Here is a 53,738-nt window from a genome sequence, read left to right on the forward strand (position 1 = left end):
CGCCGAACTTGGCTGCCAACACGGTGGTGATCGCAGCTGTCAATGTTGTTTTGCCGTGGTCGACGTGACCAATGGTGCCAACGTTCACGTGCGGTTTTGTCCGCTCAAATTTCTCTTTTGCCATTTCTCGACTCCGAAAAAAACGTTAAAAACTAAAACTCAAAAAGTGCTCAAAATTTGCACAAAAAACTGGTGCCCTTGGCGGGAATCGGACCCGCGATCTCCCCCTTACCAAGGGGGTGCTCTACCACTGAGCCACAAGGGCGATCATGACTCAGTACAACAAGGCACTTTGTCCGCACTAAACTGCACCACCTTGTTGAAACTGGAGCGGGAGACGGGAATCGAACCCGCGTCATTAGCTTGGAAGGCTAGGGTTCTACCATTGAACTACTCCCGCATTTGACTGCAGCAGAGTCAGGCAAATCATCCGGGCAATTCAAGTCAATTGAATGACAGTCACCCCGATGCGTTTTCTGATTCCAAACGCTCTTTGTTCTTAACAAGGTAATTTTGCTGGTGGAGGAGACTGGATTCGAACCAGTGTAGGCGTAAGCCAACAGATTTACAGTCTGCCCCCTTTAGCCACTCGGGCACCCCTCCTCAGCGAATCTGGGATTATGCCACTTTTTTCTCAGCCTCAGCAAGCCTCAAGAAGGAAATTACCAAAGTATTGCTTTTTTATTTTGGGCCAACAACCACCGGTTCACTTGGCCGAAGTGGCCGCACCCCATGAATGGCAAGGGGGGTCTGAGGGCCGACAAGGGTGATGGGTGATTGGCCTTTAAAACCAAATGGCGCTTCGCCACATCACCCGCTTCAATCAATGCCGCCTTGCCTTGGGCATGGCCACCCCAGAGCAAAAAAGCCCGGGGTTGTGCATCCATGGCAAGGGCTTCAATGATTTTGTCAGTAAGCACTTCCCAACCCCAACGGCTATGACTGGCAGGTTGTGAGTCCTCAACGGTCAGGGCTGTGTTCAAGAGCAGAACACCCTGCGATGCCCATCGCACCAAGCTGCCTGCATGGGCGCCCTGCGGCATGACAGCCCCCGTATCACGTTGAACCTCTTTGAAAATATTGCGCAAACTGGGTGGGATTTTTTGCCCTTCGCCCACCGAGAAGGCCAAGCCTTCGGCCTGTCCTGGGCCATGGTAGGGGTCTTGCCCCAAGATCACCACGCGCACTTGCTCAAAGGGCGTCAGCTCAAGTGCCTTGTAGGGTGTGCGAGGATAAATCACCTTGTGGGCGGCCAACTGGTCGACCAGTTTTTGGGACAAAGCGTGTCCTGTCTCGCTTTGCCAATGCATCTGCAGAAGCTGAGACCAAACAGACGACAAGCCTGTCAGGCTGGGCGGCCAATCGCTGCTGCGCAGTTGATTCCAATGAATGTCATGACCCGCGCCCTCATCACCTTCACGGGCCAACTCACCAAACAAGGTGGTTTGCTTGCCAATTGAAGTCATGGTGCGCAAAGTCCCGCCCGCGAATGGCAGGAGGTCTTAATGAAACAAGTCAGCCAAAGCCTGGCCGGGATCGGTTGCACGCATGAAAGCCTCGCCAACCAAAAAGGCGTGCACATGGGCGTCGCGCATTTTTTGCACATCGGCGCTCGACAAGATGCCGCTCTCGGTCACCAAAATACGATCGGCAGGTACATCCTTCATCATGCCCAAGGTGGTGTCCAAAGACACTTCGAAGCTTCGCAGGTTGCGGTTGTTGATGCCCACCAAAGGCGTTTTCAATTTGAGCGCACGCGTTAACTCTTGTGCATCATGCACTTCCACCAACACCGCCATGTCCAAGCTGCGCGCCACCGCCTCCATGTCTTTCATTTGCGCATCGTCCAAACACGCTGCAATGAGCAAGATGCAATCTGCCCCCATCACGCGTGCTTCATAAACTTGATATGGGTCGACCATGAAGTCTTTGCGCAGCACGGGCAAATCACAACTGGCACGCGCTTGCTTCAAGTAGTCTGCGCTGCCTTGGAAAAACTGCGCGTCGGTTAAGACGGACAAACAAGCCGCGCCATGCTCTGCATAGCTTTGTGCAATGTCAGCGGGCATGAAGTCAGCGCGCAACACGCCTTTTGAGGGGCTGGCCTTTTTGATCTCTGCAATGACAGCAGCTTGGCCGCTGTCAATCTTGTGACGAATGGCGCCAACAAAGTCGCGTGTGAGCACGCGGCTTTCCGCGTCGGCACGCACGGCAGCCAAAGGTTTTTTGCGCAATGACAGTTCAATTTCTTCGTGCTTGACCGCGACGATTTTTTTCAGAATATCGCTCATGCAGAAGCTCCTGCTTTTTGGGTGAAGGCCACAAACTGTTCCAGCTTGTTTTTGGCAGCACCTGATTCAATCGCTTGACGCGCCAACACAATGCCTTCTTTGATGCTGCTTGACACATTGGCCGCGTACAGCGCAGCACCCGCATTCAAAATCACAATGTCGCGCGCAGCGCCTGCTTCGTTGTTCAACACAGCGCGCAGCAACGCTTGCGAAGCTTCGGGTGTTTCAACACGCAAAGCGCGGTTGCTGACCATGGCCATGCCAAAGTCTTCTGGATGAATTTCGTATTCTGTGATGTGGCCATCTTTGAGTTCGCCCACCAAGGTGGCGGCACCCAAGCTGACTTCGTCCATGCCATCGCGGCCATAAACGACCAATGCATGTTCGGCGCCCAGTCGTTGCAAGGCGCGAATTTGAATGCCCACCAAGTCGGGGTGGAACACACCCATCAAAATGTTGGGTGCGCTGGCGGGATTGGTGAGGGGACCCAAGATGTTGAAAATGGTTCGCACGCCCAGCTCTTTGCGAACAGGCGCCACATTTTTCATGGCGGGATGGTGATTGGGTGCAAACATGAAGCCAATGCCCACTTCTTGCACACACTGCGCAATTTTCTCGGGTGACAAATTGATGTTGGCCCCCAAACTCTCGAGCACATCGGCACTGCCCGATTTGCTGCTGACACTGCGGCCGCCATGCTTGGCGGTTTTGGCGCCAGCAGCTGCCGCCACAAACATCGCGCAGGTTGAAATGTTGAAGGTGTGTGAGCCATCGCCGCCAGTGCCCACGATGTCCACCAAATGACGCGTATCTGGCACCACCACCTTGGTCGAAAACTCGCGCATCACTTGCGCGGCGGCGGTGATCTCACCAATTGTTTCTTTTTTGACACGCAAACCTGTGATCAATGCAGCCGTCATGACGGGCGAGAGTTCGCCGTTCATGATCATGCGCATGATCTTCAGCATTTCATCGTGGAAAATTTCACGGTGCTCAATGGTTCTTTGCAGTGCTTCGTGCGGCGTAATGGGCATGGCAGTCTCTGGATTTGAATTCATGAAATGTTGGGATGTTGTGCTTGCTAGCTTGCTTGAATTCAAGCGTTGAAAAATTGACGGACAGCGGAAATGGTGCGATCAATTCCTGCACGGTCAACATCCAAGTGCGTGACAAAACGCATGCGGTACAGACCCGTCATGTCGATGCCCGCTTGCTTTAAATGGGTTTGCAAAGCCACGCCTTGGGCTTTGGCCTCGCCCACCAAATCAACAAACAAAATATTGGTTTGGGGTGTTTCAACTTGCAGGCCTGGAATGCCGCTCAAGCCTTGCGCCAAATCTTGCATCAATTGGTGGTCTTCAGCCAAGCGCAGTACATGGTGATCCAAGGCATAAGAAGCAGCGGCCGCCATGAAGCCCGCTTGACGCAAGCCACCACCTGCCATTTTGCGCAGGCGATGCGCTCTGGCAATGAAGGCTTTGGAGCCACACAAAGCAGAGCCCATGGGTGCGCCCAAACCTTTGCTGAAGCAAACCGACACACTGTCAAAACATTGGGCAATGCGTTTGGCTTCGTCGTAGGGTGACGTGCCCAGTGCTGCGGCTTGGGCCACTGCTGCATTGAATAGCCGTGCGCCGTCCAAGTGACGTGCCAAACCTTTTTGCAAGGCCAATGCGCTGGCCTCGCTCAGATAGCTTTGAGGCAAGACCTTGCCACCCCATGTATTTTCTAAAGCCAACAATTTGGTTTTGGCAAAGTGCGCATCGTCTGGTTTGATGGCCGCTTCAATGTCAGCCAATGCCAAACTGCCGTCGGCTTGTTGCGTCAGCGGTTGGGGTTGCACACTGCCAAACACTGCAGCGCCGCCACCTTCCCAGCGATAGCAATGGGCCATTTGACCCACGATGTATTCATCACCTCGCTGGCAATGCGACAGCACCCCACACAAATTACTTTGTGTACCCGTGGGCATGAACAATGCAGCTTCAAAACCAAGCAGCTTGGCAATTTTTTCTTGCAGTGCATTCACGCTAGGGTCATCTGCAAAAACATCATCACCCACCAAAGCTTGCGCCATGGCTTCTCGCATGCCGGGTGTGGGCCGCGTGACGGTGTCACTGCGCAAATCAATGCGCGGCATAGCGGATGCAGTGCTCATGTCAGGAAGCCTCCAAGAAATTTTTCAGCATGGCGTGACCATGTTCTGTCAGGATGGACTCGGGGTGAAACTGCACACCCTCTACATTCAAATGCTTGTGGCGCACGCCCATGATTTCACCATCATCGGTCCACGCCGTGATTTCTAAATCTGCGGGGCACGATGCGCGCTCAATGGCCAAAGAGTGATAACGGTTGACCGTGAATTTTTCTGGCAAGTTTTTGAACACACCACTTTGTTTGGTTTGAATGACACTGGTTTTGCCGTGCATCAATTCTTGTGCGCGAACAATTTTGCCGCCAAAGGCTGCGCCAATGCTTTGATGGCCCAAGCACACGCCCAAGATGGGTAGCTTGCCCGCAAAGTGCTGAATGGCCGCAACTGAAATGCCCGCTTCCGCAGGCGAACAAGGGCCGGGCGATATCACCAAACGGTCTGGCGCTTTGGCGGCAATGCCTTCCAACGTAATTTCGTCATTTCGAAAGACTTCAACCTCGGCGCCCAACTCGCCAAAATACTGCACGATGTTGAATGTGAAAGAGTCGTAGTTGTCGACCATCAACAATTTAATTTTGGCCATGTCGATTACTCCAAACCTTCTTCCACCAACTCACTGGCACGCAACAAGGCGCGTGCTTTGTGTTCGGTTTCTTTCCATTCCAACTCGGGCACTGAATCGGCCACCACACCGGCCGCAGCCTGCACGTACAAGGTTTGATCTTTGATGACTGCTGTGCGAATGGCAATGGCCACATCCATGTCGCCCGCATAGCTGAGGTAGCCGCATGCACCGCCATACAGTCCGCGCTTGGTGGGCTCGAGGCGATCAATCAATTCCATCGCATGCACTTTGGGTGCCCCCGTGAGTGTGCCCGCAGGAAACGTGGCTTTGAGCACATCCATGTTGGTCATGCCATCCTTCAAGATGCCTTCGACGTTGCTCACGATGTGCATCACATGGCTGTAGCGCTCTACCGCGAAGACTTCGGTCACTTTGACCGAGCCAATTTTGGCAATGCGACCAATGTCGTTGCGGGCCAAGTCAATCAGCATCACGTGCTCGGCACGCTCTTTGGGATCGTTCACCAACTCGTGTTCGGCGGCTTTGTCTTTTTCAGGTGTGGCGCCCCGTGGACGCGTACCGGCCAAGGGACGAATGGTGACTTTGACACCCTCTTCGGTTTGCTCTTGGCGCACCAAAATTTCGGGGCTGGCACCGACCACATGGAAGTCGCCAAAGTTGTAGAAGTACATGTAAGGGCTGGGGTTCAAAGACCTGAGCGCACGGTACAAAGACAAGGGGCTTTCGGTGTAGCGCTTCTTGATGCGTTGGCCTACTTGCACCTGCATGAAGTCGCCTGCGGCGATCAACTCTTTGGCTTCCAGCACTGCTTTCAAATAGTCTTCTTTTTTGAAGTCGCGTTCGGCAGGATGCGTTTGTGTGGAGTTCACCACGGGCGCGCTAACGGAGTACTTCAACAATTCTTTGAGTTCGCGCAAACGCTTCTTGGCTTTTGAATACGCCTCGGGCACGCCAGGGTCGGCATACACGATCAAATAAAGCTTGCCCGACAGGTTGTCGATCACGGCCAACTCTTCGCATTGCAGCAGCAAAATGTCGGGCGTACCCAAGGTGTCAGGCGGACATGTTTTTTCGAGCTTTTTCTCAATGTAGCGAACAGCGTCGTAACCAAAATAGCCTGCCAAGCCGCCACAAAACCGTGGCAAACCTGGGCGCAGCGCCACCTTGAATCGCTTTTGATATTGCTCGATGAAATCGAGGGGGTTGCCTGACGCCGTTTCCACCACCACGCCATCGGTGACGACTTCGGTCTTGGCCACTGCACCAAAGCCACTGGCTTGCAAAAAGGTTTTGGCGGGCAAGCCAATGAAGCTGTAGCGGCCAAAGCGCTCACCACCCACCACCGACTCGAGCAAAAAGCTGTACTTGCCACCATCTTTGGCATGCGCCAGTTTGAGGTACAGGGACAGCGGGGTTTCTAAATCAGCAAACGCCTCCAGCATGAGGGGAATGCGGTTGAAGCCTTGTTGCGTCAGGCTTTTGAATTCAAGTTCTGTGATCACGATCGGAAGCTCCGTTCAGGATGGTTGGGCCGGGGTGCGCAAGGGGCGCGTTAGAAGGGGCCAACCGGTTCATTCATTTGTTCAAGTGAAAAAGCTTGAACACTGGGGTGGCAGCGATGCCGCTGCCGGTTCTAGGCAAATTTAAACTGGCTGACGCCAAGACCAGGCTCCCCGGCCAGAAACGGCCGGCAGCACTGCTGCGAAGAATGAATGAATTTGGATCATGGAAGGCTTAGTGTAACAAAGCTGTCGGTCACACGCCAAGCAGAATGTCAGGCTGCGCTCAACTCCTTGCGCATGGCTTGAATGACGGCTGCGTAATCGGGCTTGCCAAAAATGGCGCTGCCCGCCACAAAGGTGTCGGCACCTGCATCGGCCACACGGCGAATGTTGTCGACTTTGACCCCGCCATCCACTTCCAGGCGGATGTCTTTGCCTGATTTGTCAATCCACTCTCGGGCTTGTTCAATTTTGCGAAGCGCGCTGTCAATGAAGCTCTGGCCACCAAAGCCAGGGTTGACCGACATGATGAGGATCAGGTCGATGTCGTCAATGACCCACTCCAACACATCCAAGGATTCTGCAGGATTGAACACCACACCGGCTTTGCAGCCTTTGGACTTGATGGCCTGAACACTGCGGTGCACATGCGTTGATGCATCTGGATGAAAACTGATCAGATCGGCACCGGCATCAGCAAAGGCTGCGGCCAAGGCATCCACCGGCTGCACCATCAGGTGCACATCAATGGGCACATCTTTGCCGTCAGCTGTTTTGGCATGTGGCTTGAGGGCCTGGCAAATCATGGGGCCAAACGTGAGGTTGGGCACGTAATGGTTGTCCATCACGTCGTAGTGAATCCAGTCGGCGCCGGCGGCAATGACATTTCGCACTTCTTCACCCAATCGGGCGAAATCGGCAGACAAAAGTGAGGGGGCGATGCGGTAGGTGGTCATGTCCGAATTGTCTCATTTTGTCAGCCCCAAATTGTTCAGAGTGCGCAGATGCGCCAGGGCTTGTCAGAGGTTATGCTTGGGTTTATGGGTGAGTTTGATCTGATCGAAACCTTCTTCAAACGGCCAGCGCGGCATGCCACGCTGGGGGTGGGTGACGACTGCGCATTGTTGGGCGTCACGCCCGGCCAGCAATTGGCCATCTCCAGTGACATGCTGGTCGAAGGTCGACACTTTCTCTCCACCGTGAACCCCCGTCATTTGGGGCACAAAGCCTTGGCCGTAAACTTAAGTGATCTGGCAGCCTGTGGCGCCAAACCCAAGGCGTTCATGTTGGCGCTGTCATTGCCCCAAGTGGACCCGCATTGGCTGTCTGAGTTTTCGCAAGGCCTTTGGACTTTGGCCGACGCCCACGACATCGACCTCATTGGCGGCGACACCACACGCGGCCCCTTGAACATTTGCATCACCGTTTTGGGCGAAGTGCCTGCGTCGCAAGCCCTGCTTCGAAGCGGTGCGCAAGTTGGAGATGACATTTATGTCAGCGGTCATTTGGGCGATGCGCGTTTGGCGCTTGAAGTTTTTCGAGGCCACATGAAAGTGCCTGCGCCTGTTTTTGAACACGCACGATGGCGCATGGAACAACCCACACCACGCGTTGCATTGGGCATGGCTTTGCGCAGCATTGCGCATTCGGCGGCCGACATCAGCGACGGTCTGTTGGGCGATTTGGGGCACATTTTGAAAGCCAGCGGTGTGGGTGCCGAGATCGAAACACCGCAGGTGGTCAGCACCTTGGACTGTCGCAATGCCAAAGAATTTCATAACCAGCTTGATTCCGCCAGTCAGTTGGCACTGACTTTGTCGGGTGGCGATGACTACGAGTTGGTCTTTACCGCAGCGCCTGATCAGCGAGAGGCTGTTGCGGCTGCCAGCCAGACAGCCCAAACGCGGGTTACGCGAATCGGGCACATCACAGCCACGCCTCACTTGGTTTTGCGAGACGCAAACGGCCAAGTGATGCCGAACACCTTTGCCTCTTTCGACCACTTCAAATCAGCATGAGACCCACTGCAGGCTTCATGGCAAAACATCCTGCGCATTGGATTGCCTTGGGCTTTGGCTCAGGACTTTCGCCTAAAGCGCCTGGCACGGTTGGCACTTTGTGGGCATGGGCCAGTTGGTGGGTTTTTCACGAGCACTTCACACAACTTGAGTGGGGCCTCCTTTTGGCTGCGTCCACCTTGGTAGGTTGGTGGGCCTGCAAAGTGACCGCAGAGAACATGGGCATCGCCGATCCTGGTGCCATTGTTTGGGATGAAGTGTTGGCGTTTTGGCTCATCCTTTGGTTGTTGGAGCCCAGTAATTTGTTAACGCAATGCTTTGCGTTTGCGTTGTTTCGTTATTTCGACGCGGCAAAACCTGGCCCGGTCGCTTGGGCCGATCGTTTGTTCAAAGGCTTTGGCTGGCGGGGTGCCTTTGGCATTTTGCTGGATGATTTTGTGGCTGCGTTTTGCACCCTTCTTTGCTTTGCACTTTGGAGAGCCTGGTGACTTCTCTCATTCAACTTCATTGTGAATCCCTTGCCCAAGCACTTTTGGCGCACAAGGCATGCATCGCCACGGCAGAAAGCTGCACCGGCGGCATGATTGCCGCCAGTTGCACCCATTTGTCTGGCTCTAGCGCATGGTTTGAAAGAGGCTTTGTGACATACGCCAACGAAGCCAAAACGGAAATGCTGGGCGTACCGGCCACACTGATTGCACAGCACGGTGCAGTCAGCGAGGAAGTGGCCAAAGCCATGGCTTTGGGCGCTTTAGCGCACTCCAAGGCCAACTTCAGTGTGGCGGTCACAGGTGTTGCCGGTCCAACGGGCGGCAGCCCTGAGAAGCCTGTGGGCACAGTCTGGCTTGCATGGGCGTCTAGAAATCCTGCGCAATGCATCAGCATTCGCCAAGTTTTTTCGGGCGACAGACAAGCTGTCCGAGAGGCCACCACTGCACTGGCATTGGCACAGTTGACCAAGATGGTGACTGGCAGCTGAAGAAGCCTTGCCACTATTGAACGTGTTTCACTGAAGCGATTGACCAAAAAAAATGCCCACCGAAGTGGGCATTTTTTCAATCAGCGCGCAAATCAATTTGCTGCTTAATTTGGTTGCGGGGGCCGGATTTGAACCAACGACCTTTGGGTTATGAGCCCAACGAGCTACCAGACTGCTCCACCCCGCGGTAAAAACGAGAGTATACCTTGTTAATCAGCTTTAATACTTAAGGTTTTAAAATTAAAGCCAATTATTTGCAAACTTAAGCTTCAGGCGCTTGCTCGACCACATCGGGACGATCAACCAACTCGACCAAAGCCATTGGTGCATTGTCACCCACGCGGTAACCCATTTTCAGGATGCGTGTGTAACCACCTGGGCGTGCATTGAAGCGGGGGCCGAGGTCTGTGAACAGTTTGGTGACGCTGTCGCGATCGCGCAAACGGTTGAAAGCCAAGCGGCGGTTGGCCACTGTGTCGACTTTGGCCAAAGTGATCATGGGCTCGATCACGCGGCGCAGTTCTTTGGCCTTTGGCACTGTTGTTTTGATCACTTCGTGCTCAATGATGGAGTTCATCATGTTTTGCAGCATTGCCAAGCGGTGTGAGCTTGTGCGATTGAGTTTACGTAGTCCGTGTCCGTGACGCATGGTGCTAATCCTTTCTTTATTAATCAAGCAGCCGTATCAGGTACTGCCCGTGCACTGCCCACCCTAGGAACTCAGGATGGGACTTTTGAAAAGTCCTGCTATTTTAGCTGACTTGCTGAAAGGGTCTTCAGGTCAAACCTAAAGGGGCCCTCTCAAATTAACGCTTTTCCAAACCAGCAGGTGGCCAGCTCTCGAGCTTCATGCCCAATGTCAAACCACGTGAGGCCAAAACTTCTTTGATCTCATTGAGTGACTTGCGACCCAGGTTAGGGGTCTTGAGCAATTCGTTCTCGGTGCGCTGAATCAGGTCGCCGATGTAGTAAATGTTTTCTGCTTTGAGGCAGTTGGCAGAGCGAACGGTGAGTTCGAGCTCGTCCACTGGGCGCAGCAAAATAGGATCGAAGCTGCTGGCGCCGCCGCGTTGTGCGGGTGCGTCGAATGCAGACAACTCGCTGCCTTCGAGCTGTGCGAACACAGCCAATTGCTCCACCAAGATTTTGGCAGAAGAGCGAACGGCATCTTCAGCGCTGATGGCACCATTGGTTTCCATTTCGATGACCAACTTGTCGAGGTCGGTGCGCTGCTCAACACGTGCGCTTTCGACTGTGTAGCTAACGCGCTTAACAGGTGAGAAAGAGGCATCGAGAACAATGCGACCCACAGATTTTGTAGGCTCATCGGCAAAACGTCGCATCGAACCTGGCACATAGCCACGGCCTTTTTCAACCTTGATTTGCATGTCGAGCTTGCCGCCTTGTGACAGGTTGGCAATGACGTGCTCGGGGTTGATGATTTCAACGTCGTGCGGTGTTTGGATATCGGCCGCTGTGACAGGACCTTCGCCATCTTTGCGCAGGCTCAATGTCACTTCATCGCGATTGTGCAATTTGAAAACCACACCTTTGAGGTTCAACAAGATGTTGACAACATCTTCTTGCACACCATCAATGGATGAGTACTCGTGAACAACACCAGCGATGGTGACTTCCGTAGCGGAATAACCCACCATAGAAGACAACAACACACGGCGCAGCGCATTGCCCAAGGTGTGGCCATAGCCACGCTCGAAGGGCTCCAAGGTCACCTTGGCGCGGTTGGGGCCGAGTTGTTCAACTTGGATGGCTTTGGGTTTCAACAGATTGGTTTGCATTCAGACTTCCTCTCAATACCCCCGGTTCGTTACACCGGTAAGGCTGATGAAGCACCCAAACCGCGATGCATCGCGGTAAGGGAACAATTGAAACAAGATGAGATTAGCGTGAATACAATTCAACGATCAATGATTCGTTGATGTCAGACGCAAATTCATCACGATCAGGAGCCTTCTTGAAGACGCCTTCAACTTTTTCGATGTTGACTTCAACCCAAGCTGGCATGCCAACTTGTTGAGCCAATTGCAAAGCTTCCAAAACACGTGTTTGTTTCTTGGACTTTTCACGAACAGCCACCACATCGCCAGCTTTGACGAGGTAAGAAGGGATGTTCACTGGGTGACCATTCACGGTGACCGCTTTGTGTGAAACCAATTGACGTGATTCAGCGCGAGTAGAGCCAAAGCCCATGCGGTAAACAACATTGTCCAAGCGTGACTCGAGCAAGCTCAACAGGTTAGAACCTGTGTTGCCTTTACGACGGTCAGCTTCGGTGAAGTAGCGGCGGAATTGCTTCTCGAGCACGCCGTACATGCGCTTCACTTTTTGCTTTTCGCGCAATTGCAAACCGTAATCGGATGTACGCTGACCAGAAGTACGACCGTGTTGGCCGGGCTTGGTGTCAAATTTAGACTTGTCCGCAATAGAGCGACGTGCGCTCTTCAAGAACAGGTCAGTGCCTTCACGGCGGGAAAGTTTGGCCTTAGGGCCTAGGTAACGTGCCACTTGATCTTCCTTTTCTGTCAACTACCGCATGAGACATGCGGGAGCCATTGCCAGCACGGCAATGGCGGTGGGCTTTGCAAATTAGATACGACGACGCTTTTGAGGGCGGCAACCGTTGTGGGGCATGGGTGTGACGTCTGCAATCGATGTGATGCGGATGCCCAAGGCGCCCAATGCACGAACTGAAGACTCGCGACCTGGGCCTGGGCCTTTGATCTCGACGTCGAGGTTCTTGATGCCTTGTTCAATGGCGGCACGGCCAGCCACTTCGGAAGCAACCTGCGCTGCAAACGGTGTGGATTTACGTGAACCCTTGAAACCTTGACCACCTGAAGAAGCCCATGACAACGCATTGCCTTGGCGATCAGTGATGGTGATGATGGTGTTGTTGAACGAGGCGTGCACGTGTGCGATGCCGTCGGCAACGTTCTTGCGAACTTTTTTGCGCACGCGTTGTGCGGCGCTATTGGATGGGGCTTTTGCCATAGTGGTCTCTCAATCCCTGTTATTTCTTCAAGCCTGCAGCGCCTTTACGCGGACCCTTGCGAGTACGTGCATTGGTGCGAGTACGCTGACCACGCATGGGCAAGCCACGGCGGTGGCGGAAACCACGGTAGCAACCGATGTCCATCAAACGCTTGATGTTCATGGTTGTTTCGCGACGCAAGTCACCTTCAATGGTGATCAATGCGATTTGATCGCGAATTTTTTCCAGGTCGCCATCCGTCAGATCTTTGATCTTTTTGGAATAAGCAATGCCTGAAGCCTCGCAGATTTTGCGAGCGCGGGTGCGACCGATACCAAAGATAGCTGTCAAGCCAATTTCGGTATGCTTGTGCGGCGGAATGTTGATGCCAGCGATACGTGCCATTTTCGTCCTCTAATAACTCTTGCAATCAGCCTTGACGCTGCTTATGACGTGGGTCTGTGCAGATCACACGAACCACGCCTTTACGGCGAATGACTTTGCAGTTGCGGCAAATTTTTTTGACCGAAGCCGAAACTCTCATTTCATTTCTCCTAAAACTCTTTTACCTATCAATTCAATCACAGCGTGGTTTTGAAATTCGCTTTTTTAAGAAGCGACTCGTACTGCTGAGACATCATGTAGTTCTGAACTTGTGCCATGAAATCCATGGTCACCACAACAATGATCAGAAGTGAAGTGCCACCAAAATAGAACGGCACGTTGTACTTCAAGATCAAAAATTCGGGCAAGAGACAAACAAAGGTGATGTACACGGCACCGGCCAGTGTTAAACGCACCAAAATTTTGTCAATGAATTTGGCAGTGTGATCACCAGGACGAATGCCGGGGATGAACGCACCACTCTTCTTGAGGTTGTCGGCCGTCTCGCGGCTGTTGAACACCAAGGCAGTATAGAAAAAGCAGAAGAACACAATGGCAGCTGCATAGAACATCACATAGATCGGTTGACCTGGTGTGAGGGCAGAAGCCACGTCCTTCATGAACAACACCACAGCGTTGTTGGTTTCACCAGAACTGAACCAATTGATCACAGTGGCTGGCAAAAGAATGATGGATGAAGCAAAGATAGGTGGAATGACGCCAGCCATGTTGAGCTTCAAGGGCAGGTGTGACGATTGACCGCCATACACCTTGTTGCCCACCTGACGGCGAGCATAGTTCACCAAAATCTTGCGCTGGCCGCGTTCAACGAACACCACAAAATAAGTGACCAAGATAACCACAGCAATGATGAAGATGGAAACCAGAGGGCCCATGGCGCCTGTGCGAACCAGCTCCAACAATCCGCCGATAGAGCCAGGCAAACCTGCAGCAATACCAGCAAAAATGAGGATAGAAATACCGTTGCCTAAACCGCGCTCGGTGATTTGCTCACCCAGCCACATCAGGAACATGGTGCCTGCAGTCAAGCTGACCACAGCGGTCATGCGGAAACCAAAACCGGGGGCAATGACCAAACCAGCAGAAGCTTCCAAAGCCATGGCAATGCCCAAGGATTGGAACAAAGCCAAACCCAAAGCGCCAAAGCGTGTGTACTGCGTAATCTTGCGACGTCCCGCTTCGCCCTCTTTCTTGAGCTGCTCGAAAGCAGGCAAGACATAAGTGAGCAATTGCATGATGATGGACGCAGAGATGTAAGGCATGATGCCCAACGCGAACGCGGTGAAGCGCGACAAAGCACCGCCCGAGAACATGTTGAACAAGCTCAGAATGCCGCCCTGCTGACCATTGAAGAGTTGCTGCAGCTGTGCGGGGTCAATGCCTGGAACAGGAATGTGCGCACCCACACGGTAAACCACCAGCGCGAGCAACAAGAAGACGAGACGGCGACTCAAGTCTCCGTACTTGCCTTTGTTTGCTGTTGTTGCGCTAGTGACCACTGCGTACTTCTCTCAATTAAGCCAATGAACCGCCAGCAGCTTCGATGGCTGCTTTAGCGCCGGCTGTTGCGCCAATGCCTGTCAACTTGACAGCTTTGGTCAACGAACCAGTTTTGACAACCTTGACCACTTTGGCCAGCTCGCCCACCAGGCCAGCTTGCTTCAGTGCCAACACGTCAACTTCGGGCAAGCCGAGGTTTTCGAGTGCTGTCAATGTGACTTCAGCATTGAACTTCAAGAGGTGAGACTTGAAGCCACGCTTGGGCAGACGACGTTGCAAAGGCATTTGACCGCCTTCGAAACCCACTTTGTGGTAGCCGCCTGAACGGGATTTTTGACCTTTGTGTCCACGGCCGGCGGTTTTACCCAGACCCGAACCGATACCACGGCCAACGCGACGCTTGGCGTGTTTAGCGCCAGCTGCAGGTTTGATGCTGTTGAGTTCCATCAGATATCTCTCAGAGAACTTTGACCAGATAGCTGATCTTGTTGATCATGCCGCGAACTGAAGGTGTGTCCTGCAATTCGCTGACGCTGTTGAGCTTGCGCAAGCCCAGACCACGAACGGTGTCGCGGTGGTCTTGTTTGCAGCCGATAGGGCTGCGAACCAATTGGACCTTGACGGTTTGTTGAGTTGTCATTGGTGTGCCTTTCGGGTTCAAGCGAAGATGTCTTCAACGCTCTTGCCACGCTTGGAGGCAATTTCATATGCCGTTGTGCAGTGGGTCAAAGCGTCCAAAGTGGCGCGAACCATGTTGTAAGGGTTTGACGAACCATGGCTTTTTGCCACGATGTCAGTGATACCCATCACTTCGAAAACAGCACGCATTGGGCCGCCGGCAATGATGCCAGTACCCTTGGGAGCGGGCGCCATGAAAACGCGCGCTGCACCGTGGTGACCGTAAACGGTGTGATGGATGGTGCCGTTTTTGAGCGACACTTTGTGCAAGTTGCGACGAGCTTCTTCCATGGCTTTTTGAACAGCAGCTGGCACTTCTTTCGATTTGCCTTTGCCCATGCCCACTTTGCCATCGCCGTCACCAACCACTGTCAAAGCTGCGAACGCCAAAATGCGACCACCCTTAACAACCTTGGTAACGCGGTTCACCGCGATCATCTTCTCGCGCAGACCGTCTTCTGGACCGTCACCTTGTGCTTTTGCCTGAAACTTAGCCATTTGTAATTTCCGATCCGTTTAGAACTGCAAGCCAGCTTCGCGAGCGGCTTCAGCCAAAGCTTTGACACGACCGTGGAAGGCAAAACCTGCGCGGTCGAAAGCTACTTTTTCAACACCAGCAGCTTTCGCTTTTTCAGCGATGCGCTTGCCGATCAGTTGCGCTGCATTGGCGTTACCACCCTTGCCGGCTGCGCCGAGTTCTTTGCGAACATCGGCTTCGGCTGTAGATGCACTGGCCAACACTTTGCTGCCGTCGCCGGAAATGACGCTGGCATAAATGTGAAGATTGGTACGGTTCACTGTCAAACGTGCCACGCCTTGCTGTGCAATGCGGATGCGTGTTTGACGTGCACGACGGAGACGCTGCTCTTTTTTGGTCAACATGATGCAGCTCCTTATTTCTTCTTAGTCTCTTTGATCGTGATCTTCTCATCCGCGTAACGGATGCCCTTGCCTTTGTAAGGCTCGGGAGGACGAACAGCACGAATCTCAGCAGCAATCTGACCCACACGTTGGCGGTCAGCACCTTTGATGATGATTTCAGTTGGCGCAGGTGTTTCCACTTTGATGCCAGCAGGCATGTCAATGTTCACAGGGTGCGAATAACCAACTGCCAAATTCAACTTGGCGCCTTGGGCTTGGGCTTTGTAACCCACACCGATCAAAGTCAGCTTCTTCTCGAAGCCTTTGGTCACACCTGTCACCATGTTGTTCACCAGCTGACGCATGGTGCCGCTCATGGCATTGGCTTCACGGGAGTCATTGACCGGATCAAAGGTCAACTTGCCGTTGTCGTTGTTTACTTTGACCAACAAGCTAGAAGCGGTGGCAAGCGTGCCGCCAGTTCCTTTGACGCTGATTTGGTCTTCTTTGATGGACACATCCACGCCAGCGGGGATGGTCACAGGCATTTTTCCTACACGGGACATTTTCTAGTCTCTCCTGCGCTTAAGCGACGTAGCAAAGAACTTCGCCGCCGACACCGGCTGCGCGCGCTTTGCGGTCGGTCATCACGCCTTGGGGTGTGGTGACGATGGCCACGCCCAAACCGTTGAGGACTTGTGGAATGGCATCGCGGCCTTTGTAAACGCGAAGGCCAGGGCGACTGACGCGCTCAATGCGCTCAATCACAGGGCGACCTGCGTAGTACTTCAGGGCGATTTCAAGTTCGGACTTACCGCCCGCTGTCTTGACTTGGAAGCCGTCGATGTAACCTTCATCTTTCAGCACCTGGGCAATTGCCACCTTCACCTTGGAAGAGGGAATTGAAACGGAGGCCTTGGCCACCATTTGTGCGTTGCGGATGCGAGTCAGCAAATCGGCAATGGGATCACTCATGCTCATGTTGTATCTCTCCTGCCGATTACCAGCTGGCTTTGGTCACGCCAGGAATGTTGCCTTGGAAGGCTAATTCACGAATTTTGGCGCGGCCGAGGCCGAATTGACGGAACGTGCCACGTGGACGACCAGTGATCGCGCAGCGGTTACGTTGACGTGTGGGGTTCGCATTGCGTGGGAGCTTTTGCAAACCCAAACGGGCTGCTGCGCGCTCTTCGTCGCTGCGTTTTGGATCTTGAGAAATGGCTTTCAATTCCGCGTGTTTAGCCGCGTACTTGGCCACCAATTTGTCTCGCTTGAGCTCGCGCTCGATCAAAGCTACTTTAGCCACGTGTCACCTCAGTTCTTGAACGGGAAGCGGAAGCCGGCGAGCAATGCTTTGCATTCGTCGTCGGTCTTGGCTGTCGTGGTGATGCTGATATTGAGACCGCGCAAAGCGTCAACCTTGTCGTACTCAATTTCAGGGAAAATGATTTGCTCTTTCACGCCGACGTTGTAGTTGCCACGGCCGTCAAAAGCACGACCAGAGATACCACGGAAGTCACGCACGCGGGGCAAAGCCACGGTGACGAAGCGATCCAGGAATTCATACATTTGCACGCCACGCAATGTGACCATGCAACCAATGGCTTGGCCTTCGCGGATTTTGAAACCAGCGATTGGCTTTTTAGCCTTGGTAACGACTGGCTTTTGACCAGCGATTTTTGTCAAGTCGCCCACCGCGTTGTCCATGACCTTTTTATCGGCAACGGCTTCGCTCACACCCATGTTCAGAGTGATTTTGGTGATGCGGGGCACTTCCATGACTGATTTGTAACCAAACTTGGTCATCAGTTCAGGCGCAATTTTTTCGCGGTATTGTTGTTGTAGACGTGCCATTTTTATGCCACCTTGATTTCTTCGCCGCTGGACTTGTAAACGCGAACGCGTTTGCCATCGGCCAACAACTTGATGCCCACGCGATCAGCCTTGCCTGTAGCTGCATTGAAAATGGCTACGTTGGACTGGTGAATGGGCATTGTTTTTTCGATGATGCCGCCAGTGGTGCCCTTCATGGGGTTTGGCTTGGCATGCTTCTTAACGAGGTTAACGCCTTCAACCACCAGGTGTGAATCATCGGCGCGCAGTGACACGGTGCCACGCTTGCCTTTGTCACGACCGGCGATGACGATGACTTCGTCGCCTTTGCGAATCTTGTTCATGTCGGGTCCTTAGAGAACTTCAGGTGCCAAGGACACGATCTTCATGAACTTCTCAGTACGCAACTCGCGCGTCACTGGGCCGAAGATGCGGGTGCCAATAGGCTCCAACTTGGCATTGAGCAAAACTGCTGCATTGCCATCGAATTTAACGAGAGAGCCATCACCACGGCGAATGCCCTTGGCTGTACGAACGACCACAGCACTGTAAACCTCGCCTTTTTTGACGCGGCCACGGGGCGCAGCTTCTTTGATGCTCACTTTGATAATGTCGCCAACACTAGCGTAACGACGTTTAGATCCGCCCAGCACCTTGATGCAAAGGACGGACTTAGCGCCGGTGTTGTCGGCAACATCCAACCGAGTTTCTGTCTGAATCATTTCAATATTTCCCAACTTGCACCTTGTGCACCGCAACTTGCAGAAGTGTCTTGAAAGACGCTTTGCTTGCCCACAGCACCAAGATCAGTCTTGGACCCGTCATCCACACCACGAACCACTCGCAGTGCTTTTGTTTGGGTAGATAACTCCGCTTTTTTAGAAGCGAAGCCCGCGATTGTTACAACATTTTTGGGCCGTGTCAACACTTTCGGGGTCAAAAAACTGTGATTTTTCCAGTTTTGACCCATTTTTTAACCCAACAAGGGGTCACGAGCGCACTTGATAGGTCTCGGCCAAGGCTATAAAGGCCGCCAATTGCGCGTCAACCCCCGTTTCGGCTTCCAACAGGCTGGCCACCTCTGGCGCAATCTGGGCAGCCTTTTTGGCGTCCAAGAACAACAAGCGCTTGCGCCTGGCCAAGACGTCCTCCACGGTTCGCGCATATTCATAGCGCGCAGCAAAGCGAACCATGGCTTCACTGACATGGGGGCTGAGCCAATGGTCATGACCCGCCATTTCACGGAGCAGAGGCGCATCTGTGCCATAGGCGGCCAGAGGGTCGTCGGGTGCTGGCGTCTGAGCGCCCCACAAAGTTGTGTTTACTGTGACATCTTCCGCCGTAAGAGACAGAAGATGCGCCTTGCGGATGCACTGCATCACATCGGCGGCCATGGCCCTGTATGTGGTCCACTTGCCACCCATCACGCTGATCAGCCCATTGGTGGCCAGTTTGACGGTGTGTTCACGGCTGATGTTTTGGGTCGCGCTTGGCGTCTTGCCTGCATCGGATTGGGCGCCAGCCAAAGGCCGCAAACCAGCCCACACACTGGTCACATCATGTCGCGTGGGCACCTTGGCCAAGTACTTTCCAGCTTCTTCTAAGATTTGGTCAATCTCAGAGTCCAGCGCTTGCGGCTCCCATTCAACCAAGGACTTGGGGGTGTCGGTGGTTCCCAACAAGACTTTGCCTTGCCAAGGCACGGCAAACAGCACGCGGCCATCTTGTGTGCGCGGCACCAACAGGGCCGTCTCACCCGGCCAGAACGACGCATCGACGACCAAATGCACGCCCTGACTGGGGCTGACGGCATGCGGCACATGGGTTAGCGTGGTGTCGGCCACACGGGTTTGCGTCATGGCTTCAATCTCGTCCACCCAAACGCCTGTGGCGTTGACCACGCAACGCGCTTTGATGTGATGCGCAAGACCCGTCTCGGCATCGGTGCATGTGAGGCCGCAAACTTTGCCAGTGCCCAAGGTGGTGAGCAAGCCCGTGACAGGCATGTGATTGATGACCAAGGCGCCATGCGCCGCTGCCGTGCGCGCCAAGGCCAAAGCCAAACGCGCATCGTCAAATTGACCATCCCAATATTGCACACCGCCCACCAAATGCGTGGCCAATGTGCCCGGCGCTTTGTGCAATGTTTCGTTGCGATTGAGAAATTGAGTGGGTCCTAAGCCCGCGCGGCCTGCCAACAGGTCGTACAGCTTGAGGCCCAAGCCATAAAACCATTGGTCGATGCGGCGGTAAGCGGGCATGACAAAGGGCATGGCATGCGCCAAATGGGGCGCGTTGCGCAACAATGTTTGGCGCTCGTGCAGCGCCTCCCAGACCAAGGGCAAATGTCCTTGCGCCAAATAACGCACACCGCCATGAATCAATTTGGTGGACCGCGATGACGTGCCTTTGGCAAAGTCGTGGGCTTCCACCAAGACAACCTTGAGGCCGCGCACTGCCGCATCAACCGCGGTTCCCAAGCCAGTGGCGCCGCCGCCAATGATGGCCAGGTCGTACTCATCCACACTGGCCAAGCGCGCCATCAATTGCGCTCGGTCTGTCTTCAAAGGCTTCATTCAACTGCTTCTTTAAAGTTCAATCTTGCGCCCAAGCGCGCGATCGCGCAACTGCTTGGCGCCAACGGGCCATTCCCGCTTCGCGTTCAGCAGATGCAATCTGCGGCACAAAGCGTTTGTCTTCAGCCCATTGCGCGGAAATTTCTTCAGCGCTGGTCCAAAAGCCTGTGGCCAATCCTGCCAAATAAGCAGCACCCAATGCCGTTGTTTCTGTGATGCGCGATCGCACCACAGGCACACCCAGCGCATTGGCTTGCAGTTGCATCAACAAATTGTTCTGACTGGCGCCGCCGTCCACCCGCAGCTCCGTCAGTGCCAGGCCACTGTCTTTGGACATGGCCTGAAACACATCGGCCACTTGCCATGCAATGGCTTCTAGCGCCGCTCGGGCAATGTGCGCGCGCGTGGTGCCACGCGTCATGCCGATCAACAAGCCTCGGGCCTGGCCATCCCAATCGGGCGCACCCAGTCCCGCAAACGCGGGCACCATGTGCACATCACCGGTGTTGGGCACGCTGGCGGCCAAAGCTTCCACATCGCTTGCTTTGTCGATGATTTGCAAACCATCACGCAGCCATTGCACCGTTGCACCCGCCATGAACACCGAACCTTCTAAAGCATAGGCTGTTGAATGCGCCGCAGTCTGCGGTCCTTGCCATGCCACGGTGGTGAGCAATTGGTTGCGGCTTTGGACTGGCACAGACCCCGTGTTCATGAGCATGAAGCAGCCAGTGCCATACGTGTTCTTGGCCATGCCCGGTGCAAAACACGCTTGGCCAAAAGTGGCCGCTTGCTGATCGCCAGCCACACCGGCAATGGGGATGGGCGCGCCCAACAAATTGGCATCGGTTTGGGCCAACACGCCGCTGCTGGGCAGCACCTGCGGCAACACAGAAGCAGGCACATTGAACAGCTTCAAAAGCGAGGCATCCCATGCTTGGGTGTGCAAATTGAACAGCAAGGTGCGCGAGGCATTGCTGGGGTCGGTGGCATGCACGCGGCCACCCGTCAGGTGCCAGATCAACCAAGTGTCAATGGTGCCAAATGCCAAGTGACCTTGCTCGGCTTTTTGTCTTGCACCCGGCACATGGTCTAACAACCAAGCCAGCTTGGTGGCTGAAAAATACGCATCCAACACCAAGCCTGTTTTGCGCTGAATTTCTGCGGCTTTCCCAACTTGTTTGAAACGCTCGCACACAGCGGCAGTGCGTCGGTCTTGCCACACGATGGCAGGCGCAATGGGCATGCCGGTGCGGCGGTCCCAGACTACCGTGGTTTCGCGCTGGTTGGTGATGCCGATGGCTTGAATCTGCTGCGCTTGGATGCCGGCTTGATTGACCACATCCTGCATGACGGTTTTTTGGGTGCGCCAAATCTCCATGGCATCGTGCTCCACCCAACCCGGTTTGGGGAAATGCTGCGTGAATTCTTGTTGCGCAGTGGCCACGGGGTGGCCCTCTCGGTTGAACAGCACCGCCCTCGAGCTGGTGGTGCCTTGATCAAGTGCAAGGATGTAAGTCATGGCCACGAGATTAACCGAAACAAGCGCAGCAAAAAAGAGACAATACGCGCATGACTTCCACACCCATCACTGATTTCAAACAAGCACGCTTGGCCTTCATTGGCGGCGGCAACATGGCCAGCGCCATCTTGGGCGGCCTTCTCAAGCAAGGTCTTGCAGCATCTCAAGTTTGCGTGGTCGAACCGTTCGCCGACACGGCCGCCAAACTCCAAAGTGATTGGGGTGTGACGGTATTGCCTGCGGCAAGTGCAGCATTGGCCCAAAGCGATTTGGTCATTTGGGCTGTCAAACCCCAAGTCTTCAAAGAGGCCGCAGCACCTGTTTCACAGTTCACCGGCAAAGCCTTGCACTTGTCGGTGGCCGCTGGCATTCGCAGTGACAGCATTGCGCGTTGGCTGAACACCGACCGCATCGTGCGCAGCATGCCCAACACACCCGCCTTGGTGGGACAGGGCATTACAGGTTTGTTTGCCCGCGAAGGCGTCTCGGCGCACGACAAACAATTGATTGAGCAAGTGCTGAAAAGCACAGGCGAGTGGCTGTGGGTCAAGCAAGAGTCTGACCTGGATGTGGTCACCGCGCTGTCTGGCTCGGGCCCTGCCTACGTGTTTTATTTCTTAGAGGCCATGACCGAGGCGGGTGTGCAAATGGGCTTGACGGCTGAGCAGTCTTACCATTTGGCGCAAGCGACCTTTGGCGGTGCCACGCACTTGTCGCGTCAATCCAGCGAGTCGCCCGAAGTCTTGCGCCAGCGTGTCACATCCAAAGGGGGCACCACTTATGCAGCGCTCACTTCGATGGCAGACGCCAAAGTGAAAGAGGCCTTCATTCAAGCCATGTTGGCGGCGCAGCGCCGCGCTGGTGAATTGGGCGATGAGTTCGGCAAAGACTGAAGCGCATCAGCGCTTCAAGCGCCCATGAGACTGCTGAGCGCCAGCCCGGCAAACACAGCAAAGCCCACCCAGTGGTTCAAGCGAAACGCTTGGAAGCAGCCATCACGGGTGCGGTCTTTGATGAGCACAAAGTGCCATGCGGCTTGAGCGGCAGCGGCAGCCAAGCCAGCCTGCACCCATGGCTTGTGAGGTGCATCGAGTAACACGCCCCACACCACCAAATAGGCGGCATAAAAAACCATGATGGCGCGCACATCCCAATCACCCAATGTGATGGCAGATGTCTTCATGCCGATTTTCAAATCGTCATCGCGATCGACCATGGCGTACTCAGTGTCGTAGGCCAACACCCAGAACAAATTGCCGATCAACAAGGCCCATGCTTGCAATGGCACGTCACCTGTGACAGCTGCAAAAGCCATGGGAATGCCAAAGCTGAAAGCCACGCCCAACACGGCTTGTGGCATGGCCACAAACCGTTTGGCGAAAGGGTAAATGACCGCAACGGCCAAGGCCGCAAAGGACCATGCCACCGTTTCAACGCGCAAGGTCAAGACCAGAGCAAATGCCAACAAAGCCAGTACCGCGCCCAAGGCCAAGGCCTCTTTCACGCCGATGCGACCACTGGTGACGGGGCGCTGTGCGGTGCGCTTCACATGCCGATCAAAATCGCGATCGGCCACATCGTTCAAACAACAGCCAGCGCTGCGCATCAAAATTGTGCCCAAGGTGAACACAGCGATCAAATGCCACCCCGGAAAACCATCTGCCGCCAACCACAGCGCCGACAAGGTGGGCCACAACAAGAGCAACCAACCCGCGGGGCGATTCCAGCGAATCAAGTCCAAATAGAGGGCCAGTTTTTGATGCATCAGGCTTGACACAGAATGAGGCTAAGGTGCGCGCAAAGCATCACGACAACCGTGTGACGCCAGGCAATTTGCAAGCGTAAATGGCATTGCGAAGGGCGGCAATGGCTTCGTAGCGCGTGAAGCTTTTGCGCCATGTGAGCACAACTCGGCGAGTCGGCGGCAAACCGCCTGATTCATCAACGATGGGCAAGTAAAGAATGTCGGCGTCTTCGTTTTTTTTGCGCTTGGGTTGTTCGGCCATGGCCTCTTCGGGCACCGACAAACGCGGCACCAAGGTGACGCCCATGCCTGCGGCCACCATGTGCCGAATGGTTTCCAATGAAGAGCCTTCAAAGCTTTTGCGAATGCCTTCTGCGTTACTTGAGAACCTTGCAAACTCAGGACACACTTCCAACACGTGATCGCGGAAACAATGGCCACTGCCGAGCAGCAGCATGGTTTCGTTTTTAAGTTGTTCTGCCGTGATGGACTTCTTCTTGCCCAGTGGGTGTTTCAATGGCAAAGCCGCCATGAAAGGCTCGTCATACAAAGGTGCAGTGGCCATGCCCGCATCAGGAAACGGCTCGGCCAAGATGGCGCAATCAATTTCACCAGCGCGCAACATTTCCATTAACTTGACCGTGAAATTTTCATGCAACATGAGCGGCATCTGCGGCGTTTTGCGCATCGATTGCTTCATCAAGTCGGGCAAGAGGTACGGGCCAATGGTGTAAATCACGCCCAAGCGCAATGGACCTGCCAATGGATCTTTGCCGCGCTTGGCAATCTCTTTGATTTCGGCTGCCTGCTCAAGCACTCGTTGCGCGTGCTGAATGATTTCTTCGCCCAAGGGCGTCACGCTGACTTCGTTGGCATTGCGCTCAAACAATTTAACGTCGAGTTCTTCTTCTAATTTTTTGATGGCCACCGACAAAGTGGGTTGCGACACAAAGCAGGCGTCGGCCGCTTTGCCAAAGTGCCGTTCACGCGCCACCGCCACAATGTATTTCAGCTCTGTCAGGGTCATGCCAATGTCTCAAGCTTTCAAAAACTCAGATTTTCCACCCAGCCAGCGTGCAATGTGTCGCTCGGCCATCTCGGGGTATTTTGCCAAGAGCATAGGCGCAATTTGCCGCGCCCAGACCAACAAGTCTTCATCGGTGGCCAAATCGGCGAAACGCAACAGGGGTGCACCCGACTGCCTGGCCCCTAAAAATTCGCCCGGTCCCCGAATTTCCAAATCGCGGCGGGCAATTTCAAAGCCATCGTTGGTGTCCACCATGGCCCGCAAACGCTCACGCGCCGTTTCACTCAAACGACCACCGTCTGGTGTGCCATACAACAACACACACGCCGACGCTGCCGCGCCACGGCCTACTCGGCCGCGCAATTGGTGCAGTTGACTGAGGCCAAATCGTTCGGCATGTTCAATCACCATCAAGGAAGCATTGGGCACATCCACGCCCACCTCAATGACGGTGGTGCTGACCAAGACGCCCATGCTGCCTTGCGTGAATTGCGCCATCACATCGCGTTTCTCTGTCACCGACATGCGCGAATGCAAGAGACCCACCGTGACCCCTGGCAAGACGGCAGACAACTCTTCGTGCGTGGCGGTGGCATTGGTCAGGTCAAGTGCTTCGCTCTCTTCAATGAGGGGGCAGACCCAATACACCTGCCGGCCTTCGGCCAATTGCGCCCCAATGCGGCCAATCACTTCATCGCGTCGGCTGTCGGAGATCACCTTGGTCACCACGGGTGTGCGGCCTGGTGGCAACTCATCAATCACCGAGACCTCCAGGTCAGCGTAGTAACTCATGGCCAGGGTGCGCGGGATGGGTGTGGCCGTCATCATCAACAGGTGGGGCTCCATGCCCTGTTCTTGCATCTTGTCACGCAAGGCCAAGCGCTGCGCGACACCAAAGCGATGTTGCTCATCGATGACCGCCAAGGCCAAGTTTTTGAATTTCACTTGTTCTTGAATGACGGCATGGGTACCGACCACCAAGGCGGCTTGGCCTGACTCAATCAAAGCCAGCATCTCGGTGCGTTCTTTTTTCTTTTGGCTGCCGGTGAGCCAAGCCACTTGCACGCCCAAAGGGGCCAGCCAACCGACCAACTTCGCAAAGTGCTGTTGCGCCAAAATTTCGGTGGGTGCCATCAAGGCGCATTGCCAACCAGCATCAATGGCCAGCATGGCGGCCAAAGCGGCGACCACTGTTTTGCCGGCGCCCACATCGCCTTGAAGCAAGCGGTGCATGGGCACGGGACGGGACAAATCTTGGGCGATTTCTTCGCCAACGCGTTGTTGCGCAGCAGTTAACTGAAAAGGCAAAGCGGCTTGAAGTTGATCGTGCCAGCCCCCCTTTTTGGCTTTCAAGGCAGGTGCGCGAAGGCGGTCACGTTCCTGTTTGGCCATGTGCTGTGAGAGCTGCTGTGCCAACAACTCTTCGGCTTTGAGGCGCTGCCAAGCCGGGTGACTACGGTCTTCTAATGCGGCAATGGAAGCATCAGCTGCGGGGTGATGCAGGTAAGTGAGTGCCTGCCTCAAGCTGTGTATGGCTTGTCCGCGAGGTGCTTGGGGCCAGGCCAAGGAAGGCGGTAAAGACTCGGACAAATCGGCCCGCGACAATGCGCCCGCAATGGCCCGACGAAGGTAGGCCTGTGGCAATCCTGCCGAGGTGGGATAGACCGGCGTCAAGGCAGAAGGCAATTCGCCCGTGGCCGACTTGAAGGCCGGATGCATCATGGTCAGGCCCAAAAAGCCCCCACGAATTTCACCCCTGGCGCGAATCACTTGACCCACGGCCAGTGCTTTTTGCTGCGCCGGATAGAAGCTGAAAAACCGCAACACGCAGGTGTCTGTGCCGTCGTCAACAGTCACCAACAATTGCCTGCGGGGACGCAGTTGCACTTCGGAGGCGGTGACAGTGGCTTCGATTTGGACCGAATCACCCTCGCGGGCCTCTTTCAATTTGACGATGCGCGTTTCGTCTTCATAGCGCAAAGGAATGTGCAGGGCCAAATCGATGTCGCGCACCAAACCCATTTTGCGCATCGCTTTTTGCGGCGCAGACAAAGGTTTGGGCGGTGACGATGCGGAAGGGGCAACCATGCCGCCATTGTGCCGTGAGCTTGCCGCAAAGCACGCGCGACCGCTCGGTCTAATGGCTTTCAGGGCAGGGATTTTGCGGCTTGCGCCATGACAAAGGCAGACACAACGTCTCGGATGGTCTTGCGTTCTTCTGGGGACAAGGACAGGTAACGGTCGACCATCTCGCGATCGGCCAGGCCCATTTCGATGGGGCCTGAGTCCATTTCAAAGACGTAAGTTTTACCGGGTGCACGGCCAAAACGCAGCTCGTCTGGACTGACTTGCAACCAATCGGCCAACACGCGAAGCTTGTCCTGCGTGGGCATGACTTTGCCAAGCAACCAATTTCGGGCGGTGTGGGGGGTGATGCTGCGGCCGTGGTAGCGGAGGTTGAACGCGTTGGCGACCACCGTTGGGGACGCACGCACCCCCGAACTCTCCAACGCACTGCGCAAGCGATCAGCAAACTGTTGAGATTCTGGTACGGTTGGCATTCCCCTAAGGTACTGTCTGGGGTCTGTCTGAAAGTGAATTTGGATATTTACTTTCTTGAATGTTATTTACATTCATGGCACATTGACCCCATCCCCAAGGGCCTAGGGTTTCAGTATCTACCTCTTTGAGTCGTGGGACAATCTATTTTTTTACTTGGAACGGGCCTGTCCGGCCCTCAAGCACATGACCGCTTCTTTGCCATTGACCGCTACAAACGACGCCCAGCGCCAGTTCAGTTTGAGCGATTTTGATTTTCACCTCCCCCCAGACCTCATTGCTCAGCACCCTGCTGCCGAGCGAAGCCACTCCAAATTGTTGGACGGACGTGGAACTCAGCCCGCCGACCGCATCTTCAAAGACTTGCCCAGCCTGATGCAGCCAGGCGACTTGCTGGTGTTCAACGACACCCAGGTGATCAAAGCCCGCATCTTTGGTGAAAAGTCCACAGGCGGCAAAGTGGAGCTTTTGATTGAACGGGTGCTGCCGGGTCACCAAGTGGTGGCGCACATGAAGGTCAGCAAAAAGCCGCCACTTGGCGGTGTGCTGTACATGGGCCGAGATGCCAAGTCGGGAGCCCCGGGGTTCACCGCCACGCTGACGGGTCGCTGGCCCGACGAAAAGGGCGCGCTGTTTTGTTTTTCACTGAGCGATGAACCGCATGCGTTGATGGCCCAATACGGCCACGTGCCACTGCCGCCCTACATCGAGCGGCCCTACGATGGCAGCGCCAGCGAAGCGGACATTGCAGAAGATGAGCGTCGTTATCAAACCGTGTTCGCCCGCAACCCTGGTGCCGTTGCAGCACCTACGGCAGCCTTGCACTTTGACGATGCCTTGTTAGTACAACTGAAAGCCATGGGCGTGCAGACGGCCAGCGTCACTTTGCACGTCGGCGCAGGGACATTTCAGCCTGTCAAAACTGAAAACATCGCGGAACACACGATGCACAGCGAATGGTATGACGTGCCAGAAAGCACCCAACAAGCTTTGCACGACTGCCGCGCACGGGGCGGCAAGGTGTGGGCCGTGGGCACCACCTCCGTGCGCACCTTGGAGTCTTGGGCCCAATCCGGTCAAGCCCAAGGCGACACGCAAATCTTCGTCACCCCAGGTTTTGAGTTTCAATGGGTGGACTGTCTCATCACCAATTTTCATTTGCCCAAAAGCACCTTGATGATGTTGGTCAGCGCGTTGGCTGGTTACGACCGGGTGATGGCGCTGTATGCCCACGCCATTGAACAACGCTACCGTTTCTTCAGTTATGGCGATGCCATGCTGCTCACGCGCGCGGCTTGAACAATTTTTTGCTGCACCTCGTTTTCGCCCAATTGACAACCCTTACTTAGAATGAAGCATGCTTCAATTTGAACTTCTCAAAACCGACCCGCACAGCCACGCGCGTCGCGGTCAATTGACCCTGAACCATGGCGTGGTGCAAACCCCCATCTTCATGCCCGTGGGCACCTACGGCACTGTGAAGGGTGTGATGCCGCGCAGCCTTGAAGAGATGGGTGCGCAAATCATTTTGGGCAACACTTTTCATTTGTGGATGCGCCCAGGCCTCGACATCATGGCAAGTTTTGGTGGCTTGCACGGTTTTGAAAAATGGCAGAAACCCATCCTGACTGACTCGGGTGGCTTTCAAGTTTGGTCCCTGGGCGAGATGCGCAAAATTACGGAAGAAGGTGTGCACTTTTCATCGCCTGTGAATGGTGACAAATTGTTCATGTCCCCTGAGGTCAGCATGCAAATTCAAACGGTGTTGAACTCGGACATCGTGATGCAATTGGACGAGTGCACGCCTTACGAAACCAAAGGTCACCTCACCACTGAAGCCGAAGCACGCAAGTCGATGGAGATGAGTTTGCGTTGGGCCAAGCGCAGCCAAGACGAATTCAAGCGATTGGAAAATCCCAATGCTTTGTTTGGCATTGTGCAAGGCGGCATGTTTGAAAACTTGCGCCAAGAGTCACTCGACCATTTGGTCGATATGAACTTTCCGGGCTATGCCATTGGCGGCGTGAGTGTGGGCGAGCCCAAAGAACAAATGCTGCAAATCATGGCGCACACGCCGCACCGTTTGCCGGCACACAAGCCACGCTACTTGATGGGTGTGGGTACACCCGAAGATTTGGTGGAAGGCGTGGCGCAAGGCGTTGACATGTTTGACTGTGTGATGCCCACGCGCAATGCCCGCAATGGCACTGTGTTCACGCGCTTTGGCGATTTGAAATTGCGCAATGCGCGTCACAAAACAGATCATCAACCTCTGGACACCACCTGCACATGCCATGCCTGCGCAGGCAGCTCAGGCGTGTCGTGGGACGAGGGGGGTCGCGAAGGCTTCAGCCGTGCGTATTTGCATCACCTAGATCGCTGCGGTGAAATGCTCGGCCCCATGTTGACCACCATTCACAACTTGCACTACTACTTGAACCTCATGAAGGAAGTGCGTGCCGCATTGGAAACAGACAGCTTTGCGACTTTCCAAATGCAATTCAAACAAAACCGCGCTCGCGGTGTTTGAGGCTGCTACAAAAACTGCGTTTAAGTGGCTTCAGCCGGTGTGGTGAAAACCGTCAACACACCGGTGTAGCCATACAGATGGTGATGGGCAATTTCACCGCTTGCAAAGAAGCCCACCAAGGGCACATCGCCCAATGCGTGACGCACCCACTGCAACTCTGCGCTGTCGCCACCGAAGTGGGGACCTCCGCGACCTGAACAACTGACATACACCGCACCTGCAATGCGCCGTGCAGGATGTGGCGCTGCTTCGGCCTCACTGGCCGCCAAAGCGTGTGCCGTTTCCATGCTCAAAGTTTCAGGCTCTAGCTCTTCTCTGATCTCTGCGCAAATTCTGCGCAGATCGGCCTTGGCCGCTTGCAAACTCATTTGGCAAAACGCCAAACGCTCGCCCGCTTCAACGTGCTCCGCAATGGCGATGCCTTTGCGTGCAGGGTCGAGGCCAATGATGTGGCGAACGCGCACATCCGCACCCAAACTGCCCGTTCTGCCAATGGCACGTTGCCCCGCAGAGGTGAGGCCCACCAAGGTTGCGCGCACTGCAGGCAATGCTTTTTGCGGATCGCTCAAAGACACTTGCAAATCTTCCAGCAACACATCAAGTGCAGGCAGACCATCGAGTTGGTAAATCACATTGCCTTGGGCTTCTGTGATTTCGCGCTCTTTGCCAAGCGGTGCGCAGCCCTGCGTCACGCGTGACAAGATTTGCACATCGGGCGACCATGCGACGCCACTGAGCCCGCCCGTGAGAACGCCCGTGATAACGCCGTTGTTCAAGTCGTGGGAGGGCGATGAATCGAAGGTCTCTTGAAAAGGATTTGAAGATACCGCGTTGGGCGCTTGCCAAGCAAATTGAACATTTTGATTGCGACTGGCTGTAAGGCCCCCAAACAAATAACCAGACTGGGTACGGCTCGCCATTTCGGCAATCAATTCAGCCAAGTCGGGCGTTTGCGGATCGGCATGGACCAGCGCACTCTGCGCCACAAAATCGGCAGGCAAGGCTTGTGCGCCAGAAAACACGCGGTAATGCGCCGCGGGCACATCGCACAGCATCAAAGCCATGCCAGGCTCGTCAAAATATTCGGCATTGTTGGCCGCCACACCCACACCCACGGTACCGGCCCAATCTTTGACCATAGGCAACTCTTGCCGCAGGTGCGCCAAGATGGCTTGCGCTTCGTTGGCGTAATGGTCGGTGATGTAGAGCAGGCCCAAGCGCGGCTTGCTTGCGTGCCCAGGCAAGGTCATTTGCGCGCGCACTTGCGCGATGACCAGGCCAGCTGCCATTTGCCACTGCGGATGCGTGGCGTGGCCAAAGGGAAACAAACTCATGAAGTGGGTGATCTTAGAGGGCGCTTGATGGTGCGGCAGCTCCCGCTTTTTTGGCGCGAGAAGGGCGTGCTTTTTTGGCGGCTGTTTTCTTTCGCACTGGTTTAGGCGCATCTTTCATGGCCTTTGCCGCAACGTCCTTGACAGCCGCCGCTGCGATGTTTTGAAATTGCTGCGTCAGCGAGCCCCACCATTGCATGGGATCGACCGCTGGTTTTTCGGGGGCTTCTGCAGAAGCTTCTGTCGCCCCTTCAGCGGCGCTTGTTGCTTCTTGGCTTGTCGCCGTGTCTTTGACTGGATTCAGATCTGGCATTTTGGCAGTGAAGGCCTTGGCCAAATCGGCCATGTTGACATTCATGCCTTGCAATGTGGACAAGGTCATCTTTTGAACTTCCAAGGCTTGAATGGTGGCCTTGAGTGCGTTGGTGTTTTGCTCTAACCAAAACTGAACTGTTTTGAGTTCTTGAATACGTTTGTCCAACTCTTCGATGTTCAGTGTGGGTGCGACCCAACTGGCCATGTTGGGCATGCCTTGGGGCGAGCCTTTCGCACCAGGGTTGGCCGCTTGCCCCAGGTTTTGTAAAAAATCAAAACCAGGTACAAATTTTCCAAATCCGAAGGCAGATGGGTCGCTCATGGGTCGCTCCTAGAGAAAGGTCTTGGGTAGAAGCTTAACGCATCGCCAAATCGCGTCAACTTGGAGACGCCAAATCGTCAGCGCAGCGCATAAGCTTGCGCTTTCTAATGAGGAGACACGACATGCTGAAACTCTGCGGCTTTGGCGCCAGCAACTATCACAACAAAGTTAAATTGGCGCTGCTTGAAAAGGGCGTCGCCTTTGAAGAAGAGTTGGTTTGGGTGGGCGAAACAGACCCATTGGGCAGTCCGTTGGGCAAAGTGCCTTATTTGAAAACAGAACACGGCAACCTGTGCGAATCGACCGTGATGGTGGAATACATCGAGCAAGCCTATCCCGCCCACCCCTTGATGCCCCAAGACCCATTTGCTGCTGCCAAAGTGCGCGAGTTGATGACGTTCTTGGACTTGCACTTGGAATTGCTTGCGCGCAATTTGTACCCAGAGGCTTTCTTTGGCGGCAAGGTCAGCGATGCCACCAAAGAAAAAATTGGTGCGCAGCTTGAGAAAAACGTGGCGGCATTTGCCACCTTGGCGCAGTTCAAGCCTTTCATTGCCGGCGCAGAAATGACCTTGGCCGACTGCACCGCTGCTGTTCACTTGCCAGTGATCACGGCCGCCACCAAAACCATCTATGGCCGTGACTTCTTGGCCGACCTGCCCGTCAAAGCCTACATGAAGATGTGGGCAGAAAGACCCAGCATGCAACGCGTGCATGCTGATCGCAAAGCAAGCAACGAGCTCTTCATGGCGCGCATGACCAGCAAGCCTTGAACACGCCACACTAGGGCGCTGGCTGCGCACTGCTATGCTTGGGTCATTGTTCTTGTGAGTAGACGATGACCCACACTTTTGCTTCGGCCACCATTTTGTTGCTGCTGATCACCGATCCTCTTGGCAATATTCCTGTGTTTGTGAACAGCCTCAAGGCAGTGCCGCCAGAGAGGCGGGCGCGCGTCATTGTGCGCGAAGTGTTCATCGCTTTTTGCATCTTGCTCGCCTTCATGTTTGTGGGTCAGTCCTTTCTGAAGGCCATGAACCTGAGTGATGTGTCCCTGCAAATTGCAGGCGCAGTGGTGCTGTTTTTGATTGCCCTGCGAATGATCTTTCCACCCACTGATCGCGTCAACAGCTTGCCCACGCGCGAGCCACTCATCGTGCCACTGGCCATTCCCGCTTTGGCAGGACCTTCTGCCTTGGCCACTGTGCTGTTGCTGGTCAGTCAAGCGCCTGATAGACGACTTGAATGGGTTGGTGCCCTGAGTGTCACCATGCTGGTGTGTGCGGTGGTCTTGTTGCTGGCTGAACGCTTGCAACGCTTGGTTGGCGACAGCGTGGTCAGTGCATTTGAGCGCCTGATGGGGTTGATCTTGGTGGCCATCTCGATTGAGATGTTCATCCAAGGTTTGAAAGCCTTGCTCAAAACCCTTTGAGCAAGGACTCTCGTTCTTTGCAACTCAAGGCGTGAGCGGCGTAATTTGCTGGTCAATGGCGCCAAACACGCTTTGACCATCGGCACCTTTCATCTCGATGCGAATGGTGTCGCCAAATTTCATGAACTCGGTGCTGGGCTTGCCATCCAAAATGGTTTCGATGGCGCGCTTTTCAGCGATGCAGCTGTAACCTTTGGCCCACTCAGGTTTGCCATTGACATCGACGCTTTTGTTGCTGACCGTGCCGCTGCCCACAATGGAGCCCGCTCGCACATTGCGTGTTTTGCCAATGTGCGCAATCAATTGACCAAAGTGGAAAGTCATTTCGGGGCCAGCTTCGCACATGCCAACTTTGCGACCATTCCAAGTGGATTGCATGGTCAGGTTGATGCGGCCTTGGTCCCATGCATCACCCAACTCGTCCAAGGTCACGGCCACTGGGCTGAAGGCTGTTGCAGGTTTGCTTTGGAAGAAACCAAAACCTTTGGCCAACTCGTTGGGAATGAGGTTGCGCAAGCTGACGTCGTTGGCCAGCATCACCAAGCGAATGCCATCCAACGCGTTTTCAGGCGTGACGCCCATGGGCACGTCGCCCGTGATCACGGCAATTTCGGCTTCGAAGTCGATGCCAAAAGCTTCATCGCGGCACACCACTGGATCGCAAGGGCCGATGAAATCATCGCTGCCACCTTGGTACATGAGGGGGTCACTGTAAAAACTCTGAGGCACTTCAGAGCTGCGTGAAGCACGAACCAATTCCACGTGATTCAAATACGCAGAGCCGTCGGCCCACTGATAAGCGCGCGGCAGGGGTGCCATGCACTGTTTGGGATCGAAGGTAAACGCGTGGCGCGCTTTCCCAGAATTGAGCGTTTGATAAAGGTCCTCCAGCTGGGGGGCTAGGAAATTCCAATCGTCTAAGACTTGCTGTAAGCGCTGGGCAATGCCCGTCGCATAATGGGCTGTGCTGAGGTCGCGGGATACCACTACCAGTTGACCGTCACGGGATCCGTCTTTGTATGTCGCTAATTTCATGTTGAGTCTCGAAATGGATGTTCAGTGGGCTGGCTTCAAGGGCAGTTTGGGAGCACTTTGCAACATTTGCAATGGATTCAAAGCCACACTTCAGTTTAACCAATCTGCACGGCCCTAAAATTTAAGAAACCCCTCCATTTCCCTAACTGCTACCCATGCCCCTTTGACATGACCGTTGCCAATTCCAGCACCTTGCCAAAGCGCCAGCATTTGCTGGCTTTGGGTGTTGGGGTGGCTGCGTTGCACCTTGTCTTGCTGGTTTCATCAGGGTCCAACATGTGGCGCTTGCAGCATGATTCGCAAAAATTGGGGCCCTTGCAAACACGCGTGCTCAGCACTGAGATGGCCCAACCCAAGCCGAACTCAGCCGTGCCAGCGCCTCCAGTCGCTCGCCCCGAACCGCGAGCGCCCGCACGCGAGGCCATGCCGCATTCGCAACAGTCGCAAGACGCAGGCATGCAAGCCGTGGCATCGACTGCACTGCCCACGCCACCCGACAACCCACCCGACAACCCACCCGACAACCCTGCCGAATTGCCCACCAGCATCGCCACCCCCAAAGACATCACTGTGCCGCCCACCGTCACCCCGGCTGAGCCTGCGATCAAACCAGCATCGCCCAACGCATCGGCACTGGTGGCCAAGGTGGGCAACTTTCCAGACAACACGCAAATCAATTACAAATTGACAGGGCAAGAGCGTGGCCTGAACTATCACGCATCGGGCTCACTCAAATGGCAAGCCAAAGCGGGGACGGCTTTGCCGAAAGCCTACGAAGCAGAGTTGCGTGTCAAAGCTTTTTTAGTGGGCAGTCGCGTCTGGCGCAGTGTGGGGCAACTCTCCGAAAACGGTTTGGCCCCTACCCGCTACTCAGACAGTTGGCGCGGTGAACGTGCAGCGCATTTTGAGACCGACACCCAAAAAATCAGCTTCAGCGGCAATCTGCCCAGCGCCCCTTTGCTGCCTGGGGCCCAAGACCAAGTGAGCTTGTTTATTCAAATGGCGGCCACTGTGTCGGCGCAAAGCTTTGTACCCGGTGCCGAATTGAACGTTCAAACAGCCACGGCACGAGACGCCGTCAATTGGACCCTCACCTACAAAGCCGATGAGTTCATCGACGTCAACGGCGACCGCCTTGAAACCCAGCGCTGGGTGTGTCTGCCCCGCGGCAAATTCGACAGTCAAATAGAAATGTGGCTGGCCAAAGCCAAAGGCGGTTTGCCTGCGCGCATCAAAATCACACAAACCTCTGGCAATTTCATTGACATGGAAATGCGCAGCTCAGAAGCCCTGGCCGCTCTGCCCGATTAAGTCACGCAACAGGGCTTGAAAATAATTTCAATGCCCCTATCTATTTGGGACCGACTTAAGACAGAATGTCACCATGAACTTGTTGTACGAATCCGAATCTTTTGCCGTCATGCATGTGTTGGCCAACGACACAGGTGAAGAAAGCACAACGCCCAAAGCCCCTGTGCTTGAGCGACACGGCTTTGAAATTGTCGACAAACGTTCGGGCAAAGAAGTCTACTTGGATGGCTCTTGGGCAGAGATGTTCCAGATGCACATTCAGGCTTGGCAACAAAACACGCCCACCCAAGAAGAAGTCGAAGACACTTTGGAAAAATACACAGGCTTGGCCCAACAGCCTGTGGTGGTTCACTGATTCAGCACTTGGCTTCAGCTCACTGCGTTAAATCAGTCCGCTCGGTTTGCTCTGGCACTGCCACCCACTTGTACAGCGGCGCCACGATCAACAACACGGCAATCAAACGGCACACCTGAAAAGCGGTCACCACCGGTGCGCCCAACTCCAGCACCTTGGCCGTGATGGCCATTTCGGCAATGCCGCCAGGCGAGGTTCCCAAGATCAGGGTGGCTGGATGCAAACCTGTGCCCCATGCCAAGGCCCAGCCAAACACCACAGACGCCAAAATCATGCCCAGTGTGCCGATGGCCACTGACAACAACCATTTGGGTGCCGTGCGCACAAACTCTCGCTTGAAGCGAACACCCAAACTGATGCCAATGAAGAGCTGTGCCATGTTGGACATTTCAGACGACACGGCGGTCCACTGAACGCCATTCAGCGTGAGGCCCATGGCCACAAGCAAGGGCCCCATGAACCAAGGGTTGTTGCGTTTGAGTGCCTGCATCAGCAAAGCCCCAGCACCAGTGGCCAGGGCTAAATAAAAGATACCGGGCCATTGGAGTAAACGCGGTCCGGGCAACAAACTGCTGTTGACATGCAAACCCCAGTGCGACTGAAACCACTGCATGCCAAATGGCAAACAGACCACCACCAAGACCAAACGCAAGCTGTGCGAAGCAGCGACCAAGTCGGTCCTGGCGCGGTTGCGATCGGCCAACAAGGCCATCTCAGAGGCACCGCCAATGGCGCCTGCAAAATAGGTGGTGGCGCGCAAATCGCGGGCAGACAACTCGGGCAAATCTGCGGCACTTCGATGTTGCAACCACAAACCAAAGCCGTACCCCATGGCCAAGGCCCACAGGATGCCCAGCACAATGGCCCACCACAAACCCACCACCAGTTGCCCCACTTCAGCAGTGAAGTACAAACCCAAAGCCGCACCAATGACCCACTGGCCCACATTGCGCAAATAGCCAGAACTGCGCATGGGCGTTCCAGCAATGGAAAAAGCAGCCACGCCCAACAAGGGCCCCAACATCCAAGGAATGGGCGTGCGCAACCAAACACACAGCAGCGCTGAGGCCACTGCAACCAGCAGGGTCAGGGCTATTTGGGAAAAGTAAGCTAAGGGGCGCAAGAAACACTCACCCCCAACAACCAGCGGGTGTTGTGCGTTCCTTCAAGCCCTCAAGCATGTTGGCGAATGCTGTCAGCCAAGGTATTGACCATCTTGTCGATGTGCTCTTTTTCCACAATGTAGGGCGGGCAAAGCACCAGGTTCTCGCCAGCAGATCGAACCAAGACCCCTTTGTGGAAACAATCCAAGAAGATGTCATAAGCGCGTTTGCCTGGGGCACCCGGAATGGAAGCCAACTCCACTGCGCCGGCCAAGCCCAAGCTGCGAATGCCAATGACATTGGGCAAGCCTTTGAAAGCGCTGTGCATGGCATCGCCCAACACGGGACCCATTTGGCCCGCACGTGCAAACAGGTTTTCTTCTTTGAGCAATTTCAAAGTGGCGATGGCCGCAGCACACGACACAGGGTGACCTGAGTAGGTGTAGCCGTGGAAAAACTCGATGGCGTAATCGGGCGCGCCGGAATTCATCATGGCGTCGTAAATGAAGTCACGGCACACCACGCCGCCCAAAGGAATGACACCGTTGGTGACGCATTTGGCGAAGTTGAGCATGTCGGGTACGACGCCGTAGTAGTCGGCACCAAAGTTGGTTCCCATGCGGCCAAAGCCCGTGATCACTTCGTCAAAAATCAGCAAGATGCCGTGCTTGTCGCAAATTTCACGCAGGCGCTTGAGGTAGCCCTTGGGTGGCAGGTACCAACCCGCCGACCCGGCCACGGGTTCCACAATGATAGCCGCCACGTTGCTGGGATCGTGCAGGGCCAAGATGCGGCCTTCCAATTCCAGCAAGGGATCTTCTTGCCACACAGGCTCTTCGTTGTGAATGTAGGCGTGGTGAACCGGGTCATGGATGAAACGCATGTGGTCCACGCGGGGCAACAACTGCGCGCCATAGACTTTGCGGTTGGCGGGCAAGCCCCCCACGCTCATGCCGCCAAAGTTGACGCCGTGATAGCCCTTTTCGCGGCCAATGAACACGTTGCGATGGCCTTCGCCACGGGCACGGTGATAGGCCAAGGCCACTTTCAAAGAGGTGTCAGCAGCCTCTGAGCCTGAATTGCAAAACAGCACTTTGTTCAAGTCACCAGGGCACAAGTCGGCAATCATTTGGGCTGCTTCAAAGGCCTGGTCGTTGCTGATTTGGAAGGCGGTGGCGTAGTCCAGGGTGTCGAGTTGCTTCTTGATGGCCTCGGCAATGGGTCTGCGGTTGTGACCGGCGCCCACGCACCACAAACTGGAAATGCCATCGACCACCTGGCGGCCATCGTGGGTGGTGAAGTGCATGCCCTCGGCCGCCACAAAAATGCGCGGTTCTTGCTTGAAATGGCGATTGGCCGTGAAGGGCAACCACTGATGGTCCATGTTGAAGGCCGTGCTGCCGGCTGGATGCTGACTTTGTGGAGAAGACATGTGATCACCTCGCCGCCCCAATAGGGCTAAAAATTCATCAAGTGACCAGTGTAAACCCGCCAAACCTCAAGTTTTGGCAAAGTCGGTCCGTCCCTGCGACAATGTCGCCCATGAATCACGCATTTATTCTCACGCTCTCCTGCCCCGACAGAACGGGCATCGTGCACGCTGTCTCTGGCTTTTTGCTGGAACGCGGCGGCAACATTGAAGAAGCCGCGCAATACAACGACCACGACACGGGTCTGTTTTTCATGCGCGTGCAATTTGCCTGTGACCAAGTGGCAGAAGCCGACTTGCGCACCCAACTGAGCAGCTTTGCAACGTCCTTCCAAATGACTTGGAATTTGCACAGCACCACACAACCCATGCGCACCGTCATTTTGGTCAGCAAAGAAGGCCACTGCCTGAACGATTTGCTGTTCCGTTGGAAAAGCGGTTTGCTGCCCATCGACATTCGCGCCATTGTCAGCAACCACCGCGAGTTTTACCAATTGGCGGCCAGCTACAACGTGCCTTTCCACCACATTCCCGTCACGGCCGCCAACAAAGCCGAGGCAGAAGCCAAACAGTACGAGATCATTCAGTCTGAAGGCGCAGAACTGGTGGTGTTGGCGCGCTACATGCAAATTTTGTCGGACGACCTGTGCCGCAAGTTGTCGGGCCGTGCCATCAACATTCACCACTCGTTCTTACCCAGCTTCAAAGGCGCCAAGCCTTATTACCAAGCGCACGACCGCGGTGTCAAACTGATTGGCGCCACCGCACACTACGTCACAGCCGACTTGGACGAAGGCCCGATCATTGAGCAAGACGTGGCGCGTGTGGACCACTCCAAAACGGTGGAAGACCTCACCACGCAAGGCCGCGACACCGAAAGCCAAGTGTTGGCGCGAGCTGTCAAATGGCACAGCGAACACCGTGTGCTGCTCAACGGCCACAAGACCGTCATTTTCAAATAAGTCCGATGGCCCTGCCTTTGACCCTTTGCGCTTGAAAGCTTTCTCATGAACGCACTCACCAACATCGATGCTTTGTCCCGCGCAGATCGCCAGGCGCAAGTGGTGGCTGCCCTGAGTGCGGCACTGCCCCAGCATGCCTTGCTCTACACGCTAGAAGACACCGTGCCGTTTGAGTGCGATGGGCTCACAGCTTACCGAGAGCGCCCCTTGGTTGTGGCCTTGCCCGAAACCGAAGCGCAAGTGCAAGCTGTGCTCAAAGCCTGCCACGCCTTGGCTGTGCCCGTGGTGGCGCGGGGTGCTGGCACGGGTTTGTCCGGCGGCGCCATGCCCCACAAAATGGGCGTGACCTTGTCCATGGCCAAGTTCAACCAAATTGTCAAAGTGGATGCGGTGTCGCGCACGGCGGTGGTTCAATGCGGCGTGCGCAACTTGGCCATCTCAGAAGCAGCCGCGCCACATGGTTTGTATTACGCACCCGATCCCTCCAGTCAAATTGCCTGCACCATTGGTGGCAATGTGGCCGAAAACTCGGGCGGTGTGCACTGCCTGAAATACGGTCTCACCTTGCACAATGTGCTCAAAGTCAGAGGCTTCACCATTGAAGGCGAACCCATCACCTTTGGCAGCGATGCATTGGACACCACGGGTTTTGATTTGTTGTCGGTGTTGGTCGGCAGCGAAGGCATGCTGGCCATCACCACCGAAGTCACCGTCAAGTTGGTGCCCAAGCCGCAACTCGCACGCTGCATCATGGCCAGCTTTGACGACATTCGCAAAGCGGGTGATGCGGTGGCGGCAGTGATTGCCGCCGGCATAATTCCAGCAGGACTGGAAATGATGGACAAACCCATGACAGCAGCGGTCGAAGATTTTGTGAACGCAGGCTACGACCTGAATGCCGAAGCCATTTTGCTGTGCGAAAGCGATGGCACGCCCGAAGAAGTTGAAGAAGAGATTGGTCGCATGAGCGACGTGCTGCGCGGCTGCGGCGCCACCGCCATTGCCGTGAGCAAAGACGAAGCCGAGCGCTTGCGTTTTTGGAGCGGTCGCAAAAATGCCTTCCCAGCTTCGGGCCGCATCAGCCCCGATTACATGTGCATGGACTCCACCATTCCGCGCAAACGATTGGCCGACATTTTGTTGGCCATTGCAGAGATGGAAAAGAAATACCAACTGCGCTGCGCCAACGTGTTCCACGCCGGCGATGGCAACCTGCACCCGCTCATTTTGTTCGATGCCAACGACCCCGACCAAATGCACCGCTGCGAGTTGTTTGGCGCCGACATTTTGGAAACCAGTGTGGCCATGGGCGGCACCGTCACGGGAGAACATGGTGTGGGCATTGAAAAGCTCAACAGCATGTGCGTGCAGTTTTCTGCAGAAGAAAACGCACAAATGTTTGCAGTGAAAAAAGCCTTTGACCCTTTGAGCTTGCTCAACCCCGGCAAGGTCATTCCAACACTGAACCGTTGTGCTGAATACGGCAAGATGTTGGTTCGCGGCGGACAAATTTCTCACCCTGATTTGCCGCGGTTTTAACAAACCGTGACACACCAGCAGCCCAGCCCTTAGCGCTGGGCTTTGATTTCAGCGCTGTCCAAAAATGGCGGTGCCCACCCGCACGCAGGTGCTGCCCTCGGCAATGGCCGCCTCAAGATCACCGGTCATGCCCATGGACAGGGTGTCGACGCTCAAACCAGCAGCTTGCAAACTGTCGAACAAATCTTTGGCTTGATGGTGGACGGCGCGAGCAGCCGCTTCGTTTTCTGCAGGTTCAGGAATGGTCATGATGCCGCGCAACTGCAGGTTTGGTAATTTCGCGACCGCTTGCGCCAATGCCAACAGCTCGCTGGGTGTCACGCCAGATTTGTTGCTGCCGCCATCGACATTCACTTGCAAACAAACTTGAAGCGGTGGCAAGTTGACAGGTCGCTGCGCAGACAAACGCTCTGCAATTTTCAATCGATCGATGCTGTGGACCCATGCAAAATTCTCGGCCACCAACTTGCTCTTGTTACTTTGAATAGGGCCAATGCAATGCCACTCTAAAGGCAAATCTGCCAATGAAGCGATCTTGTCGACGCCCTCTTGAATGTAGTTTTCGCCAAACGCGACTTGCCCCGCAGCATAAGCCTCGCGCACTGCTTGCGCAGGCATGGTCTTGGACACAGCCAACAAATGGACCGCCTTGGCGGGACGTTTTGCCGCAAGGCATGCAAGCTCAATTCGCTTGCGCACTTGGGCGAGATTGGCTGAAACTGAAGTACTCATGCAACAAGCTTACCAAATCTCAGCAGCACAAGGAAACGCATGGCCCATGCTGCTGCGCTTGGCAAGAAGCGTAGGCGCCTCCGATGTGCACTGGTCAACTGGCGAGTCTGCTTGGCTGCGCATCGATGGCCAACTGCAGCGCGTGTCGGTTTCTTGCACCTCGCACAGCATGTACCGTCCTGAGATGTCGAGCGTGTTGTGCGACCAAGATGTGCACGACATTCGCACCGCCTTGATCCATGCCCAGGGTTTGGACACAGCCTCCAATTTGCACCCTAGCGCCGCGCTCAACAACGTCGACTTTGCAGTCAGCTTGCCCGAGCTAGGACGCTTTCGTGTCAACGCATTTGAGCAAGCGCGCGGGCCTGCACTGGCGCTGCGTCTGATTCCCAATGAGATGCCCCAGCTCAAGCATTTGAATGCCCCAGCGTGTGTTGCCAATTGGGCCCTGCAGCGCCATGGCTTGTTGCTTTTCACGGGTCCCACCGGCAGCGGCAAGTCCACCTTGCTGGCGGCCTTGCTGCATCACATCAACACCGAGCGCAAAGTTCACATCGTGACCTTGGAAGACCCGATTGAGTTCATTCACACCTCTCGCAACAGCTTGGTGCACCAGCGTGAGGTTGGACGCGACACACCTGACTTTGAGTCGGGCTTGCGTGCGGCCCTGCGCGAGGATCCCGATGTGCTGTTGGTCGGCGAGTTGCGTGACAGCCGCACCATCAAACTGGCACTGACAGCGGCCGAAACCGGCCACTTGGTACTGGCCACCCTGCACACCGCCAGTGCGCCGCAAGCCGTCGACCGATTGGTCGATGCCTTTCCCTCGCAGGAGAGAGAAGGGGTGCGTGCCTTGTTTGCAGAAAGTTTGGTGGCGGTGCTCACTCAAACGCTGTGCCCCCACCGCTCAGGTTTGGGGCGTGTGGCTGCACACGAAATCATGGTGGCCACCCCGGCCGTGCGCAACCTGGTGCGGGAGGGCAAAGTGAGCCAGTTGTATGCCCTTTTGCAAACCGGCCACGCAGTGGGCATGCAAACGCTGGACCAAAGCTTGCAAGCTTTGTATGAGAAACAAGAGATCAGCCAGCAGACGCTGGCCTTGCTGCGCAAATACCCGTAAAACTCAAAACTGGTGGACAATCACGGCTTGAAAGATTAAGCCCTGTCTTCATTTTTTGATTCACCCTTCTTTTGAAACCCAACACTGAACCCATCATGAGCAGCTTGAACGCCAAAACCTACGAACCCGCACCTTCACAACATGTGGCCTTTTTGGGCCTTGGCGTCATGGGTTATCCCATGGCAGGTCACTTGGCACGTGCCGGTCACGCTGTCACGGTTTACAACCGCAGCGAAGCCAAAGCAGCCGCTTGGTGCCAAGAGTTTGCCGACTCACGTCAGCCAGCTCATGCGCCCACACCCCGTGAAGCCGTGAAAAACGCAGACATCGTTTTTTGCTGCGTGGGCAATGACGACGATTTGCGCGCTGTGGTTTTGGGACCTGATGGCGCTTTTGCAGGCATGAAAAAAGGCGCCATTTTTGTGGACCACACCACGGCGTCTGCCAACGTGGCACGTGAACTTTACGCAGCCGCCAAAGCGCAAGGTCTGAACTTCATCGATGCACCCGTGTCGGGTGGTCAAGGTGGCGCGCAAAACGGTTTGTTGACCGTGATGTGCGGTGGTGATGCCCCCATCTTCGAAGTCACCAAACCAGCCGCCATGGCCTTCTCTCGTGCCTACACTCTGATGGGTGAGTCTGGCGCCGGCCAATTGACCAAGATGGTCAACCAAGTTTGCATTGCGGGCTTGGTGCAAGGCTTGTCGGAGGCAGTTGCCTTTGGTCAAAAGGCCGGCCTCGACATGAACCTGGTGCTGGACGTGATTGGCAAAGGTGCTGCACAAAGCTGGCAAATGGACAACCGCGGCAAGACCATGGTGGCCGACAAGTTTGACTTTGGTTTTGCCGTCGATTGGATGCGCAAAGACTTGGGTCTGGTGATGGACGAAGCCAAACGCAATGGCGCGCGCTTGCCCGTCACGGCCTTGGTGGACCAGTTCTATGCCGACGTGCAGCAAATGGGTGGCAAGCGCTGGGACACTTCCAGCTTGATCAAACGCTTGAAGTAAGCAACGCTCTGCATGACACAGAAAAAAAGGGCTCTGAAATTCAGAGCCCTTTTGCTTGGTCTTGCTGTACTTTGCGCGGCAATTAAATTTTGGGTTGCGCTTGCGGCGACAAGGGTTGTGCGCTGATGCGTTTGAGTTCTTCTTCCGTGATGGTTTCAAACACGCGCACCACCTTGACCACGCCATTGACGCTGCCGCTGCGTGCAATTTCAGAGGCGCGCTGTGCTTCGCGGGCTGTGACACGTCCCATCAAGTAAACAATGCCGCGCTCGGTGACCACTTTGAAGGCGTTGGATTGCAGATCTTTGGCATCCACCAACAAGGCTTTGATTTGGCCTGTGGTGATGGCGTCCTTAGATCGCTGTGTGAGCGAGCTGGCAGGTTCAATGGCCAAGTCATTCACCACGGACGACACGTTTTCTTGGCTCTTGGCCAAGCGCTCAGCGCGCTCTTTCTCGGCGGCAGAGCTGACTTCACCCGTCAAGAGCACCATGCGGTTGTAGCTGGTGACATTGACGTGCGCTGCATCGCTGAGGTTTTGTCGCAAACCTTGCGCCGTGCGCAACTCGATGCCTTCGTCTTCCAATTGAATACCGGCGGTGCGGCGGTCAATGGCCACCATGCCACTCATCACTGCGCTGCCCACCACCAAAGGTGCGCAGGCCGACAAACTGGAGATGACGGCACCGACGGCCAAACCAGACAACATCCAACGTTTGAGATTGAGTTTCACTTGAGTAATCCTTAGAGAGTCTTGAAATATTTTAATCGGGTGCAGACAGAATGTGAATTGCGCCAGTTTGGAAGGTGATTAGGACAAGGTGTCTTGGTCACCCATGAGTTGGGCGTCCACACCATCGCACAGGCAATGCAAAGCCAGTTGTTGGACTTCGCGAATGCGGGCAGCACGGTCATGGGGGATTCCTACGTGCACATCGGTCTCGCGCAAGGCCTTGGCCACAGCACCGCCGCCTTTGCCTGTGAGGGCAATGACGGTCATGTCGCGTTCGTGGGCTGCATGCAAAGCGCGCAACAAACCTTCTTCTTCGCCATTGGCGGTGAGCAGCAACAGCACATCACCCGCTTGGCCCAATGCGCGGACTTGTCGCGCCAAGCCGGCATAGGCGGGATCGCCCAAGCCTTCGTGGCGCAAAGCGATGGCCGCCAGTTCGGGACGCTCGCGTTCAAAGCCACCCACGAACAAGCTGGCAAAGTACTGTGCCAAAGCGGCTGCACTGCCCTCGCCGCAAACCATCACCTTGCCACCACTGGTGACGCAGGCCATGAGCGCCTGGACGCCCGCATCCAAGGGTTTGGCCAAGGTTTCGGCGGCCTGGTATTGCAGGTCGGCACTGTCGATGAAATGTTGCTGAATTCGCAGGTCTAGCATGCACTGGATGATACCCCCAGCCCATGCGGCACCGCCAGCCATTTACCAAGTGCCGGCCTCAAATGCAGCCTTCTGCCAAATGAGGCCATCGGGCTCCCAGGCAATCACATCGAAACGGGTGGGCGGCAGTTGCTGCCAGCGCCACAAAAAATACCGCGCCGCAAAGACAATGCGCCTTTGTTTGGCGCGACTGACACTGCCCAGCGCCCCGCCAAATTGGCGCTGCGAACGCTTTCGAACCTCAACAAACACCAAGGTGCTGTCAGATTCTTGCAAAATGAGGTCAATTTCGCCGCCACCCCTGCCAGGCGTTCGATAATTGCGTTGCAGCAAGCGCAAGCCCTGATGTTGTAAAAAGTGAAGTGCCGCATCTTCTGCAGCATCGCCAGATTGTTTGGTGGTTTGCTTGAAGCGGGTTTGCATACTGCTTTGATTTGTAGGACCAAGGATACCCATTGACGTCGATTTACAGCCACGCCTTCCAAGTAGCCCGCGAAGCAGTGGGTCCTCAAAACCACCCCGCCAGCACACTGTATGTGGTGGCCACCCCCATTGGCAATCTGGCCGACATCACTTTGCGTGCTATGTATGTCATTGAAAGGGCTGACACCCTGGCATGTGAAGACACGCGCCACACCCAGCAAATGTTGCGCGCCTATGGTTTAGATCGCAGCAACTCTCAATTGCTTGCCGTGCACCAACACAACGAAGCCGAGGCCGCTGCGCAAGTCATTGCACGTTTGGCGCAAGGCCAACGTGTGGCCTATGTCAGCGATGCCGGCACGCCGGCCATCAGCGACCCTGGTGCGCGCTTGGTCGCTGCCGTTGCGGCTGCCGGTTACAGAGTGATGCCTTTGCCTGGCGCCAGCAGCGTCACAGCCCTGCTCAGTGCCTCGGGCATGACCGGCGAAGGCGGCTTTGTGTTCACTGGCTTTTTGTCTTCCAAAGCCACCGAACGCCAACGCGCCATCGACACCCTGATGGGGGAATCGCGCGCTGTGGTCTTGCTTGAAGCGCCGCATCGCATTGAAGCCTTGGCCCAAGCCTTGTCTCAATTGGGCTCACGCTTGATCACCGTGGGACGTGAACTCACCAAACAATTTGAAACAGTGCACACACTGCCTGCACATCAACTGCCCGCCTGGTTTGCAGAAAAAGCCGATCATGTGCGCGGTGAGTTTGCGCTGGTGATTCACGCTTTGGACAAGCCCACGCAAGACGCCAACGAGGCCTTGGATGCCGACAGTTTGCGCACACTGAAATTGCTGTTGACCGAGCTGCCGCTGAAGACGGCCGTCAAACTGACCAGCGACATCACAGGCGCTTCTAAAAACGTGGTTTACGACACCGCACTGAGTTTGAAAAAAGACCAGGATTAACGATGCTGCACGGCCCGCTGAATGCAAGGCCTACTGCTTGAAAGCTTAGCGCTTGCGCAGTCCCAACCACATCACTGCGCCCACCACCAAAGCCGCACCCACCAATTGAATGGGGGCAATGGCTTGATCGAGCAAGGCCCAAGCCAGGGTCAAGGCAAACACGGGCTCCACATTCATGATGGCCGAGTTGCCCACCACGCCCAAGCGAGGCAGTACCGTGAACAAAATGGTGAAGGCAGTGCCGTACAAAAAGGTCAGCATGCCCAAACCCCACCAACCTGCAGGTGCGTTAGGCAAATGAAAACCGCCTTGGCTGACCGCCACCGCCACGGCCAACACACCCACCAAAGACATGGAAGAAAAGGTGCGCACACGACCATCCAAGCCGGCGGTTTCGTGTTGGGTGTAGACCAGTGCCAAGCCAAAGGTGGCTGAAGCAGCCAGCGCAAACGCCACGCCACTGCCAATTTGTGCCCAATGCTCGGATGCGCCCAAACCAGAGGTCGCACCCATCACATCCAGCGCCAACGCCAGGCCCACCAAAATGATGGGCATGCTCCAGAGCACCGCTTTTTCGGGTTGGTGTTTGTAAAGGACGCGCGCCCAAAATGCGGTCGACAAAGGGTATGTGTTGAACGCCAACAAGGCCAGGGCCACAGGCAATCGGGCCACCGATGAATACAAGCACACGCTCTGAACCGCAATGATCAGACCGATGAGTGGCAAGTATTTTTTGTGATGCGGCTGAATTTGAATTTGGACTTTTTGTTGCCACAAAATCAAACCGACCACCAAAGCCGTGACCGCACTTCGGAAGCTCACTGCGGTGATCACGTCCACGCCATGGTTGAACGCAAAGCGCGCGGCCACATGGTTGGCGCCCATCATGAAGGCCACCAACAACAAGGTGGCAAATGCCGTGATGGACAGGGCTTTGGATGTTTCAGTCATGGGGTCATTGTGTCGGGTACAGGCCGCGAACGCTGGCATGCAGGCGACTGAGACCCAACAACGCATCGGTGTAAGGGGTGCTGACTTGCGTCAATTGACCCAACTCGCGCACGCCACTGACCAACGCATCAAGCTCCACCGTTTTACCGGCTTCGACGTCTTGCAACATGGATGTTTTGAACGCACCCAACTTCAGCGTGACCGCATGCCGGTCCTCGGGGGTTTGGGCAATGGGAATGCCTATTTTTTCGCCGATGGCTTTGGCCTCCAGCATCACCTTCGAGACAAAATCACGCACCAAATCGTCTTTCAAAATGAGGTCGGTGGTGGCGCCCGTGATGGCGCTGATGGGGTTGACGGTCATGTTGCCCCAAAGCTTGTACCAAACGTCTTTTTGAATTTGGGCGGAGGGGCTGGCATTGAACCCTGCAGCGCTCAAATCAGCGACCAATTGCTGCACGCGCGCACTCACCTGGCCGTGTTGATCGGCAGGTTCACCCAAAATCAAACCTTGACCGAAGTGATGCCGCACCACGCCGGGTGCATCGAGGGAACAACTGGCATGCACCACACAGCCCACCACGTGGTGGGAGGGAATGGCTTTGGCAATGCGCCCTTCTGGGTCAATGGTACTCAGCGTCGTGCCTTGCAACTTGCCACCAAAGCCTTGGAAGAACCACCAAGGCACACCGTTCATGGCCGTCATCACCATGGTGTTGGGGCCGAGCAAGGGTGCAATGCCCTTGGCCACGTCCGCCATGGCGGGCGCTTTCACGGCAACGATCACCAAATCTTGTGGGCCTAAATCTGCGGGGTTGGCAGACACTTTGACATCGGCTTTGAGGCGCGCCTCTGCCGCTTCCGTTTGAACACACTGAAGTCCATTCTTCTGCAAGGCTTCAAGCGTGGCACCTCGCGCCACCACACTCACCTCGTGCCCTGTTTGCGCCAAGTGCACGCCGATCCAACCGCCAATGGCACCAGCGCCATAAATGCAAACTTTCATAAACGGTAACTTTCTTCAGGGCGCACGATGCTGCGATCGACTTGTCGGATCAGGGCATCGAGCACATCGGTGCCAGCACCGTGGTTGGGGTTGAATTGCAAAGCATCGCGTGTGCATTTGGCGGCAATGTCTTCACTCACAGGAATGACCGCTTGTGCACCCCCCATGCTGAAGGTGGCCAATTGAATTTCGCAGGCACGTTGCAGGGTCCACAAAATGGCAAAGGTTTGCGGCAGTGTGGCACCCCATGACAGCAAGCCATGGTTGCGCAAAATCACAGCCTGCTTGTTGCCAATGCTTTTGAGCAAGCGCGGTGCTTCATCGGCATGGATGGTGATGCCTTCAAAGTCATGGTACGCAATCATGTCGTGGAGTTGCGCGGTGTAAAAATTGGTTTGTTGCAAACCGTCTTTCAAACACGCCACCGACACACCTGCGGTGGTGTGCGTGTGCATGACGCAATGGGCACCGGGCAAGCTGTCGTGGATGGCCGCATGCACCGTAAAGCCGGCAGGATTGACGGGGTAGGGCGAACCATCCAAGGCTTTGCCCTTGAGGTCAATCTTAACCAAGTTGCTGGCAGTGACTTCGCTGTAATGCAAACCAAAGGGATTGATCAGGAAATGTTTTTCGGCGCCACTCACTTCTTGCGGCAAGCGCAAGGTGATGTGGTTGTAAATCATCTCAGTCCAGCCCAAGAAAGCAAAGACGCGGTAGCACGCCGCCAATTGCACACGGGACTCCCATTCTTTGGGATGCACCTCATGCTGCAAAGAGCGTACCGTCGGCAGTTGATGCGTCAGCATGATCAATACACCTGGCCAGACGCGGGCAACTCAATGCCTGCATTGGGTTTGAATTTTTTCGCGAGTGCAGCTGTTTGGCGTACCAAGATTTGCGTGTCCAAACCCACGGCCACAAACAAAGCACCCAGCGCCAAGTAGTGTTTCGCTTGCGCCTCATCGGATGTCAAAATGCCTGGCGCTTTGCCTGCTTTCAAAATGCGTGCAATCGCATCTTCAATTGCAGCTTGCACTTCTGGGTGATTGGGATCACCCACGTGGCCCAAAGAAGCAGACAAATCGGCGGGACCAATGAAGACACCATCCACACCAGGTGTGTTGGCAATGGCGTCCAAGTTTTTCAAAGCTTCACGTGTTTCGGCCTGCACCAACAAGCAAACTTGTTCATTGGCCTCTTTGGTGTAATTGGGAAACATGCCCCAGCGTGAAGCACGTGCACCCCCCATACCGCGGATGCCGCCCTTGCCATCATTTTGCGGATAACGCATGGCTTGAACCAAGTGCGCGGCTTGCTCGGGTGTGTCCACCATGGGAATCAGCAATGTTTCCGCGCCCAAATCTAAATACTGTTTGATCAAAGCGGCATCGCCCACTGGAACACGCGCAATGGCGTTGTTCACTGGATAAGCAGCGATGGTCTGAAGTTGCTGCTGAATACTTTGTAAATTATTAGGCGCATGTTCGCCATCGATCAGTAACCAGTCGAATCCCGCCATGGCGCAAATTTCTGCACTGTAACTGCTTGCCAAACCCACCCACAAACCAATTTGCGCGTGCTTTTCTGTGATGGCTTTTTTGAAACGATTGACAGGAGTTTTCATGTGGCTTCTTTCAGTTGAATTTAAATTGCAAACGACCTAAGGGGCCGTAGTCTGCGTCGAACACATCGCCCACTTTGGCAGGCACCGGTTTGGTAAAGGAGCCGGCCAACACAATCTGGCCTGCTTTTAAATGCTCACCCCAGGGTGCCAACTTGTTGGCCAACCATGCAATGCCCACTGCGGGGTGACCTTGTACGCCGGCTGCCAAACCTGTTTCTTCCACCACGCCATTGAGCTTGAGAATGGCGCCGCACCATGGCAAGTTGGTGGTGAGGGGGTCGACTTTTTCTGCGCCCACCACAATGCCGGCATTGGCCGCGTTGTCGCTGATGGTGTCAAACACTTTGCGCATCACTTTGGTGTGACGGTCAAATTGCTCGATGCGTGAATCAATGATTTCGATGGCAGGTGTGACGTACTCGGTGGCCGCCAACACCTCATCAACAGTGACGTTGGGGCCTTGCAAATCTTTTTTCAAGACAAAGGCCAACTCCACTTCCACACGCGGCACCACAAAGTCGGTGTAGGCAATGTCTAGCGTTTGACCAGGCGTGCAGGTATACAGCATGTTGTCGAGCAGCGTGCCGTAATCAGGTTCATCGATTTGGCTGGCCTGCTGCATAGCGCGCGAGGTAAGGCCAATTTTGTGACCAATCACTTGACGGCCTTGCGCCAATTGCAAAGCCACCCATGCGCGGCTCACACGGTAACCGTCTTCAATGGTCATGCCGGGAAAGCGTTTGGAAAAGTGCTCAACTTGCTTGCGCGTGGTTTGCGCTTCCTGCAATTCGGCAGCCAGTTCTGCAATGCGTTGGGAATCAAACATGCGTTTCTTTCAAAGGGCCGCAAACAAAGGATGGATGTTGCTGTGCTTGTTGTCAAACACTTCGGGGCCCACATCTATTTGCAAGGTGATGCCAATGTGGCGTTTGGCAAAGAGATCGGCGAAATGTTTTTGGGTGACCTCGACCAAGGTGTCGCCTGCGCGTTTTTGCGTAGCCTCACTGCGCCCCTTGCCCATGCGCACATTCAAATACACAAACGCATAATCTTCCGAGCCGCCATGCGGGTTGTTGTCAAACTGCGCGGCCTTGCGGCCTGCTGTACCACCATCGGCTACGGCATAGTGCGGCGCAGGATAGGCCAACACGCGCGTACCGCCAGTGGGAAAAACTTGCTTGCCAGCTTCGTCCACCACCGTCAGCATGGCATCAGCCAAATCACGGCATAAGACCTTCATGTTGGTTTCAGCATCCAACTGGCCTGTATAAAGAATCACCAAATGCGGCATGTGACAACTTTCGAAATGAATTACAAACGGCTGGCCCCTGCGGCATAAACGGCAGAGGGATCTTTCAAGGTTTTGAGGTTCAGGCTGGTGACCGCATGCCCTGCTTCGTCCAAGACTTCGGTCACAGGAAACACCACGTTGATTTGTCCTGTGCCCGAACTGGGAAAGTAAGGCGTGACCACTTCTGCTTTGCCTTGGTATTGATCCCAGCCTAACAAACCCAGCAACATAGCGGTGTCGTGCATGAAACCTTCACCATGGCCTTTGGCGGCGTACTCGGGCAGCATGGCGCAGAAAGTTTTCCAATCGCCGCGCTGCCACATCTCAACCACGCCGTGGTCTAACTGCTCTAAAAAGGGACTCCAGATTTTGTTGGCGTACTCGGGTGCCAAACCATTTTGTGCAAAACGGTGCGACAAAGAGCCGCTGGCAAAGAAGGCCACCTTGCCGTCGTAATGTTGCTCTACGGCACGGCGCATGGCCCAACCCAATTGGGCGCTTTCGGCCAAGGAGTGCACCATGCAGAGCGCCGACACCGAAATCACTTTGTAGTGGCGGTCGGTGTTCATGTAGCGCATAGGCACCAGCGTGCCGTATTCCAACGCCAAGCTGGTGTGCTCATGCGCCAGAGTGGTCACGCCCGCTTCATTGCAGGCCTTGGCCAAGATATGGCCCAGCGCTGGATTGCCATCGTACTCATACGGCATGTTGCTGATGAAGTGCGGTAACTCGTTGCTGGTGTAGTTGCCTTTGAAATGCGCGGCATTGTTCAGGTGGTACGCCGAGTTCACCAACCAGTGCGTGTCAAACACCACAATGGTGTCGACACCCAACGCACGGCAACGCCGGTCAATTTCGTGATGTCCGTCAATGGCGGCTTGGCGTGTGCCTTTTTGCGGACCGTCCAACTCGCTCAAATACATGGACGGCACGTGCGTGATTTTGGCAGCGAGTGAAACTTGTCCCATGTTCAGACTCCCCAATGTGGAATGTGATGCGAGCCCATCGACACCGCCACGTTTTTAGGTTCGCAAAAAACTTCGTAACTCCAAGTGCCACCTTCGCGACCTGTGCCGCTGGCCTTGGTGCCACCAAAGGGTTGACGCAAGTCGCGCACGTTTTGGCTGTTCACAAAACACATGCCCGCCTCTACCGCAGCCGCCACGCGGTGTGCGCGGCCAATGTTTTCGGTCCACACATAACTGGACAAGCCATATTGAATGTCGTTGGCCAATTCAATGGCGTGCGCTTCGTCGCGGAAGGGAATGATGCAGGCCACAGGGCCAAAGATTTCGTCTTGCGCAATCTTCATGCGGTTGTCGACATCGGCAAACACAGTGGGCCACACAAAGTTGCCGTTCTTCACGCGGTCTGGCAGCACGGCGGCGTACGAAGGCTTGTCCAATCCACCACACAACATCGTGGCGCCTTCTTTGGGACCCAACTCAATGTAACTTTTGACTTTGGCCAAATGCGCTTGGCTGATCATGGGGCCAACGATGGTGTTCTCGTCCAAGGGATCGCCCACTGAAATGCGCTTAGCGCGCTCTGTGAACTTTTGCACGAAGTCGGCATAGATGCTTTGCTGTACCAAGATGCGACTGCCTGCCGTGCATCGTTCACCGTTGTTGCTGAAGATCATGAACACCGCGGCGTCCAAGGCGCGCGGTAAATCGGCGTCTTCAAAAATCACGAAGGGTGACTTACCGCCCAACTCCATGCTGAATTTTTTCAGGCCCGCACTTTGCACAATGCGATTGCCAGTAGAGGTAGAGCCTGTGAACGAAATGGCGCGCACATCAGGGTGCGACACCAAGGGCTCGCCCGCATCACGGCCATAACCGTGGACCAAATTCAACACGCCAGGTGGAACGCCCGCTTCCAAAGCCAGCTCACCTAAACGTGCGGCCGACATGGGCGACAACTCGCTCATCTTCAACACGGCGGTGTTGCCAAAGGCCAAGCAAGGCGCCACTTTCCAAGTCGCAGTCATGAAGGGCACATTCCAAGGACTGATCAACGCGCAAACACCGACGGGGTGAAACAAGGTGTAGTTCAAATGGGTGGGCGTGGGATAAGTGTGGCCATCCACGCGCGTGCACATTTCTGCGAAGTAAGAAAAATTATCAGCCGCACGTGGCACCAATTGTTTGCCGGTTTGCGAAATGGTTTGACCGCAATCACGTGTTTCTGTTTCTGCAATCTGAGGCACATGCTTGGTGATCAGTTCGCCTAACTTGCGCATGATCTTGGCGCGCTCTGCAGCGGGTGTGCCTGCCCATTTTGGAAAAGCGGCTTTAGCCGACGCCACAGCTTGGTTCACTTCATCGGTACCGCCCGAAG

General features: G+C 55.1%; 64 protein-coding genes and 4 tRNA genes (1 of these 68 running past the window's edge). 15 read left to right on the top strand and 53 right to left on the bottom strand.

Features of this window, described 5'->3' with window-relative positions; all coding sequences use genetic code 11:
* The 11 genes from B9Z46_RS13285 to rpe all read right to left on the bottom strand — a co-directional run.
* Positions 1-124, bottom strand: a 124-nt coding sequence (locus B9Z46_RS13285; protein WP_233246005.1) for a GTP-binding protein, incomplete at its 3' end; no start/stop codon positions are given.
* A 66-nt stretch (positions 125-190) separates the two neighbouring features.
* Positions 191-265 (bottom strand) — tRNA-Thr (locus tag B9Z46_RS13290).
* 61 nt (positions 266-326) lie between these two features.
* Positions 327-400: transfer RNA gene (locus tag B9Z46_RS13295), tRNA-Gly, on the bottom strand.
* Positions 401-517: 117 nt separating this feature from the next.
* A tRNA-Tyr gene (locus tag B9Z46_RS13300) sits at positions 518-603 on the bottom strand.
* Between the two features lie 59 nt (positions 604-662).
* Positions 663-1,466 carry a uracil-DNA glycosylase gene (locus B9Z46_RS13305; protein WP_108257193.1) on the bottom strand — a complete coding sequence of 268 codons (804 nt, stop codon included), beginning with the start codon at positions 1,464-1,466 and terminating at the stop codon, positions 663-665.
* A 36-nt stretch (positions 1,467-1,502) separates the two neighbouring features.
* Entirely contained in the window at positions 1,503-2,291 is a 789-nt protein-coding gene (trpC, locus tag B9Z46_RS13310; protein WP_108257127.1) for an indole-3-glycerol phosphate synthase TrpC, read from the bottom strand.
* A complete protein-coding gene (trpD, locus tag B9Z46_RS13315; protein ID WP_108257194.1) occupies positions 2,288-3,325 on the bottom strand; it encodes an anthranilate phosphoribosyltransferase in 1,038 nt (345 codons plus the stop codon). Before trpD ends, trpC begins: the two co-directional genes overlap by 4 nt.
* Before the next feature lie 62 nt (positions 3,326-3,387).
* A complete protein-coding gene (gene ltaE, locus B9Z46_RS13320; RefSeq protein ID WP_108257128.1) occupies positions 3,388-4,449 on the bottom strand; it encodes a low-specificity L-threonine aldolase in 1,062 nt (353 codons plus the stop codon).
* 1 nt (position 4,450) lies between these two features.
* On the bottom strand, positions 4,451-5,029 hold the full coding sequence (locus B9Z46_RS13325) for an aminodeoxychorismate/anthranilate synthase component II (protein ID WP_055359596.1): 579 nt from the start codon (positions 5,027-5,029) through the stop codon (positions 4,451-4,453).
* A 5-nt stretch (positions 5,030-5,034) separates the two neighbouring features.
* Positions 5,035-6,534 carry an anthranilate synthase component I gene (gene trpE / locus B9Z46_RS13330; protein ID WP_108257129.1) on the bottom strand — a complete coding sequence of 500 codons (1,500 nt, stop codon included), beginning with the start codon at positions 6,532-6,534 and terminating at the stop codon, positions 5,035-5,037.
* Positions 6,535-6,806: 272 nt separating this feature from the next.
* On the bottom strand, positions 6,807-7,490 hold the full coding sequence (rpe, locus tag B9Z46_RS13335) for a ribulose-phosphate 3-epimerase (RefSeq protein ID WP_108257130.1): 684 nt from the start codon (positions 7,488-7,490) through the stop codon (positions 6,807-6,809).
* Positions 7,491-7,574: 84 nt separating this feature from the next.
* Between rpe and thiL the strand changes: the two genes are divergently transcribed.
* Genes thiL through B9Z46_RS13350 form a run of 3 tightly spaced genes read left to right on the top strand, consistent with a single transcriptional unit; the run spans position 7,575 to position 9,531 of the window.
* The gene (gene thiL / locus B9Z46_RS13340; RefSeq protein WP_108257131.1) at positions 7,575-8,552 is read left to right on the top strand and encodes a thiamine-phosphate kinase; all 978 of its coding nucleotides are present in this window, start codon (positions 7,575-7,577) and stop codon (positions 8,550-8,552) included.
* A gap of 17 nt (positions 8,553-8,569) precedes the next feature.
* Positions 8,570-9,040: a phosphatidylglycerophosphatase A gene (locus tag B9Z46_RS13345; protein ID WP_369907456.1), complete on the top strand. Its 471-nt coding sequence runs from the start codon at positions 8,570-8,572 to the stop codon at positions 9,038-9,040.
* Positions 9,037-9,531: a CinA family protein gene (locus tag B9Z46_RS13350; RefSeq protein ID WP_369907457.1), complete on the top strand. Its 495-nt coding sequence runs from the start codon at positions 9,037-9,039 to the stop codon at positions 9,529-9,531. Before B9Z46_RS13345 ends, B9Z46_RS13350 begins: the two co-directional genes overlap by 4 nt.
* A gap of 110 nt (positions 9,532-9,641) precedes the next feature.
* On the opposite strand, the gene B9Z46_RS13355 is transcribed toward B9Z46_RS13350, so the two are convergent.
* From B9Z46_RS13355 to glpK, 21 genes are all read right to left on the bottom strand, one after another.
* Positions 9,642-9,718 (bottom strand) — tRNA-Met (locus B9Z46_RS13355).
* A gap of 75 nt (positions 9,719-9,793) precedes the next feature.
* Entirely contained in the window at positions 9,794-10,180 is a 387-nt protein-coding gene (gene rplQ, locus B9Z46_RS13360) for a 50S ribosomal protein L17 (RefSeq protein ID WP_108257134.1), read from the bottom strand.
* Positions 10,181-10,337: 157 nt separating this feature from the next.
* The gene (gene rpoA / locus B9Z46_RS13365; protein WP_055359589.1) at positions 10,338-11,330 is read right to left on the bottom strand and encodes a DNA-directed RNA polymerase subunit alpha; all 993 of its coding nucleotides are present in this window, start codon (positions 11,328-11,330) and stop codon (positions 10,338-10,340) included.
* Between the two features lie 103 nt (positions 11,331-11,433).
* Complete coding sequence (gene rpsD, locus B9Z46_RS13370; RefSeq protein WP_055361796.1) at positions 11,434-12,057, bottom strand: 30S ribosomal protein S4; 624 nt, start codon at positions 12,055-12,057, stop codon at positions 11,434-11,436.
* An 81-nt stretch (positions 12,058-12,138) separates the two neighbouring features.
* Positions 12,139-12,543, bottom strand: coding sequence for a 30S ribosomal protein S11 (gene rpsK, locus B9Z46_RS13375; RefSeq protein WP_055359588.1), 405 nt, complete (start codon positions 12,541-12,543; stop codon positions 12,139-12,141).
* A gap of 19 nt (positions 12,544-12,562) precedes the next feature.
* A complete protein-coding gene (gene rpsM, locus B9Z46_RS13380) occupies positions 12,563-12,928 on the bottom strand; it encodes a 30S ribosomal protein S13 (protein WP_028820149.1) in 366 nt (121 codons plus the stop codon).
* 25 nt (positions 12,929-12,953) lie between these two features.
* Positions 12,954-13,067 (bottom strand): 50S ribosomal protein L36, encoded by a 114-nt coding sequence (gene rpmJ / locus B9Z46_RS13385; protein ID WP_028820150.1) that lies wholly within the window; start codon positions 13,065-13,067, stop codon positions 12,954-12,956.
* 37 nt (positions 13,068-13,104) lie between these two features.
* Entirely contained in the window at positions 13,105-14,427 is a 1,323-nt protein-coding gene (gene secY / locus B9Z46_RS13390; RefSeq protein ID WP_108257135.1) for a preprotein translocase subunit SecY, read from the bottom strand.
* 16 nt (positions 14,428-14,443) lie between these two features.
* Positions 14,444-14,875 (bottom strand): 50S ribosomal protein L15, encoded by a 432-nt coding sequence (gene rplO / locus B9Z46_RS13395; protein ID WP_055359586.1) that lies wholly within the window; start codon positions 14,873-14,875, stop codon positions 14,444-14,446.
* A 10-nt stretch (positions 14,876-14,885) separates the two neighbouring features.
* Positions 14,886-15,068, bottom strand: a complete 183-nt coding sequence (gene rpmD / locus B9Z46_RS13400) for a 50S ribosomal protein L30 (RefSeq protein ID WP_055359585.1) — start codon at positions 15,066-15,068, stop codon at positions 14,886-14,888.
* A 17-nt stretch (positions 15,069-15,085) separates the two neighbouring features.
* Complete coding sequence (gene rpsE, locus B9Z46_RS13405; RefSeq protein WP_055359584.1) at positions 15,086-15,604, bottom strand: 30S ribosomal protein S5; 519 nt, start codon at positions 15,602-15,604, stop codon at positions 15,086-15,088.
* Positions 15,605-15,622: 18 nt separating this feature from the next.
* On the bottom strand, positions 15,623-15,988 hold the full coding sequence (gene rplR / locus B9Z46_RS13410) for a 50S ribosomal protein L18 (RefSeq protein WP_055359583.1): 366 nt from the start codon (positions 15,986-15,988) through the stop codon (positions 15,623-15,625).
* An 11-nt stretch (positions 15,989-15,999) separates the two neighbouring features.
* Positions 16,000-16,533 carry a 50S ribosomal protein L6 gene (rplF, locus tag B9Z46_RS13415; RefSeq protein ID WP_055359582.1) on the bottom strand — a complete coding sequence of 178 codons (534 nt, stop codon included), beginning with the start codon at positions 16,531-16,533 and terminating at the stop codon, positions 16,000-16,002.
* Between the two features lie 19 nt (positions 16,534-16,552).
* Complete coding sequence (gene rpsH, locus B9Z46_RS13420; RefSeq protein WP_055359581.1) at positions 16,553-16,948, bottom strand: 30S ribosomal protein S8; 396 nt, start codon at positions 16,946-16,948, stop codon at positions 16,553-16,555.
* 19 nt (positions 16,949-16,967) lie between these two features.
* Complete coding sequence (gene rpsN, locus B9Z46_RS13425; protein WP_055359580.1) at positions 16,968-17,273, bottom strand: 30S ribosomal protein S14; 306 nt, start codon at positions 17,271-17,273, stop codon at positions 16,968-16,970.
* 8 nt (positions 17,274-17,281) lie between these two features.
* Positions 17,282-17,821, bottom strand: coding sequence for a 50S ribosomal protein L5 (rplE, locus tag B9Z46_RS13430; protein WP_055359579.1), 540 nt, complete (start codon positions 17,819-17,821; stop codon positions 17,282-17,284).
* Positions 17,822-17,823: 2 nt separating this feature from the next.
* Complete coding sequence (rplX, locus tag B9Z46_RS13435; protein ID WP_055359578.1) at positions 17,824-18,144, bottom strand: 50S ribosomal protein L24; 321 nt, start codon at positions 18,142-18,144, stop codon at positions 17,824-17,826.
* A 9-nt stretch (positions 18,145-18,153) separates the two neighbouring features.
* Positions 18,154-18,522, bottom strand: a complete 369-nt coding sequence (rplN, locus tag B9Z46_RS13440) for a 50S ribosomal protein L14 (RefSeq protein ID WP_053172537.1) — start codon at positions 18,520-18,522, stop codon at positions 18,154-18,156.
* The gene (locus B9Z46_RS13445; protein ID WP_108257136.1) at positions 18,519-18,770 is read right to left on the bottom strand and encodes a hypothetical protein; all 252 of its coding nucleotides are present in this window, start codon (positions 18,768-18,770) and stop codon (positions 18,519-18,521) included. The genes rplN and B9Z46_RS13445 overlap by 4 nt, the downstream gene beginning before the upstream one ends.
* Positions 18,771-18,789: 19 nt before the next feature.
* Entirely contained in the window at positions 18,790-20,376 is a 1,587-nt protein-coding gene (locus tag B9Z46_RS13450) for a glycerol-3-phosphate dehydrogenase/oxidase (protein ID WP_108257137.1), read from the bottom strand.
* 19 nt (positions 20,377-20,395) lie between these two features.
* Positions 20,396-21,898 carry a glycerol kinase GlpK gene (gene glpK / locus B9Z46_RS13455; protein WP_108257138.1) on the bottom strand — a complete coding sequence of 501 codons (1,503 nt, stop codon included), beginning with the start codon at positions 21,896-21,898 and terminating at the stop codon, positions 20,396-20,398.
* Positions 21,899-21,948: 50 nt separating this feature from the next.
* Between glpK and proC the strand changes: the two genes are divergently transcribed.
* Positions 21,949-22,791: a pyrroline-5-carboxylate reductase gene (proC, locus tag B9Z46_RS13460; protein WP_108257139.1), complete on the top strand. Its 843-nt coding sequence runs from the start codon at positions 21,949-21,951 to the stop codon at positions 22,789-22,791.
* Between the two features lie 14 nt (positions 22,792-22,805).
* Here proC and ubiA read toward each other — a convergent pair whose 3' ends face one another.
* The 4 genes from ubiA to B9Z46_RS13480 are packed head-to-tail and all read right to left on the bottom strand — an operon-like array spanning position 22,806 to position 27,230.
* Complete coding sequence (gene ubiA, locus B9Z46_RS13465) at positions 22,806-23,663, bottom strand: 4-hydroxybenzoate octaprenyltransferase (RefSeq protein ID WP_108257140.1); 858 nt, start codon at positions 23,661-23,663, stop codon at positions 22,806-22,808.
* A 40-nt stretch (positions 23,664-23,703) separates the two neighbouring features.
* Entirely contained in the window at positions 23,704-24,669 is a 966-nt protein-coding gene (locus B9Z46_RS13470) for a hydrogen peroxide-inducible genes activator (protein ID WP_055359572.1), read from the bottom strand.
* Positions 24,670-24,678: 9 nt separating this feature from the next.
* Complete coding sequence (recG, locus tag B9Z46_RS13475; RefSeq protein ID WP_108257141.1) at positions 24,679-26,757, bottom strand: ATP-dependent DNA helicase RecG; 2,079 nt, start codon at positions 26,755-26,757, stop codon at positions 24,679-24,681.
* Positions 26,758-26,816: 59 nt separating this feature from the next.
* Positions 26,817-27,230, bottom strand: a complete 414-nt coding sequence (locus B9Z46_RS13480) for a transcriptional regulator (protein WP_055359570.1) — start codon at positions 27,228-27,230, stop codon at positions 26,817-26,819.
* 184 nt (positions 27,231-27,414) lie between these two features.
* On the opposite strand from B9Z46_RS13480, the gene queA reads away from it, so the two are divergent.
* Positions 27,415-28,527, top strand: coding sequence for a tRNA preQ1(34) S-adenosylmethionine ribosyltransferase-isomerase QueA (gene queA, locus B9Z46_RS13485; RefSeq protein WP_108257142.1), 1,113 nt, complete (start codon positions 27,415-27,417; stop codon positions 28,525-28,527).
* 58 nt (positions 28,528-28,585) lie between these two features.
* Entirely contained in the window at positions 28,586-29,758 is a 1,173-nt protein-coding gene (tgt, locus tag B9Z46_RS13490; protein ID WP_108257143.1) for a tRNA guanosine(34) transglycosylase Tgt, read from the top strand.
* A gap of 20 nt (positions 29,759-29,778) precedes the next feature.
* Here tgt and B9Z46_RS13495 read toward each other — a convergent pair whose 3' ends face one another.
* Both B9Z46_RS13495 and B9Z46_RS13500 read right to left on the bottom strand, forming a co-directional pair.
* Positions 29,779-31,092, bottom strand: coding sequence for an FIST N-terminal domain-containing protein (locus B9Z46_RS13495; RefSeq protein WP_108257144.1), 1,314 nt, complete (start codon positions 31,090-31,092; stop codon positions 29,779-29,781).
* 13 nt (positions 31,093-31,105) lie between these two features.
* The gene (locus B9Z46_RS13500; RefSeq protein WP_108257145.1) at positions 31,106-31,726 is read right to left on the bottom strand and encodes a PhaM family polyhydroxyalkanoate granule multifunctional regulatory protein; all 621 of its coding nucleotides are present in this window, start codon (positions 31,724-31,726) and stop codon (positions 31,106-31,108) included.
* A 122-nt stretch (positions 31,727-31,848) separates the two neighbouring features.
* Between B9Z46_RS13500 and B9Z46_RS13505 the strand changes: the two genes are divergently transcribed.
* Together B9Z46_RS13505 and B9Z46_RS13510 are read left to right on the top strand one after the other, a co-directional pair.
* On the top strand, positions 31,849-32,499 hold the full coding sequence (locus tag B9Z46_RS13505) for a glutathione S-transferase (RefSeq protein ID WP_055359566.1): 651 nt from the start codon (positions 31,849-31,851) through the stop codon (positions 32,497-32,499).
* Positions 32,500-32,564: 65 nt separating this feature from the next.
* Positions 32,565-33,158: a MarC family protein gene (locus tag B9Z46_RS13510; protein WP_055359563.1), complete on the top strand. Its 594-nt coding sequence runs from the start codon at positions 32,565-32,567 to the stop codon at positions 33,156-33,158.
* A gap of 24 nt (positions 33,159-33,182) precedes the next feature.
* Here the strand turns inward: B9Z46_RS13510 and B9Z46_RS13515 are convergent, their stop codons facing one another.
* Positions 33,183-34,193 carry a fumarylacetoacetate hydrolase family protein gene (locus B9Z46_RS13515; RefSeq protein ID WP_108257146.1) on the bottom strand — a complete coding sequence of 337 codons (1,011 nt, stop codon included), beginning with the start codon at positions 34,191-34,193 and terminating at the stop codon, positions 33,183-33,185.
* A gap of 168 nt (positions 34,194-34,361) precedes the next feature.
* Here B9Z46_RS13515 and B9Z46_RS13520 point away from each other — a divergent pair, with 168 nt between their 5' ends.
* Together B9Z46_RS13520 and B9Z46_RS13525 are read left to right on the top strand one after the other, a co-directional pair.
* A complete protein-coding gene (locus B9Z46_RS13520; RefSeq protein ID WP_108257147.1) occupies positions 34,362-35,504 on the top strand; it encodes a DUF3108 domain-containing protein in 1,143 nt (380 codons plus the stop codon).
* A 73-nt stretch (positions 35,505-35,577) separates the two neighbouring features.
* Entirely contained in the window at positions 35,578-35,859 is a 282-nt protein-coding gene (locus B9Z46_RS13525; RefSeq protein WP_055359560.1) for a DUF3567 domain-containing protein, read from the top strand.
* Positions 35,860-35,878: 19 nt separating this feature from the next.
* On the opposite strand, the gene B9Z46_RS13530 is transcribed toward B9Z46_RS13525, so the two are convergent.
* Positions 35,879-36,982, bottom strand: a complete 1,104-nt coding sequence (locus tag B9Z46_RS13530; RefSeq protein ID WP_233246020.1) for an AbrB family transcriptional regulator — start codon at positions 36,980-36,982, stop codon at positions 35,879-35,881.
* 50 nt (positions 36,983-37,032) lie between these two features.
* The gene (locus B9Z46_RS13535) at positions 37,033-38,394 is read right to left on the bottom strand and encodes an aspartate aminotransferase family protein (protein ID WP_108257148.1); all 1,362 of its coding nucleotides are present in this window, start codon (positions 38,392-38,394) and stop codon (positions 37,033-37,035) included.
* Between the two features lie 110 nt (positions 38,395-38,504).
* Between B9Z46_RS13535 and purU the strand changes: the two genes are divergently transcribed.
* Together purU and B9Z46_RS13545 are read left to right on the top strand one after the other, a co-directional pair.
* Positions 38,505-39,353, top strand: a complete 849-nt coding sequence (gene purU / locus B9Z46_RS13540; RefSeq protein WP_108257196.1) for a formyltetrahydrofolate deformylase — start codon at positions 38,505-38,507, stop codon at positions 39,351-39,353.
* A gap of 45 nt (positions 39,354-39,398) precedes the next feature.
* Positions 39,399-40,892 (top strand): FAD-linked oxidase C-terminal domain-containing protein, encoded by a 1,494-nt coding sequence (locus B9Z46_RS13545; protein ID WP_108257149.1) that lies wholly within the window; start codon positions 39,399-39,401, stop codon positions 40,890-40,892.
* A gap of 48 nt (positions 40,893-40,940) precedes the next feature.
* Here the strand turns inward: B9Z46_RS13545 and B9Z46_RS13550 are convergent, their stop codons facing one another.
* Positions 40,941-41,624, bottom strand: a complete 684-nt coding sequence (locus B9Z46_RS13550) for a YggS family pyridoxal phosphate-dependent enzyme (RefSeq protein ID WP_108257150.1) — start codon at positions 41,622-41,624, stop codon at positions 40,941-40,943.
* A 46-nt stretch (positions 41,625-41,670) separates the two neighbouring features.
* On the opposite strand from B9Z46_RS13550, the gene B9Z46_RS13555 reads away from it, so the two are divergent.
* Both B9Z46_RS13555 and B9Z46_RS13560 read left to right on the top strand, forming a co-directional pair.
* Positions 41,671-42,744: a type IV pilus twitching motility protein PilT gene (locus tag B9Z46_RS13555; RefSeq protein WP_108257197.1), complete on the top strand. Its 1,074-nt coding sequence runs from the start codon at positions 41,671-41,673 to the stop codon at positions 42,742-42,744.
* 95 nt (positions 42,745-42,839) lie between these two features.
* Complete coding sequence (locus B9Z46_RS13560; RefSeq protein WP_108257198.1) at positions 42,840-43,754, top strand: NAD(P)-dependent oxidoreductase; 915 nt, start codon at positions 42,840-42,842, stop codon at positions 43,752-43,754.
* Positions 43,755-43,836: 82 nt separating this feature from the next.
* Here the strand turns inward: B9Z46_RS13560 and B9Z46_RS13565 are convergent, their stop codons facing one another.
* The 3 genes from B9Z46_RS13565 to B9Z46_RS13575 all read right to left on the bottom strand — a co-directional run bounded on the left by B9Z46_RS13565 (position 43,837) and on the right by B9Z46_RS13575 (position 45,600).
* Positions 43,837-44,487, bottom strand: a complete 651-nt coding sequence (locus tag B9Z46_RS13565) for a BON domain-containing protein (protein WP_055359555.1) — start codon at positions 44,485-44,487, stop codon at positions 43,837-43,839.
* 78 nt (positions 44,488-44,565) lie between these two features.
* Positions 44,566-45,144 carry an SIS domain-containing protein gene (locus B9Z46_RS13570; protein WP_055361790.1) on the bottom strand — a complete coding sequence of 193 codons (579 nt, stop codon included), beginning with the start codon at positions 45,142-45,144 and terminating at the stop codon, positions 44,566-44,568.
* A gap of 42 nt (positions 45,145-45,186) precedes the next feature.
* Positions 45,187-45,600: a YraN family protein gene (locus B9Z46_RS13575; protein WP_199220614.1), complete on the bottom strand. Its 414-nt coding sequence runs from the start codon at positions 45,598-45,600 to the stop codon at positions 45,187-45,189.
* Here B9Z46_RS13575 and rsmI point away from each other — a divergent pair.
* A complete protein-coding gene (gene rsmI, locus B9Z46_RS13580; protein ID WP_108257151.1) occupies positions 45,600-46,523 on the top strand; it encodes a 16S rRNA (cytidine(1402)-2'-O)-methyltransferase in 924 nt (307 codons plus the stop codon). The genes B9Z46_RS13575 and rsmI overlap by 1 nt on opposite strands.
* 45 nt (positions 46,524-46,568) lie before the next feature.
* Here rsmI and B9Z46_RS13585 read toward each other — a convergent pair whose 3' ends face one another.
* The 8 genes in view from B9Z46_RS13585 to hpaE are tightly spaced (at most 20 nt apart) and all read right to left on the bottom strand, a layout consistent with a single transcriptional unit that may run on beyond the window.
* Complete coding sequence (locus tag B9Z46_RS13585) at positions 46,569-47,474, bottom strand: DMT family transporter (RefSeq protein WP_108257152.1); 906 nt, start codon at positions 47,472-47,474, stop codon at positions 46,569-46,571.
* A 4-nt stretch (positions 47,475-47,478) separates the two neighbouring features.
* Positions 47,479-48,480, bottom strand: a complete 1,002-nt coding sequence (locus tag B9Z46_RS13590) for a 2-dehydropantoate 2-reductase (protein ID WP_108257153.1) — start codon at positions 48,478-48,480, stop codon at positions 47,479-47,481.
* Complete coding sequence (locus tag B9Z46_RS13595; RefSeq protein WP_108257154.1) at positions 48,477-49,286, bottom strand: class II aldolase/adducin family protein; 810 nt, start codon at positions 49,284-49,286, stop codon at positions 48,477-48,479. Before B9Z46_RS13595 ends, B9Z46_RS13590 begins: the two co-directional genes overlap by 4 nt.
* Before the next feature lie 2 nt (positions 49,287-49,288).
* Complete coding sequence (locus tag B9Z46_RS13600) at positions 49,289-50,104, bottom strand: aldolase/citrate lyase family protein (RefSeq protein ID WP_055359549.1); 816 nt, start codon at positions 50,102-50,104, stop codon at positions 49,289-49,291.
* A gap of 10 nt (positions 50,105-50,114) precedes the next feature.
* The gene (gene hpaH / locus B9Z46_RS13605) at positions 50,115-50,930 is read right to left on the bottom strand and encodes a 2-oxo-hept-4-ene-1,7-dioate hydratase (protein WP_108257155.1); all 816 of its coding nucleotides are present in this window, start codon (positions 50,928-50,930) and stop codon (positions 50,115-50,117) included.
* A 9-nt stretch (positions 50,931-50,939) separates the two neighbouring features.
* Positions 50,940-51,395: a 5-carboxymethyl-2-hydroxymuconate Delta-isomerase gene (locus tag B9Z46_RS13610; RefSeq protein ID WP_108257156.1), complete on the bottom strand. Its 456-nt coding sequence runs from the start codon at positions 51,393-51,395 to the stop codon at positions 50,940-50,942.
* Positions 51,396-51,415: 20 nt separating this feature from the next.
* Entirely contained in the window at positions 51,416-52,363 is a 948-nt protein-coding gene (gene hpaD, locus B9Z46_RS13615; protein WP_108257157.1) for a 3,4-dihydroxyphenylacetate 2,3-dioxygenase, read from the bottom strand.
* 2 nt (positions 52,364-52,365) lie between these two features.
* Positions 52,366-53,738, bottom strand: partial view of a 5-carboxymethyl-2-hydroxymuconate semialdehyde dehydrogenase gene (gene hpaE / locus B9Z46_RS13620; RefSeq protein WP_108257158.1) — the 3' portion only. Its footprint extends 97 nt past the window's final position; the window shows 1,373 of its 1,470 coding nt (coding positions 98-1,470); the start codon falls outside the window, past its right edge; it ends in the stop codon at positions 52,366-52,368.

The organism is Limnohabitans sp. Hippo4, from assembly GCF_003063605.1.
Lineage (GTDB): Bacteria > Pseudomonadota > Gammaproteobacteria > Burkholderiales > Burkholderiaceae_C > Limnohabitans_A.

Excerpts from the sequence above, each read along its gene's own strand:
- B9Z46_RS13305 (WP_108257193.1), bottom strand. The coding sequence starts at position 1,466 with ATGACTTCAATTGGCAAGCAAACCACCTTGTTTGGTGAGTTGGCCCGT.
- trpC (WP_108257127.1), bottom strand. The coding sequence starts at position 2,291 with ATGAGCGATATTCTGAAAAAAATCGTCGCGGTCAAGCACGAAGAAATT.
- trpD (WP_108257194.1), bottom strand. The coding sequence starts at position 3,325 with ATGCCCATTACGCCGCACGAAGCACTGCAAAGAACCATTGAGCACCGT.
- ltaE (WP_108257128.1), bottom strand. The coding sequence starts at position 4,449 with ATGAGCACTGCATCCGCTATGCCGCGCATTGATTTGCGCAGTGACACC.
- B9Z46_RS13325 (WP_055359596.1), bottom strand. The coding sequence starts at position 5,029 with ATGGCCAAAATTAAATTGTTGATGGTCGACAACTACGACTCTTTCACA.
- rpe (WP_108257130.1), bottom strand. The coding sequence starts at position 7,490 with ATGACCACCTACCGCATCGCCCCCTCACTTTTGTCTGCCGATTTCGCC.
- thiL (WP_108257131.1), top strand. The coding sequence starts at position 7,575 with ATGGGTGAGTTTGATCTGATCGAAACCTTCTTCAAACGGCCAGCGCGG.
- B9Z46_RS13345 (WP_369907456.1), top strand. The coding sequence starts at position 8,570 with ATGGCAAAACATCCTGCGCATTGGATTGCCTTGGGCTTTGGCTCAGGA.
- rplQ (WP_108257134.1), bottom strand. The coding sequence starts at position 10,180 with ATGCGTCACGGACACGGACTACGTAAACTCAATCGCACAAGCTCACAC.
- rpoA (WP_055359589.1), bottom strand. The coding sequence starts at position 11,330 with ATGCAAACCAATCTGTTGAAACCCAAAGCCATCCAAGTTGAACAACTC.
- rpsK (WP_055359588.1), bottom strand. The coding sequence starts at position 12,543 with ATGGCAAAAGCCCCATCCAATAGCGCCGCACAACGCGTGCGCAAAAAA.
- rpsM (WP_028820149.1), bottom strand. The coding sequence starts at position 12,928 with ATGGCACGTATCGCTGGCATCAACATTCCGCCGCACAAGCATACCGAA.
- rpmJ (WP_028820150.1), bottom strand. The coding sequence starts at position 13,067 with ATGAGAGTTTCGGCTTCGGTCAAAAAAATTTGCCGCAACTGCAAAGTC.
- rplO (WP_055359586.1), bottom strand. The coding sequence starts at position 14,875 with ATGGAACTCAACAGCATCAAACCTGCAGCTGGCGCTAAACACGCCAAG.
- rpmD (WP_055359585.1), bottom strand. The coding sequence starts at position 15,068 with ATGACAACTCAACAAACCGTCAAGGTCCAATTGGTTCGCAGCCCTATC.
- rpsE (WP_055359584.1), bottom strand. The coding sequence starts at position 15,604 with ATGGCTAAGTTTCAGGCAAAAGCACAAGGTGACGGTCCAGAAGACGGT.
- rplR (WP_055359583.1), bottom strand. The coding sequence starts at position 15,988 with ATGTTGACCAAAAAAGAGCAGCGTCTCCGTCGTGCACGTCAAACACGC.
- rplF (WP_055359582.1), bottom strand. The coding sequence starts at position 16,533 with ATGTCCCGTGTAGGAAAAATGCCTGTGACCATCCCCGCTGGCGTGGAT.
- rpsH (WP_055359581.1), bottom strand. The coding sequence starts at position 16,948 with ATGAGCATGAGTGATCCCATTGCCGATTTGCTGACTCGCATCCGCAAC.
- rplE (WP_055359579.1), bottom strand. The coding sequence starts at position 17,821 with ATGGCACGTCTACAACAACAATACCGCGAAAAAATTGCGCCTGAACTG.
- rplX (WP_055359578.1), bottom strand. The coding sequence starts at position 18,144 with ATGAACAAGATTCGCAAAGGCGACGAAGTCATCGTCATCGCCGGTCGT.
- rplN (WP_053172537.1), bottom strand. The coding sequence starts at position 18,522 with ATGATTCAGACAGAAACTCGGTTGGATGTTGCCGACAACACCGGCGCT.
- B9Z46_RS13445 (WP_108257136.1), bottom strand. The coding sequence starts at position 18,770 with ATGGGTCAAAACTGGAAAAATCACAGTTTTTTGACCCCGAAAGTGTTG.
- B9Z46_RS13450 (WP_108257137.1), bottom strand. The coding sequence starts at position 20,376 with ATGAAGCCTTTGAAGACAGACCGAGCGCAATTGATGGCGCGCTTGGCC.
- glpK (WP_108257138.1), bottom strand. The coding sequence starts at position 21,898 with ATGACTTACATCCTTGCACTTGATCAAGGCACCACCAGCTCGAGGGCG.
- proC (WP_108257139.1), top strand. The coding sequence starts at position 21,949 with ATGACTTCCACACCCATCACTGATTTCAAACAAGCACGCTTGGCCTTC.
- ubiA (WP_108257140.1), bottom strand. The coding sequence starts at position 23,663 with ATGCATCAAAAACTGGCCCTCTATTTGGACTTGATTCGCTGGAATCGC.
- B9Z46_RS13470 (WP_055359572.1), bottom strand. The coding sequence starts at position 24,669 with ATGACCCTGACAGAGCTGAAATACATTGTGGCGGTGGCGCGTGAACGG.
- recG (WP_108257141.1), bottom strand. The coding sequence starts at position 26,757 with ATGGTTGCCCCTTCCGCATCGTCACCGCCCAAACCTTTGTCTGCGCCG.
- B9Z46_RS13480 (WP_055359570.1), bottom strand. The coding sequence starts at position 27,230 with ATGCCAACCGTACCAGAATCTCAACAGTTTGCTGATCGCTTGCGCAGT.
- queA (WP_108257142.1), top strand. The coding sequence starts at position 27,415 with ATGACCGCTTCTTTGCCATTGACCGCTACAAACGACGCCCAGCGCCAG.
- tgt (WP_108257143.1), top strand. The coding sequence starts at position 28,586 with ATGCTTCAATTTGAACTTCTCAAAACCGACCCGCACAGCCACGCGCGT.
- B9Z46_RS13495 (WP_108257144.1), bottom strand. The coding sequence starts at position 31,092 with ATGAGTTTGTTTCCCTTTGGCCACGCCACGCATCCGCAGTGGCAAATG.
- B9Z46_RS13500 (WP_108257145.1), bottom strand. The coding sequence starts at position 31,726 with ATGAGCGACCCATCTGCCTTCGGATTTGGAAAATTTGTACCTGGTTTT.
- B9Z46_RS13505 (WP_055359566.1), top strand. The coding sequence starts at position 31,849 with ATGCTGAAACTCTGCGGCTTTGGCGCCAGCAACTATCACAACAAAGTT.
- B9Z46_RS13510 (WP_055359563.1), top strand. The coding sequence starts at position 32,565 with ATGACCCACACTTTTGCTTCGGCCACCATTTTGTTGCTGCTGATCACC.
- B9Z46_RS13515 (WP_108257146.1), bottom strand. The coding sequence starts at position 34,193 with ATGAAATTAGCGACATACAAAGACGGATCCCGTGACGGTCAACTGGTA.
- B9Z46_RS13520 (WP_108257147.1), top strand. The coding sequence starts at position 34,362 with ATGACCGTTGCCAATTCCAGCACCTTGCCAAAGCGCCAGCATTTGCTG.
- B9Z46_RS13525 (WP_055359560.1), top strand. The coding sequence starts at position 35,578 with ATGAACTTGTTGTACGAATCCGAATCTTTTGCCGTCATGCATGTGTTG.
- B9Z46_RS13535 (WP_108257148.1), bottom strand. The coding sequence starts at position 38,394 with ATGTCTTCTCCACAAAGTCAGCATCCAGCCGGCAGCACGGCCTTCAAC.
- purU (WP_108257196.1), top strand. The coding sequence starts at position 38,505 with ATGAATCACGCATTTATTCTCACGCTCTCCTGCCCCGACAGAACGGGC.
- B9Z46_RS13545 (WP_108257149.1), top strand. The coding sequence starts at position 39,399 with ATGAACGCACTCACCAACATCGATGCTTTGTCCCGCGCAGATCGCCAG.
- B9Z46_RS13550 (WP_108257150.1), bottom strand. The coding sequence starts at position 41,624 with ATGAGTACTTCAGTTTCAGCCAATCTCGCCCAAGTGCGCAAGCGAATT.
- B9Z46_RS13555 (WP_108257197.1), top strand. The coding sequence starts at position 41,671 with ATGCTGCTGCGCTTGGCAAGAAGCGTAGGCGCCTCCGATGTGCACTGG.
- B9Z46_RS13560 (WP_108257198.1), top strand. The coding sequence starts at position 42,840 with ATGAGCAGCTTGAACGCCAAAACCTACGAACCCGCACCTTCACAACAT.
- B9Z46_RS13570 (WP_055361790.1), bottom strand. The coding sequence starts at position 45,144 with ATGCTAGACCTGCGAATTCAGCAACATTTCATCGACAGTGCCGACCTG.
- B9Z46_RS13575 (WP_199220614.1), bottom strand. The coding sequence starts at position 45,600 with ATGGGTATCCTTGGTCCTACAAATCAAAGCAGTATGCAAACCCGCTTC.
- B9Z46_RS13585 (WP_108257152.1), bottom strand. The coding sequence starts at position 47,474 with ATGACTGAAACATCCAAAGCCCTGTCCATCACGGCATTTGCCACCTTG.
- B9Z46_RS13590 (WP_108257153.1), bottom strand. The coding sequence starts at position 48,480 with ATGAAAGTTTGCATTTATGGCGCTGGTGCCATTGGCGGTTGGATCGGC.
- B9Z46_RS13595 (WP_108257154.1), bottom strand. The coding sequence starts at position 49,286 with ATGCTGACGCATCAACTGCCGACGGTACGCTCTTTGCAGCATGAGGTG.
- B9Z46_RS13600 (WP_055359549.1), bottom strand. The coding sequence starts at position 50,104 with ATGAAAACTCCTGTCAATCGTTTCAAAAAAGCCATCACAGAAAAGCAC.
- hpaH (WP_108257155.1), bottom strand. The coding sequence starts at position 50,930 with ATGTTTGATTCCCAACGCATTGCAGAACTGGCTGCCGAATTGCAGGAA.
- B9Z46_RS13610 (WP_108257156.1), bottom strand. The coding sequence starts at position 51,395 with ATGCCGCATTTGGTGATTCTTTATACAGGCCAGTTGGATGCTGAAACC.
- hpaD (WP_108257157.1), bottom strand. The coding sequence starts at position 52,363 with ATGGGACAAGTTTCACTCGCTGCCAAAATCACGCACGTGCCGTCCATG.